The 43,293-nt window shown below is 57.3% G+C and carries 38 protein-coding genes and 2 pseudogenes; 22 read left to right on the plus strand and 18 right to left on the minus strand.

From position 1 onward, the window contains the following. Positions 1 to 289: 289 nt before the first annotated feature. The 3 genes from KGA81_RS28180 to KGA81_RS28190 form a co-directional block, all read right to left on the minus strand. Entirely contained in the window at positions 290 to 1,141 is an 852-nt protein-coding gene (locus KGA81_RS28180; RefSeq protein ID WP_223550636.1) for an urea carboxylase-associated family protein, read from the minus strand. A gap of 14 nt (positions 1,142 to 1,155) precedes the next feature. Further along, on the minus strand, positions 1,156 to 1,821 hold the full coding sequence (locus tag KGA81_RS28185) for a GntR family transcriptional regulator (protein WP_223550638.1): 666 nt from the start codon (positions 1,819 to 1,821) through the stop codon (positions 1,156 to 1,158). Between the two features lie 303 nt (positions 1,822 to 2,124). After that, positions 2,125 to 2,919, minus strand: coding sequence for a lytic transglycosylase domain-containing protein (locus KGA81_RS28190; protein WP_223550640.1), 795 nt, complete (start codon positions 2,917 to 2,919; stop codon positions 2,125 to 2,127). A gap of 381 nt (positions 2,920 to 3,300) precedes the next feature. On the opposite strand from KGA81_RS28190, the gene KGA81_RS28195 reads away from it, so the two are divergent. Beyond that, positions 3,301 to 3,783: a DUF2867 domain-containing protein gene (locus KGA81_RS28195; protein WP_223550642.1), complete on the plus strand. Its 483-nt coding sequence runs from the start codon at positions 3,301 to 3,303 to the stop codon at positions 3,781 to 3,783. Positions 3,784 to 4,310: 527 nt separating this feature from the next. Beyond that, on the plus strand, positions 4,311 to 4,940 hold the full coding sequence (locus KGA81_RS28200) for a LysE family translocator (RefSeq protein ID WP_223550644.1): 630 nt from the start codon (positions 4,311 to 4,313) through the stop codon (positions 4,938 to 4,940). Between the two features lie 226 nt (positions 4,941 to 5,166). Here KGA81_RS28200 and KGA81_RS28205 read toward each other — a convergent pair whose 3' ends face one another. Then, complete coding sequence (locus KGA81_RS28205; protein ID WP_223550646.1) at positions 5,167 to 6,048, minus strand: LysR family transcriptional regulator; 882 nt, start codon at positions 6,046 to 6,048, stop codon at positions 5,167 to 5,169. A 117-nt stretch (positions 6,049 to 6,165) separates the two neighbouring features. Here KGA81_RS28205 and KGA81_RS28210 point away from each other — a divergent pair, with 117 nt between their 5' ends. From KGA81_RS28210 to KGA81_RS28220, 3 genes are all read left to right on the plus strand, one after another. Beyond that, on the plus strand, positions 6,166 to 6,585 hold the full coding sequence (locus tag KGA81_RS28210) for an ester cyclase (RefSeq protein ID WP_223550648.1): 420 nt from the start codon (positions 6,166 to 6,168) through the stop codon (positions 6,583 to 6,585). A gap of 3 nt (positions 6,586 to 6,588) precedes the next feature. Next, positions 6,589 to 7,656: an SDR family oxidoreductase gene (locus KGA81_RS28215; RefSeq protein WP_223550650.1), complete on the plus strand. Its 1,068-nt coding sequence runs from the start codon at positions 6,589 to 6,591 to the stop codon at positions 7,654 to 7,656. Between the two features lie 170 nt (positions 7,657 to 7,826). Beyond that, positions 7,827 to 8,369 (plus strand): histidine phosphatase family protein, encoded by a 543-nt coding sequence (locus tag KGA81_RS28220; protein ID WP_223550699.1) that lies wholly within the window; start codon positions 7,827 to 7,829, stop codon positions 8,367 to 8,369. 57 nt (positions 8,370 to 8,426) lie between these two features. Here the strand turns inward: KGA81_RS28220 and KGA81_RS30330 are convergent. The 4 genes and pseudogenes from KGA81_RS30330 to KGA81_RS28235 all read right to left on the minus strand — a co-directional run. Next, positions 8,427 to 8,543, minus strand: a pseudogene (locus KGA81_RS30330) (IS66 family transposase); the annotation flags it as partial. A gap of 125 nt (positions 8,544 to 8,668) precedes the next feature. Next, positions 8,669 to 9,541, minus strand: a complete 873-nt coding sequence (locus KGA81_RS28225) for an oxaloacetate decarboxylase (protein ID WP_095945802.1) — start codon at positions 9,539 to 9,541, stop codon at positions 8,669 to 8,671. Positions 9,542 to 9,665: 124 nt separating this feature from the next. Further along, positions 9,666 to 10,973: a C4-dicarboxylate transporter DctA gene (dctA, locus tag KGA81_RS28230; RefSeq protein WP_223550652.1), complete on the minus strand. Its 1,308-nt coding sequence runs from the start codon at positions 10,971 to 10,973 to the stop codon at positions 9,666 to 9,668. Positions 10,974 to 11,075: 102 nt separating this feature from the next. Continuing rightward, positions 11,076 to 12,245 carry a mandelate racemase/muconate lactonizing enzyme family protein gene (locus tag KGA81_RS28235; protein ID WP_095945804.1) on the minus strand — a complete coding sequence of 390 codons (1,170 nt, stop codon included), beginning with the start codon at positions 12,243 to 12,245 and terminating at the stop codon, positions 11,076 to 11,078. Between the two features lie 100 nt (positions 12,246 to 12,345). Between KGA81_RS28235 and KGA81_RS28240 the strand changes: the two genes are divergently transcribed. Continuing rightward, the gene (locus KGA81_RS28240) at positions 12,346 to 13,221 is read left to right on the plus strand and encodes a LysR family transcriptional regulator (RefSeq protein WP_095945805.1); all 876 of its coding nucleotides are present in this window, start codon (positions 12,346 to 12,348) and stop codon (positions 13,219 to 13,221) included. A gap of 147 nt (positions 13,222 to 13,368) precedes the next feature. Here the strand turns inward: KGA81_RS28240 and KGA81_RS28245 are convergent, their stop codons facing one another. Together KGA81_RS28245 and KGA81_RS28250 are read right to left on the minus strand one after the other, a co-directional pair. Then, a complete protein-coding gene (locus KGA81_RS28245; RefSeq protein ID WP_223550654.1) occupies positions 13,369 to 14,781 on the minus strand; it encodes an aldehyde dehydrogenase family protein in 1,413 nt (470 codons plus the stop codon). A gap of 5 nt (positions 14,782 to 14,786) precedes the next feature. Next, positions 14,787 to 15,836 carry a homoserine dehydrogenase gene (locus KGA81_RS28250; protein ID WP_223550656.1) on the minus strand — a complete coding sequence of 350 codons (1,050 nt, stop codon included), beginning with the start codon at positions 15,834 to 15,836 and terminating at the stop codon, positions 14,787 to 14,789. A 635-nt stretch (positions 15,837 to 16,471) separates the two neighbouring features. Here KGA81_RS28250 and KGA81_RS28255 point away from each other — a divergent pair. Next, positions 16,472 to 16,831, plus strand: coding sequence for a DUF6124 family protein (locus KGA81_RS28255; RefSeq protein WP_223550658.1), 360 nt, complete (start codon positions 16,472 to 16,474; stop codon positions 16,829 to 16,831). A 332-nt stretch (positions 16,832 to 17,163) separates the two neighbouring features. Here the strand turns inward: KGA81_RS28255 and KGA81_RS28260 are convergent, their stop codons facing one another. The 6 genes from KGA81_RS28260 to KGA81_RS28285 form a co-directional block, all read right to left on the minus strand. Next, positions 17,164 to 17,601: an Lrp/AsnC family transcriptional regulator gene (locus tag KGA81_RS28260; protein WP_008003746.1), complete on the minus strand. Its 438-nt coding sequence runs from the start codon at positions 17,599 to 17,601 to the stop codon at positions 17,164 to 17,166. Between the two features lie 22 nt (positions 17,602 to 17,623). Beyond that, entirely contained in the window at positions 17,624 to 19,003 is a 1,380-nt protein-coding gene (thrC, locus tag KGA81_RS28265) for a threonine synthase (protein WP_223550660.1), read from the minus strand. A 16-nt stretch (positions 19,004 to 19,019) separates the two neighbouring features. After that, on the minus strand, positions 19,020 to 19,910 hold the full coding sequence (locus tag KGA81_RS28270; RefSeq protein WP_223550662.1) for a LysR substrate-binding domain-containing protein: 891 nt from the start codon (positions 19,908 to 19,910) through the stop codon (positions 19,020 to 19,022). A 60-nt stretch (positions 19,911 to 19,970) separates the two neighbouring features. Further along, complete coding sequence (locus tag KGA81_RS28275) at positions 19,971 to 21,401, minus strand: amino acid permease (protein ID WP_223550664.1); 1,431 nt, start codon at positions 21,399 to 21,401, stop codon at positions 19,971 to 19,973. A gap of 150 nt (positions 21,402 to 21,551) precedes the next feature. Then, positions 21,552 to 22,829, minus strand: coding sequence for a cystathionine gamma-synthase family protein (locus KGA81_RS28280; protein WP_223550667.1), 1,278 nt, complete (start codon positions 22,827 to 22,829; stop codon positions 21,552 to 21,554). 118 nt (positions 22,830 to 22,947) lie between these two features. Beyond that, positions 22,948 to 23,121: a hypothetical protein gene (locus KGA81_RS28285; protein ID WP_223550669.1), complete on the minus strand. Its 174-nt coding sequence runs from the start codon at positions 23,119 to 23,121 to the stop codon at positions 22,948 to 22,950. A 208-nt stretch (positions 23,122 to 23,329) separates the two neighbouring features. Between KGA81_RS28285 and gabP the strand changes: the two genes are divergently transcribed. The 5 genes from gabP to KGA81_RS28310 all read left to right on the plus strand — a co-directional run bounded on the left by gabP (position 23,330) and on the right by KGA81_RS28310 (position 28,951). After that, a complete protein-coding gene (gabP, locus tag KGA81_RS28290; protein WP_223550671.1) occupies positions 23,330 to 24,730 on the plus strand; it encodes a GABA permease in 1,401 nt (466 codons plus the stop codon). Between the two features lie 109 nt (positions 24,731 to 24,839). Continuing rightward, entirely contained in the window at positions 24,840 to 25,955 is a 1,116-nt protein-coding gene (locus tag KGA81_RS28295; RefSeq protein WP_411736580.1) for a GlxA family transcriptional regulator, read from the plus strand. 73 nt (positions 25,956 to 26,028) lie between these two features. Further along, complete coding sequence (locus KGA81_RS28300; protein ID WP_223550675.1) at positions 26,029 to 27,150, plus strand: Re/Si-specific NAD(P)(+) transhydrogenase subunit alpha; 1,122 nt, start codon at positions 26,029 to 26,031, stop codon at positions 27,148 to 27,150. A gap of 11 nt (positions 27,151 to 27,161) precedes the next feature. Then, entirely contained in the window at positions 27,162 to 27,512 is a 351-nt protein-coding gene (locus KGA81_RS28305) for an NAD(P) transhydrogenase subunit alpha (protein WP_223550678.1), read from the plus strand. Positions 27,513 to 27,514: 2 nt separating this feature from the next. After that, positions 27,515 to 28,951, plus strand: coding sequence for an NAD(P)(+) transhydrogenase (Re/Si-specific) subunit beta (locus KGA81_RS28310; protein WP_223550701.1), 1,437 nt, complete (start codon positions 27,515 to 27,517; stop codon positions 28,949 to 28,951). A gap of 125 nt (positions 28,952 to 29,076) precedes the next feature. Here the strand turns inward: KGA81_RS28310 and KGA81_RS28315 are convergent, their stop codons facing one another. Continuing rightward, on the minus strand, positions 29,077 to 29,967 hold the full coding sequence (locus tag KGA81_RS28315; protein ID WP_095946308.1) for a LysR family transcriptional regulator: 891 nt from the start codon (positions 29,965 to 29,967) through the stop codon (positions 29,077 to 29,079). Between the two features lie 164 nt (positions 29,968 to 30,131). Between KGA81_RS28315 and KGA81_RS28320 the strand changes: the two genes are divergently transcribed. The 7 genes from KGA81_RS28320 (at position 30,132) to antC (ending at position 38,587) form a co-directional block, all read left to right on the plus strand. Then, a complete protein-coding gene (locus KGA81_RS28320; protein ID WP_223550680.1) occupies positions 30,132 to 31,214 on the plus strand; it encodes a 4-oxalomesaconate tautomerase in 1,083 nt (360 codons plus the stop codon). 43 nt (positions 31,215 to 31,257) lie between these two features. Further along, positions 31,258 to 32,592: a dicarboxylate/amino acid:cation symporter gene (locus tag KGA81_RS28325; protein ID WP_317850833.1), complete on the plus strand. Its 1,335-nt coding sequence runs from the start codon at positions 31,258 to 31,260 to the stop codon at positions 32,590 to 32,592. A gap of 123 nt (positions 32,593 to 32,715) precedes the next feature. Then, a complete protein-coding gene (locus KGA81_RS28330) occupies positions 32,716 to 34,020 on the plus strand; it encodes a CitMHS family transporter (protein WP_223550685.1) in 1,305 nt (434 codons plus the stop codon). 91 nt (positions 34,021 to 34,111) lie between these two features. Then, entirely contained in the window at positions 34,112 to 35,365 is a 1,254-nt protein-coding gene (locus KGA81_RS28335; protein WP_223550687.1) for an OprD family porin, read from the plus strand. 296 nt (positions 35,366 to 35,661) lie between these two features. Next, positions 35,662 to 37,047 (plus strand): anthranilate 1,2-dioxygenase large subunit, encoded by a 1,386-nt coding sequence (gene antA / locus KGA81_RS28340; protein WP_223550689.1) that lies wholly within the window; start codon positions 35,662 to 35,664, stop codon positions 37,045 to 37,047. Between the two features lies 1 nt (position 37,048). Further along, entirely contained in the window at positions 37,049 to 37,537 is a 489-nt protein-coding gene (gene antB / locus KGA81_RS28345; RefSeq protein WP_223550691.1) for an anthranilate 1,2-dioxygenase small subunit, read from the plus strand. Positions 37,538 to 37,555: 18 nt separating this feature from the next. Then, a complete protein-coding gene (gene antC / locus KGA81_RS28350; RefSeq protein ID WP_223550693.1) occupies positions 37,556 to 38,587 on the plus strand; it encodes an anthranilate 1,2-dioxygenase electron transfer component AntC in 1,032 nt (343 codons plus the stop codon). Positions 38,588 to 38,770: 183 nt separating this feature from the next. Here antC and KGA81_RS28355 read toward each other — a convergent pair whose 3' ends face one another. After that, the gene (locus tag KGA81_RS28355; RefSeq protein ID WP_218429108.1) at positions 38,771 to 39,874 is read right to left on the minus strand and encodes a GlxA family transcriptional regulator; all 1,104 of its coding nucleotides are present in this window, start codon (positions 39,872 to 39,874) and stop codon (positions 38,771 to 38,773) included. A gap of 410 nt (positions 39,875 to 40,284) precedes the next feature. Here KGA81_RS28355 and KGA81_RS28360 point away from each other — a divergent pair, with 410 nt between their 5' ends. From KGA81_RS28360 to KGA81_RS28370, 3 genes and pseudogenes are all read left to right on the plus strand, one after another. Then, complete coding sequence (locus KGA81_RS28360) at positions 40,285 to 41,313, plus strand: AraC family transcriptional regulator (protein ID WP_223550695.1); 1,029 nt, start codon at positions 40,285 to 40,287, stop codon at positions 41,311 to 41,313. Positions 41,314 to 41,601: 288 nt separating this feature from the next. Then, a complete protein-coding gene (locus tag KGA81_RS28365; protein WP_223550697.1) occupies positions 41,602 to 42,879 on the plus strand; it encodes an OmpP1/FadL family transporter in 1,278 nt (425 codons plus the stop codon). Positions 42,880 to 42,983: 104 nt separating this feature from the next. After that, a pseudogene (locus KGA81_RS28370) lies at positions 42,984 to 43,293 on the plus strand (cell envelope protein); the annotation flags it as partial.

Consider the following 43,293-nt stretch of genomic DNA (forward strand, 5'->3'; position numbering starts at 1 on the left):
ATTTTGTGATCGACACATAACCCCTGTGGCAGCGAGCTCGCGATGGACGTTAACGATAACGCGTTCATTCTGGATGAGCCCGGTGCCCTTGAGACCATCGCGAGCAAGCTCGCTCCTACAATTGATCCGATTTTCCGCGGTTTTTGTGATCGACACATAACCCCTGTGGGAGCGAGCTTGCTCGCGATGGACGTTAACGATAACGCGTTCATTCTGGATGAGCCCGGTGCCCTTGAGACCATCGCGAGCAAGCTCGCTCCTACAGTTTCCCGGGATTGCGTGAAGAACCTTACTTTTCCCACTCGGCCTTGGGAATCATCAAGCCGTGGTTACCGTTATAAGCGGCGCGCTCAGGCTGTTTCCAACCCTGCAGCAGCGAATCGTCGAGTCGGTAGATTTCCACGCCGAGAGGACGGCAAACCTTCAGCGGATCCTCCGCGTCGGGGCCCCACATCGGCAATGACAGGTCACCGCCCGGGCAGGTGGACAGCGCGCAGAGCAGGTCGATTTCCGCGAAGAACTCCAGGTAGTCGCCCTGCTTCGCCGGGCACGCCTTCATGAAGTACATGTCGTCGTGATTGAGGCCGGTGCACTGGAAAATGTTCAACACATCGTGCACGTCGAACTCGGTCAGGCCGTGCGGCAACACCGCGCGGGTCAGGTTGGAGTGGCAATGGTGATGGAAATCCTCGCCGGTGAGCATCTTGTTCACGTAAGGATCGCAGCGGGTGCCGAGCAGATCGTGCAAACGGCCGCCATGTTCGTCGATGCCGTAGCCGGCCAGGCTGTCGTCGGTGATGGTGACCATCGGCCGCAGGAACGGCAGGTTCGACCACAAACGGTCGTAGGTGGTGACGTGCGCGCCTTGCAACTGACGGGTGCGGGCCGCCCACATGCGTTCGCGGGGATCGTTGGCGCTCCACACGTTGAAGTCGCCGACCTGTGGCCCCACAGGCGTGGTCACGCGAAACACATGCCCCGCCGGCACCTTCCAGGCGCGGCCGGTGCGAATCGGCACTTCGAATTGCTCAACCAGCGTGCGGCCTTCCCTGCTTTCGCGCACGCGGTCATAGAACGCTTTGTCTACCTGCAATGCGGCGCCTTTGCTGACTTGGTAGGCCGCTGGATAATCCTTGTACATGATGGATCCTCTCTTCAGTGTTTTGGTTGGCTGCTCAGAATATCCAGCAGCACGAGTTCGGAGTCGTTGAGATAGCTGCTCATGGCTTCCTCGGCTTCCTTCTTGCGGCCATCGCCCAGCAGGTCGTAAATATGCCGATCGCGTTCAAGCCAGGGTTTCTGGAATGTTTCCTCGCTGGGAGCGTTGGAAAACACCAGACGCATCTGGGCCGCCACGTAAGTGAAGAATTCGTCGAACAATGGGCTGCGCATCAGGCCGACGATGTGTTGATGAAAACGCAGGCTGTGGGTCCCGAACGCTTGCCAGTTCTCGCGATCCCGGGCCAGTTGCGCCGCCTCGATGGCATCGCGCATCAGATCGGACTGGTACTCGCGTAACGGCTTGCTCGCGGCGATCGCCTGCAATTGGAGCGTGCGGCGGACCTTGAAGATATCGCGCACATCGTCGATACCCATTCGGCGCACCATCACGCCTTTGTTGCGCACATAGCTGGTCAGGCCTTCGCGACCCAACTGGTGCAGCGCCTCGCGTACGGTGTTGCGCGAGGCGTTGTAGGCGTTGACCAGCTCGCTTTCCACCAGTGGCATGCCTGGTAACAGACGCCCGCCAATGATGTCTTCGCGCAGCTCGATGGCGACCTGGTCCGGTAGCGACAGGCTTTTTTCCTTGGGTTGACTCACTGTTGCACGCCCTCCGTTCACGCGAGGTTGCGCGTGGCTTTCTTGCCCATCAGACCTTTTTGCATGTTCGTATCCTCGGTAGGTGGAAGCAGTAAGGGCGATCATGATTGTTCAACAATCACTTGGTTACATATATGCGTATACCGTGCCAATCGTTGAATTTAAGGCCTGTTTAAAAGCTTTTTGTCTGGAGAACGCCTTTTATGGACAGGCGGGTACGCCAACACCGTGCAACTCGTTACCGAACGCTACGTTGCAGAGCAAAAAACAGTTTTTATGTTCCGGGTTATGCGCCCTACGGTACTAACGATGGTTGCGATAGCGTTCGGTCAAGGACTGCACGAGGGTGACGTAGGATTGCGTCTCGGCGTAGGGAGGCACCCCGTTGTACTCGACCACGGACGCTTCGCCGGCGTTGTAACCTGCCAACGCCAGCACCTGGTTGCCGTTGAAGCGCTTGAGCAGCCAAGCCAGGTAGCGCACGCCGCCACGGATGTTCTGTCGTGCGTCGAACGGATCGTCCACGGCGAAGCGCTCGGCGGTGGCGGGCATCAACTGCATCAGCCCCTGGGCGCCGGCTTCGGAAATGGCATTGGGGCGAAACGCCGATTCGGCATGTATCACTGCGCGGATCAGCGCCCTGTCGACACCATAATGCCCCGAAGCGGCTTCGATCTCCTGCCGATAGGAATGGGTGTCCAGGCGCAGTGAGGCGACCTTGAAATCCTTCGGCGCCATGCACAGATAGCAGCCCTTGATGTAATAGAGCTCAAGGACATCGACCCGTGCGGAGATCCCGACGGGGCGCCGGCTCACATATTGACGAATACCCCTGTGGATGAAGGTGTACACCCGAACCCGCACCGCGCCTGAGTTGTCGTCCCGCACAAGCCGTGGCAGGGTCATTGCCTTGGCACCGGCCATGCCATTCACGCGAGTACAGCGGGCGCTGGCGATGACTTGGCTGGTGTAGCTGATGGCTCCGTCCCCGGCTTGGCACTTGAACATGGCGCTGGCGCACAGTGGAGCGACCAGCAAGGCCAGCCCGATGCAGCCAGGAAGGCCCTTGCGAGCCCATCGCCATGCTCTGGAACTCATCACATCGCTCCGCGCCGCAGGCGCCGATCAGGTCTGGGGCGCCTGGCCCGGGCGCTATCTTTGGAGGGCCTATTCCGGGTGACCCGCCATTTGTTCTGATAGTTATACCCCCTTGTAACCGGCCTTGGACCTTGCGTTGACGTACGGGCTGCCGGTGTTCCCGGGCGAGGCACAGGCCTGATTGTTCGCACGATATGTCGTCCGCATCGGTCAGGCGCACGGTGCACCTTCGAGGATGTGGCACATCTCGTCGTAGTCGCACTTGCATCCAGGTCTACACACTGACCGAATTTGGGGGTAATCATGAAGTAGCATGGCTACATGATCATCAGCTCCCGATTTTATCGGGAATCGCCGTCGGCCCACGGAAGGAGATAATGTTTGGCTACCACATCACCTGCTCACACTCTGCGTGCACTGTCCGATCTTGATTACTATGACAGCAGGTCGGTTCCGCTCCCTGTTGAAATAACCACTCTTGACGCCTGGAACATCATGACGGCCGAACCGGGACTGTTCATGCGGCTAGCGTTCCGAACGAGGGACGCGATTTCCTCGTTATTCGGCGTGAAGCGGATCGGCGGATTCTCCGGCGCCAGGCGAGAGACAATACACGCTGGCGAACAGCTGGATTTCTTTCTGGTGGAGCATAGTGCCCCCGACATACTGGTTCTGACCGAACGTGACCGGCATCTGGATGTCATGGTTTGCCTTTCGATAACAGATCGAGTGTTCACCATCACATCATCTGTCGTAACGCATAATGTCTTTGGGCGCATCTACATGTTGCCGGTAGGTCCAGCCCATAAGTTGATCGTCAATAGTGATCTAAGGCGACTGAAACGAAAGCTTGAAGGGAAGTAGATTTTGGTTGTATCAGCTTCATCCCAGCGACCGCTCCTGGCCCAGAGTGTGTAAAAACGCTTCATCAAAATTGAAGCATGCGCATCTACGTTAAATCTGAAATTTATCGGCATGTCAGCAGATGTGGATTTCGCGTAGAAACGCGACCTCCCGTCCGATTTTGAGTACCTGTCGCGCTCAAAAACGTTTTTACACCGCCTCCCACATCGTGATGGAAACCAAATTCAGCCGGAAGCTGATGCTGTAGGCGTTCCCGGCGTCTGCACTAAACCAACAAGCACATCATCTATAGCGAGGCCAGGGAATGCCAATCCTGCGCCCATCGCCCGGCTGGCGCGAGCCGCCGACATCAAGTGCCGCGACCGCTGTATGACGTTTTGTCAGTCAATCTGTATCTAACGTTCTCCCTTTGGCCGCCCTACTATCGTCCACGCCATCCAGGTGCATACCTCAGAGATCGCGAAAACCGTTTTATTCAGATTTAGCGGAGCTTCCAGTTCGTTATCTCTTCCTTCAGGAGTTACGCCATGCCCGAACTGTCCAACCTGCTTGCCTACGGCCTGATTTCACTCGGCATGGTGCTGACTCCCGGCCCGAACATGATCTATCTCATCTCGCGATCGATCTGCCAGGGACGAATGGCCGGACTGATTTCCCTGGGTGGCGTGGCGTCGGGTTTCGTCGTTTATATGTTTTGCGCCGCATTGGGCATCACAGCTCTGGTCCTGGCGGTTCCCTATGCGTATGACGCCCTGCGACTCGGCGGCGCGCTCTATCTGCTCTACCTGGCCTGGCAAGCGGTCAAGCCCGGCGGCCGTTCTCCGTTCCAGGTGCGCGACCTGCCCAAGGACAACCCGCGCAAGCTGTTTATGATGGGGTTTGTCACCAACCTGCTGAATCCCAAAGTCGCGGTCATGTATTTGTCGCTGCTGCCCCAGTTCATCGACCCCGCCGGCCACGGCAGCGTGCTGGCGCAATCCATCGTGCTTGGCTCTACGCAGATCGTCATCAGCGTAAGCGTCAACGCCCTGATTGCCGTCATGGCGGGCTCCATTGCGACATTCCTCGCACGCAAGCCCGTGTGGCAGACCGTGCAGCGCTGGCTGATGGGGACGGTCCTCGCGGGCCTGGCCATGCGCATGACCGTCGAAGGGTGACGCTGAACCGCAATGCCGTTCAGTTACGGAAATGTGGCTCTGTAGGAGCGAGCTTGCTCGCGATGGACTCAAGAGCGCCGCGTTTAGCCAGTAAATACGCGTTATCGTTAACGACCATCGCAAGCAAGCTCGCTCCTACAAACAGCATTGGACGCTAAACCTGGCTGTTTGCGGTTGGCACATCGGGCGCGCTGGAAAAAGATCCGCGCAGGTCTCCCCCCAAGAGTTAACCTTCGACATTTTCCATGGACAGGGCTTCGAGCAGCACCTGCTCCAGAATGGCAAAAAAACATTTGATGTGGGCCTGCTTCAATGCCTGAGGCCGGGTCACCAGATAGACCTCCATATCTGGAAGGTGGAGATCCGGGAACAACCCGATCAGATCCTTCGCCAGTATGCGAGGCAGAACGGCCACCCCCATACCCCGCCTCACCGATTCGAGCTGCACGGCGAACGAGTTCACGCTGATCTGCGCACGGTCCAGACCCCCGGCCTTTGCCGCACGCATTTGCGGCAACATGTCCAGCGGGGGAAGCAAGGCGACATTGACCGCAGTGGCCGGAGTCACCCCTGGAAACCGCTTCAGATAACCCGCATCAGCAAAGACACCGTAGGCGAGACGGCCTATGGGTCGATAAATCAGCGACGGCTCACCCAGATGAGCTGTACGTACAGCAATGTCTGCCACACCGCGGACGATCTTGTGAAAGTCGGCGGTGACCATCAGCTCCACCGAGCAACGCGGGTGCACAGAAGTGAAGCGACTCGCGGCCTCCAGCACACAAGACGAGAACCCCTCGCCCGCACTGACCAGAACACTGCCAGCCAGCTCTGTGTGCAGCTCGGAGATGCCTGCAGCGGTTTGACGCCTCAAGCCCGCTTCCGCCGCCTGGGCAACTTCCACGAGGGATTGGCCCCGCGAGGTCAACCAGCATCCTTCAACGCCCCGCTCGACGAGTGGCTCGCCCAGTGCGACCTCAAGTTGGGTCAGGCGGCGGGACACGGTAGACGCCGCGATACCCAGCAACTGGCCAGCTTGAAGAAGGCTGCCACGCCGCGAGACGGCCAACAGCAGACGAAGATCGTCCCAATTTGCTTGCAACGCCATGCGTCCTGTCCTCCCTGGTCTGCATATGTGCAAAGCCATTATGCAGTAGTCGCTGTTTTTCGGCAGAGGCCTCGAAGGTATATCTACAGGCCCTCGAAACGAATGGAATGGACTGTAATGACGACTGGCCCCAACGACTATGCGCAACGCGCCTCAAGCGCCTTCAATCGCCGTGATGTGGAGGCGATGCTTGCATTGGTTAGCGAAGACTTCATCTACCTCGACGGCATGGGGATTCAAACCGGTCGCGAATCCATGGGCAAACGAGAGACTGCGCTGTTCTACGCATTCCCCGATGCCCAGGTGACCTTCACTCCATTCATGGTCTCTGGCGATCTTTTGGCGCTGACTGCCTTACTGACCGGCACCTTCGCCGCACCCTTGGTGCTGCCAGGCCGGGTGATTGCACCCCATGGACGCCATATTACCGTGCGCTACGCCGCACACTTCACCTTCAGAAACGGGCTGGCCATCCGTGAAGAGGTCTTCTTCGACAGTGCGGTGTTGATGCCGTCAGCCGAACAGGGTGAGGGTTGAGCCATGCGCAGCGCATTTGTTACTGGAGCAACCGGCTTGCTGGGCAACAACCTGGTACGTGAATTGGTCGCTCGTGGCTACACGGTCAAAGGCCTGGTCCGCTCAAGAGCCAAGGGTGAACAGCAGTTCAACAACCTGCCGGGGGTGGAGCTGGTCGTGGGTGACATGGCCGATGTCGATGCATTCGCAGCATCGCTGCAAGGTTGCGATACGGTGTTTCACACCGCGGCGTACTTTCGCGACAACTACAAGGGCGGCAGCCACTGGAAGGAACTCGAAAAGATCAATGTCGCCGGTACACGGGACCTGATTCACCAGGCCTGGCGCGCCGGTATACGACGGTTCGTCCATACGTCTTCCATCGCCGTGCTCGACGGCGCACCTGGCTCGTCGATCGATGAGACATGCCTGCGGGCCGACGCCGACGCGGATGACTACTACCGCAGCAAGATCCTCGCCGACCGTGTCGTCCTGTCGTTCCTGGAAGCACATCCCGAGATGCATGCCTGCATGGTCCTGCCCGGTTGGATGTGGGGTCCTGGCGACATTGGCCCGACCTCCTCGGGACAATTGGTCAACGACGTCGTGAACGGCAAGTTGCCCGGGCTGATCCCTGGCAGCTTCTCCGTTGTCGATGCCCGTGATGTGGCATGGGCGCTGATTGCCGCCGCCAGACAGGGCCGACGAGGTGAGCGCTATCTCGCGGCGGGCCGGCATATGACGATGGGTCAGCTGGTCCCTGTTCTAGGACGTATCGCGGGCGTCAAGACACCCGTTCGACAACTACCGCTGCCCTTTCTATACACCCTGGCGGCTGTGCAGGAGATCTATGCGCGCCTGACCGGCAAGCCCATTCTGCTGAGCATGGCCACGTTGCGCCTGTTGATACGAGAGCAGGACCGCACCTGCTTCAACCACCGCAAGAGCGAGCAGGAGCTTGGCCTGAGTTTCCGGGCGCTGGAGCTGACAATCACTGACACCGTGGCGTGGTACCGTGATCACGGCTGGTTTGCAAAGCACAGTGCGCGCGCCTCGAAGAAAAAAAGCTCATCGGTCACGGTCGACAACTGACTTTCGCCAACGGGATTACCGCCTGGTCCAAAAACCGATAATCTCGAGCCTCATTGTGCGGTTTTGTGCGGGTACGGGAGGCGTACCCTGAGTTCCCGAAACCGCATTTGCTGGTCATTTACCACACACCAGAACAAGGACGTCAATTTGTGAGCCGGGAAATAATCCTGATGCGTCACGGCCAGCCAAAACTGGCCACAACCGACAGAGTCTCAGCGCTCGAGATGAAAGACTGGATCGAGCAATACGACCGATCCGAAATTACCCACCACCCGGTCCCGCCTGCCAGCATGCAACTCGCCGCAACCGCCACGGTGATTGTTTCAAGCAGCGCGCCTCGTGCGCTGACCTCCGTCCAGGCACTCGGCCTGAAGCCTGCGCTGGTAGACGCACTTTTCTGCGAAGCGCAACTGCCTTGTGGTCATTGGAAACGGCCGCGGCTATCGCCGTTTACCTGGGCATTTATCCTTCGAGTCTTATGGCTGTGCGGTTACTCACGCAACGTCGAATCCGCCGGCACTGCGAGGATGCGCGCCAGTGTGGCAGCCAAACGCTTGCACGTCCTTGCCAGCGATGGACCGGTTCTGCTGCTCGGTCACGGCTTCATGAATCGAATGATCGCCAATCAACTGGTAGCCGAAGGATGGGTTCGCCAAAAAGGTACCGGCAACCAGTATTGGAGTGCGACCGTGTTTCGGTACAGCAGTGTGTAAGAGGCGCCAACGGGTCGGCGGAGATGCCTGTTAAATGCAGCAATGCGTTCATCGTCATCCGGGTAAACCGTCTTGGCGATGCAACGGCAGATGGTCGGCGAACCTGGTCATCAAGACGTGGGCTAGCAGACCCGCTGTCGGCAGGCCTTTGTCGATGACGAGCACCGGTACCGGCTCGGGCCGAAGAAAAACTTAACGTCGTGTCCGGGATTAGTTGACCACTACAAGCAGGCTGGGTGAGACGCGGCTGAAGGCCAGGACTGTCTTTTTCATGACGCTTTATTTCACCAGTTTCAAGCTCAATTCGAATCGTGTTCTGACTTCAAGTAGGTCTTTGCCCACTCTCGGTAATTGTCCGAGAGTGTGTACTTTGAAAGCAGCTCTGGAAGGGATAGCTCTGCGCCTTTGAATCCGCTCTGCTCGCGCAATGCCTCGTAACTTGCTTTGATCGCAGCCAAAAATGGGGCATGCCCATTGACCACGATCCGCACATTGGCTGCGCTCAGCTTCTCAACATCGCTCAGTGCAGGGTTTCCATAATTAATCAGCATGATTGGCACTGAAAGATGCGAGGTGTGCGCCTCCAAGTGTTGGAAATCCTTTACTCCGACGAGGCAAATCGCGTCGGCTCCAGCTTTTTGATAGGCCTTGGTACGTGCAACGGAATCTTCCAAAGTGGTAACGGCCACATTCGTCCTGGCGATGATGCTAAGTGCATCATCTGACCGGGCAAATCGTGCAGCGTAAATCTTGCTCGCGGCCTCCTCCATACTGATGAGCACGTTCGATTGCTCGTCGTACTTGGCCGGTAGGTGGGTGTCTTCTAGCGTAAGCGCGGCAACACCGGCCTTCTGCAGCTCGGTGACTGTTCGCATCACATTGAGCGCATTTCCGAATCCATGGTCAGCGTCCCCAATGATTGGGATTTGGCTGGCGCGACCAACCCTGGAAACTTGCTCTGCATATTCATCGAGAGTGAGCAGCGAGATGTCAGGGGCACCAAGCACTTGAAGCGAGGCGACGGATCCACCCTGGATAGCGACCTCAAAACCAAGGTCAGAAGCCATTCGAACGGAGATCGGATCGAACACGGATGCGGCAAATTTACAGACTGTTCCATGAAGCAAATCACCGAACGCCTTACGTAGTTCGTGATGGGATCGCTCAATCATTTTTTCGGCTCCATCGCAATTCAACTGAGAACTTCGCTTGAATGGTTCTATGTGAACGAGGCATCGAATAGCTACCGGTCATTGCGCCCTATCCGAAGAGGAATGACCGGGTAAGCGATGTTGATTACTTTTGCATTGCTAACGCTCTACGCTCCGCCTTTGCGTTTTTCATCGCGGCGATTTCACGCTCACAGGCTTCTACATCGAACGAGTTGTCCCACTTGGCAATGGCGATGGTGCCGATACCGTTGCCAATCAGGTTGGTAACTGCTCGCGCTTCATTGAGGAACCTGTCGATGCCCAAGAGCAGGACAAGGCCTACCAACGGAATGGAGTGGATGGTTGTAAGTGTTGCCGCAAGGGTTATGAACCCGGCACCCGCCACACCAGCCGAGCCTTTCGACGTCAGCAGGAAAACACCCAACAGAATCATCTGATCCATAAACGTCAGCGGCGTATTGGTTGCCTGTGCGATAAAAATCGCCGCCATGGTGAGGTAAATGCAGGTGCCATCCGCATTGAAGGTGTATCCAGTTGGCAGCACCATGCCAACCACCGACTTCTTGCAGCCCAGCTTTTCAAGTTTCACCATCATTCGCGGAAGCACAGCCTCAGTCGAGCAGGTTCCGAGCGTGATGAGAATCTCGTCCTTGAAGTACCGGAGAAACTGTAATAAAGGCATTCCTGACCATCGGGCAACCGTTCCAAGCACCACCACAATGAAGATCAGGGTGGTGACGTAGAGCGCAATCAGCAACTGGCCGAGCGACAGTAGCGTACCGATCCCGTACTTGCCGATAGTGAATGCCATACCGGCACCGGCACCAAGTGGAGCCAGCCGCATGACCATTGCCACGACTTTGAACAGCCCTTGCAGGAACAGGTCGATCGTATTGATCAGCGGTTTGCTGGTTTCCCCCATTTGAACCAGGGCAACCCCCATCAAGACCGAAAGCAGGATGACCTGGAGCATGACGCCATTCGAAAACGCGCCGACAAAAGTTTGAGGGATGATGTTCATGAAAAAATCGACGGTGCCACCCTGCTCACTGGCAGCTTGGCTGTACTTGGCGATGGCACTGCCATCCAGTGCGTCAACATTGATGTTCATCCCAACGCCTGGCTTTACGACGTTAACCACAACAAGGCCGATGACCAGGGCGATGGTTGAAAGAATCTCGAAGTAGAGCAGCGATTTAACGCCAATTCTCCCTACCTCTTTGATGCTGCCCATCTTGGCGATACCGACAACCACGGTGCCAAAAATAATAGGGGCCAACAGCATTTTGATGAGTCTGATAAAGCCGTCTGCAAAAGGTTGAAGCTTGGCTCCGAATTGCGGTTCAAAGTGACCAATCGCTGCACCGATTACGATACCGATCAGCACCTGCACATACAGCTGGCTGTACCAGCGAGTCTTGGAGATTTCCACGGAAGCACCTCATTTTATTTTTGTGATGGGCATGTGGCGTAACGTCAGTGGGTGACGCCTGATAACTGCGGCCTCTTGAAAAAGACCGCAGTTCGAGGGCTATCAGCCTTCGCCCAGCTCACGCATCACTGCGTACAAGGCTGACTTGGCTTCGAAGCCGACACCTGGAATATCCGGCAGACCGACATAGCCGTTTTCCACACGAATCCCGTCAGCGAAACCGCCGAAAGGCTGGAACACGTCCGGGTACGATTCGTTACCGCCCAGGTGCAGGCCCGCTGCGATATTCAGGGACATCTGGTGGCCACCATGCGGAACTACGCGGCGGGAAGACCAACCCATTTCTTCCATCACTTTCAGGGTACGCATGTACTCGACGAGTCCGTATGACAGGGCGCAGTCGAACTGAAGGTAATCGCGATCAGGGCGCATACCACCGTGGCGTAGCAGGTTACGAGCATCCTGATGGGAGAACAGGTTTTCACCAGTAGCCATGGGCAGTTCATAGTGGTTTGCAAGCTCAGCCTGCAGTTCATAGTCCAGCGGATCGCCAACTTCTTCGTACCAGAAGAGGTTGTACTTTTTGATGGCCTCAGCGTACGCAATACCTGTCTTCAGATCGAAGCGGCCATTGGCATCGACAGCCAGTCGACGACCATCACCGACCACTTCAAGTACCGCTTCGATGCGACGGATATCTTCGTCCAGAGGAACCGCACCGATCTTCATCTTGACGACGTCGTAGCCACGATCCAGATAGCTCTGCATTTCTGCTTTGAGCTTGGTCTGGTCTTTGCCAGGGTAGTAATAGCCCCCCGCGGCGTAGACCCAAACCTTGTCATCTGCCACGCCGCCACGGTAACGGTCGGCCAGCAGGCGATACAGGGGCTTGCCTTCAATCTTGGCAACGGCATCCCACACAGCCATGTCGATGGTGCCAACCGCGACTGACCGCTCGCCGTGGCCACCTGGCTTTTCGTTGGTCATCAGGGTTTTCCAGATGGCGAACGGATCCAGGTTGTTGTTCTCATGATCAACGAGTGTATCTGGATCAGCTTCCGTGATACGCGCCAGGAAGCGATCACGCATCAGAGCGCCTTGGCCATAGCGACCATTGGAGTTGAAACCGTAACCGATGACAGGTTTACCGTCGCGAATTACATCCGTGACGACAGCGACAACCGAGCAGGTCATTTTCGAAAAATCGATGTAGGCATTGGCGATTGGAGAAGCGATAGAGACGGTTTTTTCACGGATGTCTACGATACGCATGACGGGTTCCTCTTGTTGTTGGTGGCCCCCACGTTATGCTTTGCGATGACACCCGCCCAATGCTATTAATGCCGCGCCCTATGCACAGGAGGCATTGCCCTTGGAACTCGTCTGGCTTGAAGATTTTTCAGCGCTTGCGGAATACGGCAGCTTTGTTCGTGCCGCTGAAGCGCGCCACGTCACTCAGCCGGCCTTCAGCCGCAGAGTCCGTTCACTGGAGAATTGGATGGGCGTGGAGTTGTTTGTGCGAACGCCTCAGGGAGCAACTCTGACCGAGGCTGGAAGGCAGATTTTGCCCAGTGCTCAGGAGGCTGCACGACGCTTGTACAGGATGCGCACAGAGGCACAGGAGGTGGCTGGGATGGCCGCCAAAACGCTGCAATTCGCAGCCACCCACTCCCTGTCATTCACCTTCTTCCCGAGATGGCTGAGAAATACGGAAAATGGCGCCCCGATAGATGCTGTACGACTGCACTCAGATAGCATGGCTGTTTGTGAGCAGATGCTGATTCACGGCCAGGTTCAGTTCCTGCTTTGCCATCGCCATCCTGACGTCCCCCCCTTGCTAGCCCCTGATCAGTTCATTGGGAAGAAAGTTGGAGAGGATGTACTCGTGCCATTGGCGAGTGCCTCTGCCAATTTTGGTACCTCACCAGAAACACTGCCCTACTTGGCATACACCCACGAATCGGGTCTAGGCCGCATCGTCGCTCACCGACTCCACGGCAAGGAAGACTACCTTAACCTCAAGCCTCTTTTTAGTAGCCACCTTGCAGCAGTGCTGATGTCCATGGCCTTGGAAAGCAAGGGAGTTGCGTGGTTACCCAAAAGCCTGACAGAACAAGAAATGGCTGACGGTCGGCTTGTCAGGGCGCTCGACGAAAGCTGGGATATTCCCTTGGAGATTCATCTCACGCGTCCCACGGCCCCAATCAGCCCCTCTGCCGAAGAATTCTGGGCCAAGCTGGGCGACTAGATCCATTTGGCTGCCTCCAGTTTTCATTTACCAAAGGCGTTCTGGGGCCGAAGAAATTCCAATACGTCACGATTCGTGAAGTGTTTGATCACTGAATCGCCATTGTTTGAAGCTAGTAACCTGATTTCGCTCGTGGCCGCGAATCGACTAACCCAACGTGTTAAGGCACACCACTTTGGGTTGGGTCATTTCCTCATAGGCAAAACGCACCCCTTCCCGGCCCAGGCTACCGTACTTGGAACCGCCAAACGGCATCGCATCGAAGCGGTAGTCGGAGGAGTCGTTGATCATCACGCCCCCGGCTTCGATCCTCCGTGCGGCGCTCATCGCGGTTGCCAGATCATTGGTGAAGATCCCGGCATGCAGGCTGTATTCAGGTTCATTGGCCAACGCGATGGCTTCATCGAAGGTTTCGAAAAGCTGCAATACCACCACCGGAGCGAAGACCTCATTGCGCCAGAGTCGACTGGCGTGATCGACGTTTTCCAACACGGTGGCGGCGTAGCACGATCCTGTACGCCGATGGCCGCAGAGCAACGTGGCGCCCTCTTGCAAGGCCTCGTTGACCACTTGCTCGGCATTCTGCGCGGCTTGCGCCGTAATCATGGGGCCGATATCGGTGTCGGCCAGCAATGGATCGCCGACCACAAGCGCACCGGCCTGGCTGACGAATCGCTCTCGGAACGCTTCATAAATCGACGCCTGAATCAGCAAGCGCTGAGTGCCTACGCAGTTCTGCCCCGCTGCCCAAAAGGCTCCGGACACGCAACTCTCGACAGCGGCCTCAAGGTCGCAGTCGCCCATGACGATGACCGGCGCATTGCCGCCCAGGTCCATGGTCAGTTTCTTCAAGCCGGCCGTACGGGCGATCTGCTCTGCGGTGACGAAACCGCCGGTGAAGGAAATCATCCGCACCTCACGGGCGGCGACCAACGCCTTGCCCAGTTCCGCGCCGCCGGTGGCGACCGTAACCACTGACTCAGGCAAGCCTGCGGCGACCAGATAGGACACCAGTTTAATGGCCGACAATGGCGCGAGCTCGGAGGGCTTGAGAATCACCGCGTTCCCGCCGGCAATGGCCGGGCCGAGTTTATGCGCCACCAGGTTCAACGGATCGTTGTACGGCGTGATCGCAACGATCAGACCCAGAGGTTCACGGGAAAACCAGCCCTGACGCGATTCGGAACCTTCGTAAGCGTCGAACGGCACCACCTCCCCGGCATTGCGCCTGGCCTCCTCGGCCGACAGCTTGAGGGTGTTGACGCAGCGTTTGACCTCCTTTTGTGCCTGCTTGAGGGTCTTCCCGGCCTCGTCGACGATCAGCCTGGCAAACACGCCGGCATCACGTTCGATGTCGATTGCGGCTTGCTCAAGAATGCGAGCCCGACGATGACGTGCCAACGCGGCGCACGCTCGTGCGCCACTGCGTCCTGTCTCCAACAATTGCGGAACTTGCGAGGCACAGACATTCGTTACGCTGCCGATGACGGAACCGTCATAGGCGTTAAAGACTTCAATGGGCGGCTCTACGATATCCAGAACCAGGCGCGATAATTTCACAGGGTTTACTCCTGGTTGCGGGCAGTGGATTGATGGATGCTGATGATGTCCGAGAGCAACGCAAACGCTGTTTCCGTGCGCCCGGCTCCAGGCCCCGAAACCGTCACCGCACCAAGCAGTTCGGAAGTAAATGACACTGCGTTGGTCGCGCCACCGACACTGGCCAGCGGATGGTCGTTGTTCAACAGCCGCGGTTCGACACTGGCACTGATCGAGCCGTCGGCATGGCGCATCGCCGACCCGATCAGCTTCCAGCGAGCGCCGTCCTGCCGGGCTTTTTCGATGTCGCCAAGGCTGAGGGACGAAATGCCGCTGCACGTGACGTCGCTGACCGTCAGCTTCGCGTCCAGCAGTTCATTGGCCAGGATCACCACCTTGAGGCGTACGTCATGCCCCTCGACATCCGCCGTCGGATCAGCTTCGGCGTAACCCAGCGCCTGAGCCTTGGCAACGGCCTCGGCAAACCCCAGGCCGCCTTCCATGCTGGTGAGCACGAAGTTGGACGTGCCGTTGAGAATGCCTTCAAAACCGACAATGGAGCTGCCTGCCAGTGCCTGCCGGGCCAGGCGAATAACCGGCGTGCCGCTCATGACCGAGCCTTCGTATTCAAAGGCGACATGCTTACGTCGAGCCAGTGCCTTGAGCTCGGCGCCGTGCAAGGCGATGGGGCCCTTGTTGGTGGTGACGACATGCTGGCCGCCCTCCAGCGCCCAACGGCAGAACGTCGTCGCCGGTTCACCGTCCACCGGGTTGGTGAAGGTGGCTTCAACAATAATGTCCGCGCCGGAGTCCTTGATCACCGCTTCATTGAGGGCTGCGACGTCGCCACCCGACAGTTGCGCCAATGCACCTTTGACTGCCGGCAATCGGGCGAGCACATTGGCGTCCAACCCTTCGCGGCCAATCACCGAACCGAGAAACAAGTCAGTCACACCGACGATTTTCAGGGTGAAGCCCAGTTCTGTTTTCCACTGCTCGTTACGATCGGCAATCAGCTGAGCCAATGCCCGGTTAACACCACCAAAGCCAACCAGCGCCAATTTGTATTCAGTCATTTTGTTATGCCCTCGATCCGAGTGATGGGTTGTTGGGCACTAGGTTAGGGCTGGGCCCAGGGCAGTGAAATAGGCCAATTTGCTCTATTTTGTGGGCGTTTTGACCAGTGTCTGGGCAAAGCTTCAGAATCGGGTAGGAGGCGGACCAATCTTGACCACCACATCCCCCCTGTGGGAGCGAGCTTGCTCGCGAAAAACCGGAGAACGCCGCGGGGTGTCAGGCTTTCAGCGTTATCGTTGGCGACCATCGCGAGCGAGCTCGCTCCTACAGGATTTGGGCCTATAGATAGGGCCTGTTTAACGGCTGTCAGTGTTACTCGATGAAAGCTACAACGCCTTGCGTCGTTGCCTACAGGTACGCCAGAATCCGCCGGCTTGTGCGCCTTGGAAGCCATCGGTAACTTGATTCGTGTCACTGCCCATCAGTGATCGGGTTTAGTCGCCCGGGGTATATCAAAGCGCATATGCGATCAGACAGTCAGGTTATTTCATGCCTGCACTTCATGGTAGCTGTGCGCAGGGCGCCTTCGGGCGCGCCGGTTTGATACTCCCCCGGTCGACTAACCTGCGTACAGCTGCCACCCCTTGTTTAGTCGCAGGTCGGTGACGGCTCCATATATTTGGGAGTTCAACCTATGATCAAGCCTTCGCCTAATCCCCCGGACACCGATCCAGCATCCCCATACGAACCCGATTCAAAAAAACTGCACGAGGCCGCCGAGCATGCCCTCGCGTACCACTTCCCCTCGACAGCCGACATCAAAGCCACCCCTCGAACAATCAGCACCTTGTTCACCGTCGACCCCGAGGCCACGACTGAAACCCTGATGGTCTATCTGGTCGAGACCCTGGCCTCGGTGGATGTGATGGTGCATCAACTGGTGGATCATCTGGAGGGTGGTGACCGCAATGCCCTGCTGGGTATTTCCAATAGCGTCATGCTCGCCGAAATCACCGCAAACCGCGTGCTCGATCAAATCGAACCGGTCGCATAAACCCGCAATACCACATACCCCTGTGGGAGCGAGCTTGGTCCGGGCGGCGTTCCGACGATGAGGCCCTGTCATCCAACATTTCTATTGACTGTCACGCCGCCATCGCGAGCAAGCTCGCTCCCACAGGTATTGTGGCCGGCCGTGGGATTGGCGGTCACTGAAGATCAAACTGTGGGAGCGAGCTTGCTCGCGATAGCGGACTGTCAGGCACCCCTTGTGTGACTGCCCAACCGTCATCGCGAGCAAGCTCGCTCCCACAAGGATTGCGGTGTTCAAACCCTTAACTGATCGGCATTAGCCTTTCTGGCCCGTTTTCTATTACGAAAAATGGGCTACACAACAGACGACAACACAAAGGAGGTCACGGTATTTTCCACTCCGGGCAACGCGGCAATTTCAGTCCAGACCTTGTGCACCCGCTGCGGGCTCGCAGCGCCCACCCGCAGCATCAGGTCGAATTCGCCGCTCATGACATCGCACTGGATGACTTCCGGAATCGCCCGCAGCGCTTGTAGCACTTCCGCACCCCGCATCCGGTCGTAGCGGTAAACGAAAATCACCGCGTTGATGTTCGACGTGGCTTGCCGCCCCTCCCCCGTGCGTACCGTATATCCCTGTATGACCCCGTCGCGTTCGAGTCTTTCTATACGCTGGCGCACCGCATTGCGTGACAGGTTGACCTTGGCCGCCAGTTCGGCGTGTGCAGCCCTGGCATTGAGCTGTAGTTCAGCGATGATGTGTTCATCGAGAGGGTCCAGAATTCGCTTCACTTGGCCTCCTGTTGTCGCGCCTTCACAGCGCGCCGAGCCGCTCATGGATGGTATCGAGGTCGTCCGGTTGAATTCGGTAAACCTGCGCCTGTCCCTGCGTCGCGACCTCAGGGTGCAGCCCCGGCACACTGATGCCCAACTCGCCAAGCAGTGCCGCCGACTTGACCGGTGAGATTTCCCCCAAGGTCACCATTGGCGCCACCAGGCTTCGCCGATACAACCTGGCCGCCAGCACGCCAGTGGCCGTATGCGGATCGATGACGTATCCCGTGTCGCGAAACAGCGAGGTGATTTCCGTCAGCGTCTGCTCATCACTGACCGCGTAGGAGTCGATGATCATCCGCGCCTGCAACCAGAACTCGTTGGCGATGACCATCTCGCCGCTGGACTCGAACCCCTCCATCAGCGCACTCACCGCCTGGTCGTCATGCCCGTAGAGCTCCCAAAGGAAGCGTTCCAGATTGGAAAAGATCGACAGGTCCATGGCAGGCGAAAGCGTCTTGTTGGCGCGTGACCTGCTGTAGTGGTTCTTCTGGAACAACTGATGCAACGCGTCGTTCTGGTTGGTCGCAACAATCATCTGGGTGATCGGCAGGCCCATTTTTTGCGCGATGTAGCCGGCATACACCTCGGCAAAACTCGCCGCCGGTACGCTGAAACCAATCGGTCGCTGGCCGCCTCCCAGTTGCAACACGGCGTGGAAGTAAAACACCAGTTGCGCCAACACACTGACCCAGTTACTGGAGTTGAAACTGATCGCCTCGTACTGCGCATACGGCCATTGTCGGAACAGCCGGGTGACGATGGTCTGGCACTCGTCGAAGCTGCCGTTGACCGCGAACTGATGAACCCTTGGGTGCGCCGCTGCTTGCAGATGCTGGAGTTGGTCCCGGGGAACGCCCTTCTCCGGGTAAAACACCACCACGCAGGTGTCCTCGCAGTGCTTGAACGCCTCGATGGCCGCCAGCCCGGTATCGCCGTTGGTGGCACCGATCACCACCCCGCGACGCCCGCGCTTGCGCAGAAAATACGGCACCAGCCGTGCCTGCAACTGCGCGGCAAAATCCTTCGAGGAGCGAGTCGGCCCGTGGAACAGTTCCAGCACCCACTCGTTACGATCGACCTGATGCAAAGGTGCAAGGGAGCGATGGCGGAATTGACTGCCAGCCTCTTTGAGCATGCGCTTGAGGTCTGTCTCGGGGATCGCCTCCCCCACGAACGGACTGATCACCCTGTAGGCCAGTTCGTCATAGGGCAAGGTCGACCAGTTGGCGATGTCCTGCGCTTCAAACAGCGGCAGTTCCAGCGGTACGAACAGCCCACCGTCCTGGGCAATGCCAGACAATACGACCTGTTCGAAGTCGACCTGTACGGCCGAATTTCGGGTACTCACATAACGCATGGTTGGCTCCGGCCATTCATTTGAAACGATGTGCCTGCTCGACCAGCCAGGTGGAAAACATCACCGCGTCGGGGTGTTGCTCGGCCCCGGAACCGCGCACAAGGTAAAAAGACTCGCTGGCTTCGATACGTTGGGTAAAGGGTTCGACCAATCGTCCATCCAGAAGCATCTCCTCCACCATCGAGGACCGCGCCAGGGCGATCCCCTGCCCTAACTCGGCCATGCGCAACGTGCAGATCAATGTATCGAACTGCATGCCGGTCGAGGAGTCGACGCTGTCCGCACCGACCATGTTCAACCAGTATCCCCAACCCTCTTCGTAACCCAGGACATGCAACAGCGGATGGTGCGACACATCCGCCGGGACCGTCAGCGGCGACCTTGCCATCAGGTCCGGCGAGCAGACCGGGAACAACGTGTCCCAGGTCAGGCGCTGCGCCACCAGGCCGGGCCATTGACCGTGGCCCCAGCGAATCTCCATGTCATCCTCCCCGTCCAGTTCCTTGACCCAGATATTGCTGATGTAGCGGATATCGACATGCGGATGCGCCTGGCTAAACCCCGCCAGCTTGGGTGCCAGCCAATGCACGAAGAACGCCAGGCTGCCACGCACCTTGATCGGCCGACGTTTATGCTGGCCAAAAATCTCGTTGGTCCCCACTGCCAGTCGCGTGATCGCATCCTGCACAACTGGCAGATAAGCCTGGCCTTCCTCGGTCAGCCCCAGGCCTCGGGGCAGGCGTTTGAACAGTGCCACCCCAAGATGGCTTTCCAGTTGGCGGATCTGCTGACTGACCGCGCCCTGGGTCAAAAACAGTTCTTCGGCGGCATGGGTGAAGTTCAAACAGCGGGCAGACACCTCGAATGCCCGCAGCCAGTTCAATGGGGGTAGCGTCTTTTGCTTCATGGCTTGAACCTCTTGGACGCCCCCTCCACCGAGCACGCTTGCCCATCCCGTCGACGCTGACTAGAACGCATCGGACGGTTGTGCCAAGGGGGCAACCGACAAGCGTCGCTCGCGGCTTTTGCGGGTAATGTAATACACGAAATAGCACCAGGCGATGAAGGGCAAACCGAAGTACAACGCCACTCGCTGTTCCGGATCGAACGCAATCCCGACACACGCCAGACTGCAGCAGACCAGCGCTCCCAACGGCACCCATGGATAACCCCGGACACGGAATTTCAAGTCGCGGATGTCACCGCCGTTGGCCACATAGTGACGACGGAAAGCAATCTGGCTCGCAGCGATGCTCATCCAGACCACTACCACCGCCAATCCGGAGATCGACACCAGTGCCAGATAGATGGTGTCGGCGGCAAACACACTGCTGAGCAACGAGGCAGCCCCGCCCGCCATGCTGATGATAATCGCGTTGAGCGGCGTGCCCATACGCGTCAGTGCCGAGAATTGCTTGGGCAGGTGACCCTGGTCACTCAGCGTCCAGATCATCCGTGACGCGGCATACAAACCGGAGTTGGCGGCCGACAGCAAGGCACTGATGATCACGAAGTTCATGATGTCTGCCGAATAGGGAATCCCGATGTAGGTGAACACAGTCACGAATGGACTCTCTACCAGGCCGGCCTGCTCACGGGGCAACAGCGTCGCCAGGACAAAAATGGTCCCCACGAAAAAGATCGCCAGGCGCAGCACCGTCGTGCGGATGGCACGCGGCACGTTGCGTTGCGGGTCCTTGGTTTCCCCGGCGGCAATACCGATCAACTCAGTACCGGAGAACGCAAAAGACACCGCCAATAACGTCATGGCGATCGGCATGACGCCGGTAGGAAAAAGTCCTTCGCGAGTGAAGTTGCTCAACCCGATGCTGTGGCTCTGATCGATGTGCAGCAAACCGAGAATCGCGCCACCGCCAATCATCAAAAACACAATGACGGTCACCACTTTAACCAGAGACAACCAGAACTCGGTCTCAGCGAACAAACGCACCGAAATCACATTGGTCAGAAACACCAGACCTGCAAACAACGCACTCCAGATCCATACAGGTGTATCCGGGAACCAACGCACCATCAAGATACCGGCGGCGGTGAATTCAGAACCGATGGCCACCGTCCAGGTCAGCCAATACAGCCATGCGACGGTATACCCGGTACCAGGCCCCAGAAAGCGGGTGGCATAGGTACTGAACGAACCGGTTTCCGGCATCTGTACCGCCAGTTCGCCCAGGCACATCATCACCATGTAAACCATGAGCGCGCCGATGATGTAGGCGATCACCGCACCCAGGGGACCGGCTTGGTTGACCGTATATCCAGACGTGAGAAACAGCCCGGTACCGATGACGCCACCTAATGCCAACATGACGATATGCCGTGTTTGCATTTCCTGTTTAAAACCGGAACGCGAGTGAAGTTGTTCTTCTTTTATGGACATGGTTGCTCTCATGAAAGTTATTAGGGCGCGGATTAACGTCTGCGATGACTGACTGGGCAGAGAAAAAACAGATCGCCACTAAGTTTTATTATTATTCCACTTCATGAACGCCCCACTCACATCCTTGCAGTGAGGTTTAACGCTAACGCTTCAGCTTGCAACTTCGGCGCAACTTTCATTTATTGAAAATTGCGTGTTTGATGGTGCAGGTGCGTTGCCCGTCTCCCGGACAAATGCGAACGCCTGTTTCAGGTCGTCGAGCAGATCGTCGGTGTCTTCGATGCCGACAGAGATCCGCACCAGCCCTTCGGAAATACCCAGGGCCAGGCGTTCCTCCAGCGTGTTCTCGACATGGCTGGTGGTGCGGGCCGGACCGTAGATGGTTTCCACCGCACCGAGATTGCCCGCACAGTGGGCGAATCGCAGTCGTGGCAAGAGCACCTTGACCGTGTCCATGCCGCCCACCACGACAAAACTGACGATTGCACCGAAGCCGGACATTTGCGCGCACGCCACCGCATGATTCGGATGGCCGGGCAAACCGGGATAATTGACCGACTCCACCAAGGGTTCGACGCAGAGGTACTCGGCCAGTGCACGGGCACTGCGTTGCTGCTGACGCATGCGCAGCACCAGGGTTTTCATGCCGCGAATGATCATGTAGGCGGAGAACGGGTCGAGCGTCGCACCGTTGATTTCCCGGTAATGACGCACCTTGGCCATCAGTGATTCACTACCGCACACCAGGCCGCCAAGCACGTCGCCGTGGCCGCTGAGAAACTTGGTGGCACTGTGAATGACCACGTCCACACCCAGCGCCAGCGGGTTCTGATTCAATGGCGTGGCGAAGGTATTATCCGCCACCACAATGGCACCGACGCGCTTGGCCGCAGCCACCAGACGCTCGATATCGAGAACTTTCAGCGTCGGGTTGGTTGGCGTTTCCAGATACACCAATTGGCAACCTTTGGTGATTTCGCGTTCGATTTCTTCGTGATCGAACGTCTCGCACAAGGTCACGTTCACGCCGGTGCGCGGCAGGAACTCTTCGAAAATCTTGTTGGTGCCGCCATAGCTGTCCCTGGTCGAGACCACCCGATCGCCATGGGCCAGGAAGGTGTAGAGCACGCTGCTGATCGCCGCCATCCCGCTGCTGAAAGCCACGGCCGATTCGGCCAGCTCCAACTCGCGAATCTTTGCCTCGAGGGTCTCGACCGTCGGGTTGCTCATGCGGCTGTAGATAAAGCCGGGGGCCTTGCCCAACGCAACGTCGTACCAGACATCGATGTCGTCGTAACCATAGGCGGCACTGACCACGATGGGCGTTTGAGTGGCGTTGTAGGGATGCCTGACCTGCTCCCCGCCCCACACGGCACGGGTTCCCGCACCGGCATTAACAAACCCTGCGTTGTCTGGTTTTTTATTCATAAAGACTACTCGCACTGAGGGTGGCGAATGTTGAGTCACTCACCGGATCTGGTGGCCAATATAGTGAAATGCAGCGCCGCCGAGAAACGATGTTATCGGTGCCAAAGGGCTGCTTTTTTTAATGGCTGCGATGGCGCAGATTCAGGTCAGTTGCGGCAGCGAAACGATCTCCTTCAGAAGCGACATCGGCATTCAATACTTCGATAACGTGAATTTTTCCTTGGTCGCACGCGCCTGCCAAACCCCCGGCCTCAACGGCGAGTGCAAAGTTTCCCGTGTCGATATCAGGCACGGAGGTGGCGCGATCAGGTATCTGGATTGTCGGACAAGCCGGGTAAGGTGGCGCAACTTTTCAGTGCGGTGGCCACATCGCGGTGACAGAGTTTATAGAACAGTAGCGTTGAGGACTGTTGCTTTCAGGAGGGGCAACAGCAAGCCCCCATGATCGCTTCCCCCCTCACTCAGAACGCTTGAATGTCGATCGCCAAAGAGTAAAAAAAATGATCAGCCCGAGCTCCAAGGATTCGAATGGCCAATTGGCGCAGGGCTTCAAGCCTCGTCACGTCACAATGCTGTCAATCGCCGGTATCATCGGCGCCGGTTTGTTCGTTGGTTCAGGACATGCCATTGCAGCTGCCGGCCCGGCCGTCCTGCTGGCCTATCTGTTCTCCGGCCTGCTCGTCGTTCTGGTCATGCGCATGCTCGGTGAGATGGCGGTGGCCAACCCGGACACCGGTTCGTTCTCCACCTATGCCGATCAGGCCATTGGACGTTGGGCGGGCTTCACCATCGGTTGGCTCTACTGGTGGTTCTGGGTGCTGGTGATCCCTATCGAAGCACTGGCCGCGGGCCATGTGTTGAACCAGTGGTTTCCTCAGATCGATGCCTGGCTGTTCGCCCTGGTGTCGATCATTGCATTGGTGATCACCAATCTGTTCAGTGTCTCCAAGTACGGTGAATTCGAGTTCTGGTTCGCGATGGCCAAGGTGGTGGCGATCATCGGTTTCATCGGCGTGGGTTTTGCCGTGCTGATGGGCTGGGTGCCCGATCGGGAAGTCAGCGGACTGAGCGGGCTGATGGCCGAACATGGCGGGTTCGCCCCCAACGGCCTGTCGGCGGTAGTCGGCGCCTTCATCACCATCATGTTCAGCTTCATTGGTACTGAAGCGGTCACCATCGCCGCCGCCGAATCCGACAACCCGTCGCAGAACATTGCCAAGGCCACGCGTTCGGTGATCTGGCGCATCGGTGTGTTCTACCTGTTGTCGATTTTCGTGGTCATCTCCGTGGTGCCCTGGAACGATCCGCTGTTGGCCTCGGTAGGCTCCTACCAGCGGGCACTGGAAATCATGAACATTCCCCACGCCAAGTTCATGGTGGACGTAGTAGTACTGATCGCCGTGGCCAGTTGCATGAACTCCTCGATCTACATTGCCTCGCGCATGCTGTACTCGCTGGGCCGTCGGGGCGATGCACCGAAGGCGCTGAAGGCGACCTCCTCCGAAGGCGTGCCGCGGGCAGCCGTCATCGCCAGCACCGTGCTGGGCGCAGCGATCACCGTATGGAGCTACTTCATGCCCGCCGGGCTGTTTGACTTCCTGCTGGCCAGCTCCGGTGCGATTGCCTTGCTGGTGTACCTGGCCATTGCGGTGTCGCAGCTGCGGATGCGCCGGATGCTACGTCGGCAGAATGTCGAACTGGCCTTTCGCATGTGGCTGTTCCCGTGGCTCACCTGGCTGGTGATCGCGTTCATTTGCGCAGCGTTGGCGGTGATGATGATCACCCCGGAACACCGTAGCGAAGTGAGCTCGACCATTGGCCTGGCGCTGGCGATTTCCTTTATCGGTCTTGTCACATCGCGTCAGCCTGCGCGGGATGCAAGGGCGACGTCGGTGGGCTGAAACCAGGGCGGTATCTGCGCCGATCCTGATACCCCCGTGCCCCAAGGCCGGGGGTATTGCAAGCGCCTGTGTCTCGGGCCTAATCGCTCCTCGTGAGGACATGACTACGATGTCATCGAGCTCCACCGTGTCCGACGGTACCCCTACAAAATCAGTTGGTTTTCTGCTGCTGGATAAATTCACGCTGATTTCCCTGGCGTCAGCCGTAGAGCCCCTGCGCATGGCCAATCAGTTGTCGGGACAAGAGCTGTATCGCTGGCATACGTTCAGCCCCGGTGGAGAGGCTGTCTGGGCCAGTGATGGCGTGCCGATCACTCCGGATGCTTCGTGGAGCAATCCGTTGGTGGCGGACACTGTAATCGTGTGCGGTGGTGTTGGAATCCAGAACGTGATTACCCGCGAGCACATTACCTGGCTGCAAGCCCTTGCGCGTAAATCCAGACGGCTGGGAGGCGTGTGCACGGGCAGTTGGGCACTGGCCAAGGCCGGGCTGCTCGACGGCTATGAGTGCAGTGTGCACTGGGAGTTTCTGGCCGCCATGCAAGAAGCTTTTCCGCGAGTCAGGCTCAGTTCGAGTCTGTTCACCCTTGACCGAAACCGCTTCACAAGCTCCGGCGGAACGGCCCCTATGGACATGATGTTGCATCTGATCGGTCGCGATCATGGTCGTGAATTATCGGCTGCCATCTCTGAGATGTTTGTCTACGAGCGCATCCGCAACGAACAGGACCATCAGCGCGTTCCGCTCAAGCACGTGTTGGGAACTCACCAGCCCAAGCTGCAGGAGATCGTTGCGTTGATGGAGGCCAACCTCGAGGAACCGCTCGACCTGGATAACCTTGCACAATACGTTGATCTGTCACGTCGACAGCTAGAGCGGCTATTTCAGAAATACCTGCACTGTACGCCGTCACGCTACTACATGAGGTTACGTCTTGTTCGAGCGCGACAACTGCTCAAGCAAACATCACTGTCGATCATTGAGTTGGCGTATGTCTGCGGTTTCGTGTCCACACCGCACTTTTCCAAATGCTATCGCGAGTACTTCGGTGTTCCACCGAGCGACGAGCGTTCCGGCGCTGAAATGAGTCGCCTGCCGGCAACGCTTGCGACTGCGCAACAGTCATCGACCAGACCGCTGACAGCCCTGGACCAGGCACGCAACGAATCGACTTTTGCCAGTGTTCGAATGATTGATCGTTCCAAATTGGCGCAATCGTGCTGATCGGCCTTCCCTGCCACCCCCATTCATCCGCAGTGCATGGGTTTACTCAACAAGATCACGCAGGAGATTTGACGTGCACATTGGTGTTCCTCTCGAAACCCAGACCGGTGAAACACGGGTTGCTGCAACCCCGGAAACCATCAAGAAGCTGATCGGCCAGGGCCATAAGGTCACTGTACAAAGCGGCGCCGGCATTAATGCCAGCGTTGTCGACAGTGCCTATGCGGCGGCAGGCGCAAGCATTGGCAGCGCCAACGATGCGTTTGGTGCAGAGCTGATTCTCAAAGTCGTCGCCCCCAGCGACAGTGAGCTCGCGCTGATTAAGAGCGGCACCATAGTGGTGGGCATGCTCAACCCGTTCAGCAACGAAACCATCGCCAAGCTGGCCGAGTGCGGGATTACCGCCTTTGCCCTCGAGGCGGCGCCGCGCACCTCCCGCGCGCAAAGCCTGGACGTGCTGTCCTCGCAAGCCAACATCGCCGGCTATAAAGCCGTGTTGCTGGCCGCGCACCACTACCCGCGCTTCATGCCGATGCTGATGACCGCCGCGGGCACCGTGAAAGCGGCGCGCGTGCTGATCCTCGGTGCCGGCGTGGCCGGACTGCAGGCCATCGCCACCGCCAAACGCCTGGGGGCGGTGATCGAAGCGTCCGACGTGCGGCCTGCGGTGAAAGAGCAGATCGAATCCCTCGGCGCCAAGTTCGTCGACGTGCCGTACGAGACCGATGAAGAGCGTGAGTGCGCCGTCGGTGTCGGCGGTTACGCCCGCCCGATGCCGGCCAGCTGGATGCAGCGCCAGGCCGCGGCCGTGCACGAACGCGCCAAACAGGCGGACATCGTCATCACCACCGCGCTGATTCCCGGCCGCAAGGCACCGACCCTGTTGAGTGCAGAAACCGTGGCCCAGATGAAACCGGGCTCGGTGGTCATCGACCTCGCCGCCGCTCAGGGCGGCAACTGCCCGCTGACCGTGGCCGATCAGGTGGTCGTCGCACATGGCGTGACCATCGTGGGCCCGACCAACCTGGCCAGCGCCGTGGCGGCCGATGCTTCGGCGCTGTACGCCCGCAACCTGCTGGACTTCATGAAACTGTTGTTCGATAAAGACGGACAACTGGTGATCAACCTGGAAGACGATATCGTCGCCGCGTGCCTGATGTGCCGCGACGGCCAGATCGTGCGCAAGAACGGCTGAGGATAAAAACAATGGAAGACATGCTGATCTCTCACGGTATCTACAACCTGATCATCTTCGTGCTGGCGATCTATGTCGGCTACCACGTGGTCTGGAACGTGACACCGGCCCTGCACACGCCACTGATGGCGGTGACCAACGCCATCTCGGCCATCGTCATCGTCGGCGCCATGCTCGCCGCCGCCCTCACCGTGACCCCGCTGGGCAAGACCATGGGCACCCTGGCCGTGGCCCTGGCCGCGGTCAACGTGTTTGGTGGCTTCCTGGTGACCCGGCGCATGCTGGAAATGTTCAAGAAAAAAGCGACCAAAGCGCCGGCTGCCAAGGCCGAAGCTGTCAAGGCCGAGGTGCAGCAAGCATGAGCATGAGCATGAACCTGGTTACTTCCCTGTATCTGATCGCCTCGGTGTGCTTCATCCAGGCGCTCAAGGGCCTCTCGCACCCCACCACGTCGCGCCGCGGCAACCTGTTCGGCATGCTCGGCATGGGCCTGGCGATCCTCACCACGGTGGGCCTGATCTACAAGCTGGGCGCCGAGCTCGCACACGACGGTATCGTCTACGTGATCGTCGGCCTGCTGATCGGCGGCACGGCCGGTTCGATCATGGCCAAGCGCGTGGAAATGACCAAGATGCCCGAACTGGTCGCCTTCATGCACAGCATGATCGGCCTGGCCGCGGTGTTCATCGCCGTGGCTGCCGTGGTCGAGCCGCAGTCGCTGGGCATCGTTGCGCAACTCGGCGACGCAATCCCGGCCGGTAACCGCCTGGAGCTGTTCCTCGGGGCCGCCATCGGTGCGATCACCTTCTCTGGTTCGGTCATCGCCTTCGGCAAGCTGGCCGGCAAGTACAAATTCCGCCTGTTCCAGGGCGCACCGGTCCAGTTCAGCGGCCAGCACAAGCTGAACCTGCTGCTGGGCCTGGCCACCCTGGGCCTGGGCGTGACCTTCATGCTCACCGGCGACTACACCGCCTTCGCCGTGATGCTGGCCCTGGCCTTCGTGCTCGGCGTGCTGATCATCATCCCGATCGGTGGCGCCGACATGCCCGTGGTCGTGTCGATGCTCAACAGCTACTCCGGCTGGGCCGCGGCGGGCATCGGCTTCTCGCTGAACAACTCGATGCTGATCATCGCCGGTTCCTTGGTCGGCTCAAGCGGTGCGATCCTCTCGTACATCATGTGCAAGGCGATGAACCGCTCCTTCTTTAACGTGCTGCTCGGTGGCTTCGGCAACACCGCGGAGGCGGCCGGCCCGGCCGGTGCGAAAGAAGCCCGTCCGGTGAAATCCGGCTCGGCCGACGACGCGACCTTCCTGCTGACCAACGCCGACACCGTGATCATCGTGCCGGGCTACGGCCTGGCGGTGGCGCGGGCCCAGCATGCGCTGAAGGAACTGACCGAGAAGCTGACCCACCGCGGCGTGACCGTGAAGTACGCGATCCACCCGGTGGCCGGTCGCATGCCCGGCCACATGAACGTGTTGCTGGCCGAGGCCGAAGTGCCTTACGACCAGGTGTTCGAGATGGACGACATCAACTCCGAGTTCGGCCAGGCCGACGTGGTGCTGGTGCTGGGGGCCAACGACGTGGTCAACCCGGCGGCGAAGAACGATCCGAAATCGCCGATTGCCGGCATGCCGATCCTCGAGGCGTTCAAGGCCAAGACCATCATCGTCAACAAGCGCTCGATGGCCAGCGGCTATGCCGGCCTGGACAACGAGCTGTTCTACCTGGACAAGACCATGATGGTGTTCGGCGACGCCAAGAAGGTCATCGAAGACATGGTCAAGGCTGTCGAGTAAAACCTGCCCAGCCCTTCCCCCGTTAACCCCGGCCATTGACAGGACGGGGTTGATGGGAGGGTGAAGCCCATCCACTCACCAGTGAAGTCTGCTCGACGACGCTTGCCATAAAAACCGCCGATCCCTCATTGCGGCCATTGTTCGAGCAGTATTGAAACGAACTTCTCCGCTGCGGGGGATAGTGATGCCCCCCGGCGGTAAACCAATCCCAACGATCGATTCACCACAGGCTCTATCAAAGGGACACTTACCAGCGTTGGGTGATCCCCGGCAGGCATTGCCAGACTGGGCATCGCCGATACGCCTAGCCCAGCCTCTACCAGTCCCAGAGAAGTAGACAAGTGCTGTACCTCGTAGAACCACTGTGGGCGCCAACTCAAGCCTGATAAAGCGTGATCCAGCAGCATACGGTTTCCGCTCAGGCGACCCACGCCGATAAGACGATAATCGCTGAGTTCAGACCAGGTCACCGAGCTACGTTCAGCCAACTCATGATCGCGCCTGCAGGCCAACACAAAAGGTTCATTCACTAATGGCACGAACTCGATATCCGGGTGCTGGCCGCTCATCATATTGATGCCGAAATCGGCTTCGCCCCGCAGGACTGCCTCAAGGCCTTCATTCGCACTAAGGTCCAGCAGTCGGATTCGAATTTTAGGATAGCGCTCGTTGTACAGGCGGATCACCGAAGGCAGAAAGTAGAATGCGGCAGTCGGAATACACGCCAGGGTCACCCTGCCAATTTGACGTTCCGCGAGCTCGCGGATATTGAGAATCGACTCATCGAAATCGTCCAGTAATCGCCGTGCCTTAGGCAGGAAATCCCTACCTACGCTGGTCAGGCTGACCTTGCGCGTTGTGCGATCGAGCAATGAGGTTCCCAACCCTTCTTCCAGCTTTTTGATTCGCCGACTCAAGGCTGGCTGAGACAGATGCAGGGCATCAGCCGCTTCGTGAAAACTGCCCAGTTCGGCAATCTTCACGAAAGATCGTATGTCATTAAGCTCATAGTCCATTTTTTGTCACGCCAGCAACGAGGATGGATAGCAATCTACCTCACTTTAATCATTCGTAAAACGCAATAATAGCGCCGATATTTGCATTGGAAACATTTTTTAAAGCCTGACACTCTTGCCTCAAGAACATCAATTACCCCGATTGATCAACAAGAGTCTGTGTCATGCAAAGAATTCCCTGTGTGCTAATGCGTGGCGGTACCTCCAAAGGCCCGGTATTTCTCGCTTGGGATTTACCTGTAGCCATCGAAGCCCGTGACGAGCTGCTGCTCAACCTGATGGGCTCAGGTCATGAACTGGAAATCGATGGCATCGGCGGCGGCAGCCCGCAAACCAGCAAAGTAGCCATTGTCAGCCCTTCGTTGCACCCGGATGCGGATGTCGATTATCTGTTCGTACAAGTGATGGTTTCACAACGTCGGGTGGACACCGCTCCCAACTGCGGCAACATGCTGTGCGCCGTGGGTCCATTTGCTATTGAACAGGGCCTGGTCAAGGCGTCCCGCGAACGTACTCGCGTGCGCATTCGCAATTTGAACACTGGGACATTTGTGAATTCCGAGGTGCAGACCCCGGATGGCAAGGTCAGTTACGAGGGAGAGACTGCAATCGACGGCGTGCCGGGTACCGCTGCACCGGTGCAACTGACCTTCCTCGATGCCGCCGGTAGCAAGACCGGCAAACTATTCCCTACAGGCAACACACAGGATGTGATCGATAACGTTCCTGTGACCTGCATCGACATGGCAATGCCAATGCTTCTTGTCGAAGCTGGCCAGTTGGGCAAACGTGGAGATGAAAGCCCGGCCGAACTGGACGCCGACAAGGAGTTTTTGCGGCGCCTCGAGTCGCTGCGACTTCAAGCAGGCTTCGCAATGGGCCTGGGTGATGTCAGCGACAAGGTCATTCCCAAACCCGTATTGGTATCACCGGCCAAAGCCGGTGGCACGATCCAGGTTCGTTACTTCATGCCACACAACTGCCACCGTGCCCTTGCCATTACTGGCTCTATCGGCCTGGCCACCGCTTGCGTCACTGAAGGCAGCGTAGTCGCGCAGATGCTGGGTGGAATCAGCACCCCTCGCCTGGAAAACGTTCGAATCGAGCATCCAGGCGGCGCAATTGACGTCGTGTTGTCCTACACCGGTGCCAAGGGTGAGACCATTCGCGCCTCAGTCGTACGCACGGCACGCAGGCTATTCGCCGGTTACGTTTACGCCACCGCCTCTGCGCGACTTGCCGGATAGACCCGGTAGTCGTTGGCATTTTTGCATCAGCACAATTCTAAAAATGGGTGATGCCATGAAAGTTGTTAAATCGCTCTATTTCCAGATCCTCTGCGCTGTCCTGCTGGGCGTAATCGTCGGGCATTTCTGGGCTCAGCAAGCTATCGCTCTCAAGCCGCTCGGTGATGCCTTCATCAAGCTGATCAAGATGATGATTGCACCTGTCGTGTTCTGCACCATCGTCACTGGCATTGCCGGGATGAGTGACAAGCGTTCACTCGGTCGCTTGCTCAGCAAGACCATGTTGCTGTTTCTTGGGTTGACGGTGATCAGCCTGATCATCGGCCTGGTCGCGGTCTATGTGTTCAAGCCTGGCGCCGGCATGAACATTGATCCGAGTCAGTTGAGCACTAAGGGATTGACTCAATACACCGAGTCGGCTGCGCAGCTTGGGGTGGTCGAGTTTTTCATGCACATCATCCCCGATACCTTTATCGGTGCATTCAGCAAGGGTGAAGTACTGCCGGTGCTGTTCATTGCGGTGTTGTCTGGCTTTGCCCTGTCCTCGCTTGGCGAGCGTGGCAAGCCGGTACTTGACGTTCTTGAAGCAGCGTCGCACATGGTGTTCAAGATTTTCTCTTACCTGATGCGTTTTGCACCCATCGGCGCTTTCGGCGCGTTGGCGTTTACGGTAGGGCAGTACGGCATCACTTCGCTTGGTTCGCTGGCGAAATTGATCATGACGTTGTACATCGCCTGCGGTTTCTTTGTTTTCGTGGTGCTGGGAAGCATTTGTCGCGCTAATGGCTTCAGTCTCTGGAAGCTGTTGCGATACTTCCGTGAAGAGTTTCTGGTGGTGCTGGGGACTTCTTCCACTGAACCTGTGATGCCACGCATGCTGGAGAAACTCGAAGCCTTGGGTTGCAAAAAAGGCGTGGTGGGGCTGGTGCTGCCGACGGGTTATTCGTTCAACCTGGATGGCACTGCCATCTATCTGTCGCTGGCCGCCATTTTCATTGCCCAAGCCTGCAACATCGACCTCACCCTCACCCAGACCATCACCATGTTGGCGATCATGCTCTTGTCCTCAAAAGGAGCCGCTGGGGTTACCGGCAGCGGTTTTGTCGCACTGGCATCTACGCTGACCGTGATGCACGACATTCCGTTGGCCGGCTTGGCCTTGCTGATTGGCATCGATCGTTTCATGTCTGAGGCACGTGCACTGACCAGCCTGGCCAGCAATGCTGTGGCAACCGTCGTGATCTCTATCTCGGAAAACGCTTGCAACCGGGAAACGCTGATACAGGCCCTGGACGGAAAACCTGTTCCGGCTGAGGCGCTGGCCAGGAAAGAATCCTGGGAAGACCTGAACGTCGCCAAGAACGCCAAGATCGGATAGTTCCTACTCCTGACTTTACTCAAAACCCACCCGCCAGGCACCGCTGATCGTGTCGCTTGGCGGGTTGGGGATCGTGTGCCTCGGCGTCAGCCACTCTAACGATAACAACAAGAGAATCGTTCTATGCTCGCTTTCCTTGGCTTGGCCATGGTGGTCGTATTCACCTTCCTCATAATGACCAAGCGTTTGTCGCCCATCGTCGCACTGACTGTTGTGCCCATCGTATTCGCCGTCATTGGCGGATTTGGCGGCACCACCGGCAAGATGATGCTCGACGGCCTGAAAATGGTCGCCCCTTCAGCTGCACTTCTTTTGTTCGCAATCCTGTTCTTTGGCTTGATGATCGACGCCGGTTTGTTCGATCCACTGATTCGCAAGATTTTGAAGCGAGTCAATGGCGACCCAATGAAGATCGCTGTCGGCACTGCCCTCCTCTCCTTGCTTGTAGCTTTGGACGGCGACGGCACAACCACTTACATGATTACTTGCGCGGCAATGCTGCCGCTGTACAAGCGCATCGGCATGAACCCGATGATATTAGCGACCATCGCTATGTTGTCTCTCAGCATTATGAGTGGCATGACGCCATGGGGCGGCCCCGCGACTCGCGCGATCGCGGCATTGGGCCTGGATGCAGGTGAATACTTCGTGCCTTTGCTACCGACCATGATTGGTGGTGCGATGTGGGTAGTCTTTACCGCGTTCTTGCTGGGCCGTGCCGAGCGCAAGCGTATCGGCAATGTTCAGCTGCAAAGTGGTGGCGGCGATTGCTACATCGAGGCGATTCTTGAGGACACACCGCACAAGCGTCCCAAGCTTGCGTACATCAACCTGCTACTCGTAGCCGCAGTGATGGCGGCTCTCGTGACGGGGCTGATGCACTCCGCGATTCTGTTCCTGATCGGCTTCGTTCTGGCGCTGATGATCAACTATCCACAATTGGATATTCAGAAAGAACGCATCCTTGCCCATTCGGGCAACGCCATGACCGTCGTGTTGCTGGTGTTTGCGGCCGGGATTTTTGCCGGGATTTTTTCTGGTACAAAAATGGTCGACGCCTTGGCCCAAACCCTCGTCGACTGGATTCCGCCGTCCTGGGGGCATCTGTTCCCACTGGTCGTTGCGATCACCAGCATGCCGCTGACCTTCGTACTGTCCAACGACGCCTACTATTTTGGCGTATTGCCGATCCTGGCCAATGCGGCCGCAGCTTACGGCATCGATCCCGTCGAGATCGCCCGGGCGTCTATTCTCGGACAGCCTGTACACCTGATGAGCCCACTGGTCGCTTCTACTTTGTTGCTGGTGGGAATGGTCGACCGCGATATTGGCGACTTCCAGAAAGCCACCGTCAAATGGGCGGTGCTCACCTCCCTGGTGGTTACTGCACTGGCCTTGTTAACCGGGGCAATCAGCCTGTTTACCTGATTCACCCAAACCTTATGCCGTCTTCCAACGAGCCTCACTAGCGAGGCACGCGCTGTCCTGCACTCTAAAAAACAACAATGAGTAATTTGCCATGAGTTTTTTGCATTCCCGTCAGGCTTTGTTTTGCGTTTTAGGTTTGTTGCCAATGGCCGGTGCCAGCGCCGAAGGCTTTATCGATGACAGCAAACTTAAACTGCAACTACGAAATGTGTATTTCAACGAAAACTTTCGTGACGAGCACGGCATGAGCGCACGAGCAGCGAGAACCGCAAAAAGTGAGCGAACTGAGTGGGCTCAAGGATTCTTGCTGGACTATCAGTCAGGATTTACACAAGGGACGATGGGGTTTGGCATTGATGCCCTTGGCCTGCTTGGGGTCAAGCTCGACTCAGGCCGTGGCCGTAGCGGTACCGGACTATTGCCGGTTCATGATGACGGTCGGGCGGCCGACGAGTTTGCCAGTGCCGGTGTTACAGCAAAAGCACGGCTTGCCAAGACCACCGTCAAATACGGCACCTTGCTGCCCAAGACCCCTGTGCTGATTTACAACGATGCGCGATTGTTGCCACAGACCTATCAAGGCACCCAAATAAGCAGCAGCGACATAGAAAACCTTACCGTCACCGGAGGATACCTGGACCGTTTCAAACTCCGGGATTCTACCGACAGTGTGCCGATCGTACCTGACGGTTTCAGTGGGGATAAATCAGGAGATTTCAGTTACGCCGGTGCCGAATATAAATTGGGCAAGGACATCCGCCTGAGCTATTTCTATGGCGAACTCGATAACTTCTACCGCCAGAACTTCGCAGGCATCCAACACGACCTGCCCTTGGCCGGTGGAGTGCTCACCAGTGACTTGCGCTACTTCCATAGCGCTGATACTGGATCTGCCTTCGACGGCAAAATCGACAACGACATGCTCAGTGGCCAACTATCGTATGCCATCGCGGGCCATACGATGGGGGGTGGCTATCAGACCCTTAGCGGCGATGCAGGCTTACCCTTCATCAGTGGTGCTACCGTCTATTCATTCAGTAACGCTGGCATTGGCAAATTCATTGAGGAAGACGAGAAGACCTGGATGCTTAATTACGGCTACAACTTCGCGGCCGCAGGCGTGCCTGGTCTGACCTTTTCCACGCGCTACCTAAGCGGCAATGACGGTAAATCCGATACCACCGTCAAGGAATGGGAGCGTGATACCGAGCTGGCTTACGTCGTTCAAGGAGGTTCTTTCAGCGGCCTGGGCGTGCGCCTTCGCAACTATGTCTACCGCTCGGATTTTTCCCGGGGGCGTGACAGCAACCGGGTCTACCTTACCTACGACATTGTCCTTTGGTAGGACGCGGATCGCAAATGTTGGCCATGACCGGCAATCAATGACCACGAACATACAGTGTAAACATCATGATTATGTTTTTATCTAAAAATAGTAAATGCCTTCGACTTCGCTCAACCGCCTTCGAAGGCACTTCCAGAAATAACTTCTTGCAGCATGATGCACCGCATGAATGTCCCATAAAGAGCGAGCCGTACCCCCTCAAAAGCGGATAGATATCGTCTCGAATCCGGATAGATGCACCCCACAAAAAGGCTTTCAATCGGCGGGAGCCTAAAAACTACAAAAGGGTGTACCTGATGAACAACTCGAGAAGCATTGCGCAGTGGCAAGAATACATCCAGGGCTGCCTGGATTTCCGTCCGGCCGAAGGCATTTACCGCATTGCCCGCGACATGTTCACAGAGCCGGAACTGTTCGACCTAGAGATGGAACTGATCTTCGAAAAGAACTGGATCTACGCCTGCCACGAGAGTGAAATCGCCAACCCCAATAATTTCCTGACGATGCGTGCGGGTCGTCAGCCCATGATCATCACCCGCGACGGCAATAATCAGCTTCACGCGCTGATCAACGCTTGTCAGCATCGGGGCGCGACGCTGACTCGCGTCAGCAAAGGCAACCAGTCCACCTTCACCTGCCCGTTCCACGCCTGGTGTTACAAAAGTGACGGCCGCCTGGTCAAGGTCAAGGCCCCGGGCGAATACCCGGAAGGCTTCGACAAGGCTACCCGCGGCCTGAAGAAAGCCCGAATCGAAAGCTACAAGGGCTTCGTGTTCATCAGCCTGGACGTCAATGGCAGCGACTCGCTGGAAAACTACCTCGGCGATGCCAAAATATTCTTCGACATGATGGTCGCCCAGTCTCCTACCGGCGAGTTGGAAATACTGCCCGGCAAGTCGACCTACAGCTACGACGGCAACTGGAAACTGCAGCACGAAAACGGTCTGGATGGCTATCACGTCAGCACCGTGCACTACAACTACGTCTCCACGGTGCAACATCGCCAGCAAGTCAATGCCGCCAATGGCGGCGGCTCCGACACGCTGGACTACAGCAAACTGGGCGCCGGCGATGCCGAAACCGACGACGGCTGGTTCTCGTTCAAGAATGGCCACAGCCTCTTGTTCAGCGACATGCCCAACCCGACCGTGCGCGCCGGTTATGCCAGCGTCATGCCACGCCTGGTGGAGGAATACGGCCAGCAGCAGGCTGAGTGGATGATGCACCGTCTGCGCAACCTCAACATCTACCCAAGCCTGTTCTTCATGGATCAGATCAGCTCGCAGCTGCGTATCGTGCGTCCGGTAGCCTGGAACAAGACAGAAATCACCAGCCAGTGCATCGGCGTCAAAGGTGAGTCCGACGCGGACCGGGAAAACCGCATTCGCCAGTTCGAAGACTTCTTCAACGTTTCAGGCATGGGAACCCCCGACGACCTGGTGGAGTTTCGTGAAGCCCAGCGCGGCTTCCAGGCACGCCTTGAGCGCTGGAACGAGGTGTCCCGCGGCAGTGAAAAATGGGTCGAAGGCCCCACTCCCAACAGCGAGGTCCTGGGCATCAACCCGGTACTGACCGGCACCGAGTTCACCCATGAGGGGCTCTACATCAATCAGCACGGTTCCTGGCAGCGTTTCCTTCTGCAAGGTCTGGAACAAAAAGCCATGAAGTTGAAGGAGGTGTGAAATGAGCGCACTACAACATTCCGTCGAGCAGTTCCTCTACCGTAAATCCGAGCTGTGCGATCAGCAGGATTGGGATGCCTACATCGCCCTCTTCGATGAGCAGAGTGAATTCCACCTGCCGCAATGGGAGTCGGAGCATGTGTACACCACCGACCCCAAGCGCGGCATGTCGCTGATTTACTACTCGAACCGCTCTGGCCTTGAAGACCGGGTGTTTCGTCTGCGCACGGGTAAATCGGCGGCGTCTAACCCGATGCCGCGCACCCTGCATCAGATCAGCAATGTACGAATCAGGGAGCTCGATAACGGCTTGCTCGAGGTCAAGGCAGCCTGGGTCACCCTGTATACCCGACAGGGGTTGTCCGAGCAGTTCTACGGCCATGTGACTTACCACCTTAAAGCGGTCGCAGACAGCTGGAAGATCACTCGCAAGCACATCGTGTTGCTCAACGACACCATCAACTCAGTGCTTGATTTCTATCACCTGTGACCCGTGGAGCACGCTGTCATGAACCATAAAGTCGCTTTCAGCTTCGCCGACGGCAAGACCTCGTTCTTCGAGGTCAAGCCAAACGAGTTGTTGCTCGACGCTGCGCTGCGCAATGGCGTGAACCTCCCGCTGGACTGTCGCGAAGGTGTCTGCGGCACCTGTCAGGGGCGCTGCGAATCAGGTCAATACACGCAAGATTATGTCGATGACGAGGCGTTGTCCGAACACGATCTGGCGCAACGCAAGATGCTCTCTTGCCAGACTCGAGTGCAATCGGATGCGTCGTTCTATTTCGATTTCGATTCGAGCTTGTGCAACGCTGGGGCAACTCAATTGTTGCAAGCGGTGATTACCCGTGTGGAGCAGATTTCAGCCACTACCGCGATCCTTCATATCGACGCTAGCGCCAGCCCGCTGCAACTGGATTTTCTTCCGGGGCAATACGCACGACTGCATGTACCTGGAACCAGTGAGTGGCGCTCCTATTCTTTTGCCAACCGACCCAATCCCACTAACCAGCTTCAATTTCTCATCCGCCTCCTGCCAGATGGCGTGATGAGCAACTTCATTCGTGAGCACTGCCAACCCGGTCAATTCATCGAGTTCGAAGCCCCTTTGGGTAGCTTTTATCTACGCCAGGTGACCAAGCCTCTGGTGCTGGTCGCAGGAGGAACCGGCCTGTCGGCTTTCCTCGGGATGCTGGATAACATTGCAGAAAAAGGTGGCTGTGGGCAGCCGATCCAACTGTTCTATGGTGTCACCCAGGACAATGACCTGTGCGAAACCCAACGACTGGCGGACTATCGCGAACGTATCGTGGATTTCGACTACCACCTCATCGTGTCGAAGCCATCAGAGCAGTGGAAAGGGAAAACCGGATGGATTCCCGATCACTTTGACCGCAATGCGTTTGAGGCCGATCCATTCGATATTTACCTGTGCGGCCCTCCGCCAATGGTGGAAGCGGTCAAGACCTGGTTCATCGAGCAGCGAATCGAAAAATTCCAGATGTTTTACGAGAAGTTCATCGAGAGCAATTCAAAACATTAAGAACCATGGGGAGTATCTGGAGTCGACCAGGTACTCCCCTAATGCCAGTCAGTTAAGCGTTGGCTGCCCCAAAAGATCGCAGCCTGCGGCAGCTCCTACGGATTTGCGTATGACTTCGACTGCACGGATGTACCGTCGGTGTAGGAGCTGCCGAAGGCTGCGATCTTTTAATGGCTTCTCGGTTTAAAGCCTAACGCTGGCAAACGTCGACTCATTGCGCGCCTGGCTCAGCGCCGACAACGGTCCGGACAACGGCGACAGCACCAGCGCTTGCGGCAGCGGCGTCATCGCCACTTGCTGGGTGGTGTTGGACCCTACGCGCTCGTCACGCGGCGGAATGCCGTAGTACTCGCGGTAGCACTTGGAGAAGTGCGGCGTGGATACGAAACCACAGACCGACGCCACTTCAATGATCGACATCGGCGTTTGCTTGAGCAATTGCCGGGCGCGGATCAGGCGCAGCTTCAGGTAATAGCGCGACGGTGAGCAGTGCAGGTACTTCTGGAATAGCCGCTCCAGCTGACGTCGCGAAACGGCGACGTACACCGCCAGTTCGTCGAGGTCGATCGGCTCTTCAAGGTTGGCATCCATCAGCGCGACGATTTCCTGCAACTTCGGCTGGTTGGTGCCGAGCATGTGTTTGAGTGGTACGCGTTGGTGATCCTGCTCGTTGCGAATGCGTTCGTAGACGAACATTTCCGAGATGGCGGCCGACAATTCACGCCCGTGATCGCGGCTGATCAGGTGCAGCATCATGTCCAGCGGCGCGGTGCCGCCGGAGCTGGTGAAGCGGTTCCGGTCGAGGGTGAACAGCCGGGTGCTCATGGTCACCCGAGGAAAGGCTTCCTGCATCGCCGCCAGGCATTCCCAGTGCACACTGCAATCGAACCCGTCCAGCAGGCCGGCACCGGCCAGCGCCCAGCTGCCGGTGCACACCGCGCCCAAGCGTTTGGACTGGCGGGCCTGACTCTGCAGCCAGGACACGTGTGCGCGGGTCACCGTGCGTTGAATACCGATCCCGCCACAGACAATCACAATGTCGAGCGGCGGTGCTTTGTGCATGGCGGCGTCAGGTGTGATCTGCAGACCGTCACTGGCCCAGACTTGACCGCCATCGACGGTGAGCGTGGTCCAGCGATACAGCTCGCGGCCGGATAACTGATTCGCCATGCGCAGGGGTTCCACTGCGGACGCCAGGGAAATCAGCGTGAAATTGTCCAGCAGCAGAAAGCCGATGGATTGAGGCGCACGGTTCTGGGGTTGGGCCCCGGAGTTGAACGTCGTCATCGCAGTATCTCCTCACACAAAGCGGGTAAACGGCCTCAGGCGCAGGCTCTTTTTATTGCTCGTCGGGCGAGCTATCTGTATTTACCTGCAAAACTCACACCTGACTTCAATGGATCCTTCCATGCGTTCAAAAAACGACACTCCGATGTCTCTATCTCGATGGTCGCAAGGGGGAAGGTTAAAAGCGAAGGAGATGGGGTCAACCGCTCTACTCATTGGCAGTGGGCAATAAGGTAGCGTTTTGGGTAGGGAATGGCCGAAAACGACAACTTGCTTGTTACCGACATGCACAGGTCGGTTTTCGAAAAGAACAATGGGCGACGACCTTGGTGATTGCAGCAACCTGAAGTATTCGAGGTGATGGCTCTGAGATACTATCTAAAGGTCAGAGAGAAGGATTTCGAACGAATATGCCAAAAAAACAATCGCGTTTAAAAATGAGTGGCCCAGGAGAAATCAACACGAGTCCATTTCGCAGCCTCCCGGAAGTGGTTGATTTTATAGGTGGATCGTCGCAGAGGGTATTCCAGAAAGCAGGCCTGAGTTTAGAGCAGTTCGTCAATGAAGAACGGCACGTCACCTATATGGACGCCGCTCACCTGTTCAAGGCTGCATTCGAACACACAGATTGCCCCCACATTGGCTTACTGATAGGCGAGCGTTTTACACTGGATAAGTTGGGGCCGGTGGGCCAGCTTATGCGTCTGGCGAATACACCAGGCGATGCATTGATCGATCTGGTCGGACATGCAAACCTCTATGATCGTGGCGCGACCCCTCTCCTTCTGCCCTTGGCAGGCCAACATAGTTTGTTGGGATATGTCATTTATCGCCACGACCTGCCCAATCAATCATTACTTGTCGACACTGCCATCATGGTTGGCCTGCAAATGTTGCGGACATTGTTAGGTGCTAACTGGACGCCGGTTCGTGTGCAGTTTTCATATCGCAAGCCATCCGATATCACCCCGTACGCCAGAAAATTTCGCTGTAACATTCAGTTCAACGCAAGTATCTCCGGACTGGTAATAAACAATCAGCAACTTCGGCAAATTCAATGTACGGCGAACCCACGCTTACACCATCAGCTTAAACTGGCTATTTCGACCGCCACGTCACCTTTGACGATTTCAGAACAGATAAAGAGCCAGGCATACGCTCTATTATTGAAAGGCCAGGCAAACTCCAGGCACATCGCCAGTGAATTTTCATTGAATGAAAGAACGTTGCGACGCCGGCTGGATGCGGAAGGTACTCATCTTAAAGAACTGATCACCGACTCCAGAAGCAACTTCGCGCGGCAGCTCTTGAAAGATACGGATTTGCCGATATCCACAATCTCTCAGACCCTTCAATACCAGGATCCAAACGCCTTCTCCCGTGCATTCAAAACGTGGACCAATACGTCGCCACAGCATTGGAGAAATGGACTGGAGTAGTCTCCATTGAGGGGTGATTCGCCAATTTCCATACCACCGCGATACCGCGCGCACTGTCCGAAAATGCAAGATGCCTTTCTGATGATTGCCGTAAAGTGAACGCAACAACCGGCTGATTGCAAAGCTGATCTTCGGTTTTTTGTGCTGTTCATGAGGTTGGCGATTAGTTGCACCTGCGGGTGGAGTTCCGCGCAGACACTCAAGAAGTCCACACGAGAAAAAGACGATGCCCTGGCCTTGGGGCGATGCAAGCAATATAGACTGAGTGATCTGATAGAGAGGGATTTCATGCCATTAAATAAAAGTGTGTTGTCGATTACTGTTCTTGGTGCGCTGACACTCTTGACCTGTGGCCGCAGTGTTGCCGGTGGCCTGATGTTGTACGAAACCGCCACCGACAACGTCGGACTGGCCAATGCCGGTGCAGCGGCCCGGGCACAAGGCCCTTCGACCATCGCCAGCAACCCCGCAGGCTTGAGTTACCTCAGCGGAACACAGATCTCCGCTGGCGCTCAGGTTCTTTTTGGTGATTTATCGTTCGATCGGGACAGTGAAACCAATACGCCGGGCACCGGCAGCGGTAACGCGCTCGATCCCATACCGGGTGGCAGTTTCTTCATCAGCCATCAACTGGATGATCGGTGGTCCGTCGGTTTTGGCTCCTATGGCGATTTCGGCCTCGCTGAAAACTATGACAACGACTGGTCCGGCCGTTATTTCGTGCAGAACGCGAGCATTGCGGGACTGTCACTGGTACCCAGTGTCGCCTATCGCTTCAACGATCAATGGTCCGTCGGCGTCGGACTCAAAGCCATGTACGGGATGCTCAAGAGCGAAGCCGCCATCGATCAGGCGCCGCTCGGACTGACACAACGGGGTGACGGCCAATACAAATACCGGGACAGCACATGGGGTTACGGCGCCAACGCAGGCGTGATCTATGCCCCACAGCCCGGCACCCGGATTGGCCTGGCTTACACCAGTCAGGTAGACCTCGATTTCGAGGATCGTCTGGATGTGCACAGCAGTGCTCCGTTGGTGAGCCGCCTCAACAACCTCAACACCAAGATCGACCTGAAAGTGCCGCAAACGGCGACCCTCAGCCTGTACCAGCAACTGGATTCGCAATGGGCTGTTCTGGCCACAGTCAATTGGCAGGATTGGTCGAAATTCGGCGACATCGGCATTGACGTAGACACTTCCAGAGCCGGTTCGCGGGCCGCCTCGATCGATGCGCATTACAAAGACACGTATCAATTGGCGCTTGGCGCTCAATACCAGATGAACCAGGACTGGATCTGGGATTTCGGTATCGCCTATGACACCTCCGCGGTGTCCGATGGTGATCGTACGCTCACCGTGCCCATGGGCGCCGCCTGGCGCTTCGCCACAGGCTTTACTTATTCGCTGAATAAAGAGACGGACGTGAATTTCAGTTGGGTCACGGTGTGGATGGGGGACATGTCAGTCGATCAGCAAAAAACGCTGTCTGGCGATCGTGTATCAGGCGAGTTCGACAACGCCTGGATTCAAGCCCTGACCGCCAACATGACTTGGCGCTACTGAGAAAAATCCAAGAGTGCTTCAAGTGTCATGCCTGGTATTTAACCTTGGACATGAACACTCACGACGCCAGCTTGCACAAAACCAACGAGGTGAAAATGAACAGGATGTCTAACAGGGGCTGGACCATGGCTGCGGCGGTCGTCGTCGTGGGTTCAACGCTTTTCGCGGGGTGTGCGGGCAAGAACGATCCGATCGCACAGGCCGACAAGGCGGATGTGGCCAAGGGCGTGGCCGCGCCAAGTCTGGAGCAGACCAAGGCGATCGCCGAGGAAGGCTTTATCTACGGCTTGCCGCTGGTCATGAACTACGCGGTGATGAACGAATTCGCGGTGGACGCCAAGTCCAGCCAGTTCAAGGCCCCCTTCAACCAGCTGTACAACGAGCATCGGGTTTCTACTCCCGCCGATACGGCCG

Source organism: Pseudomonas sp. A-B-19, from assembly GCF_019947515.1.
GTDB lineage: Bacteria > Pseudomonadota > Gammaproteobacteria > Pseudomonadales > Pseudomonadaceae > Aquipseudomonas.

Coding starts and splice junctions, on each gene's coding strand:
- KGA81_RS28180 (WP_223550636.1), bottom strand. CDS start 1,141: ATGTACAAGGATTATCCAGCGGCCTACCAAGTCAGCAAAGGCGCCGCA.
- KGA81_RS28190 (WP_223550640.1), bottom strand. CDS start 2,919: ATGAGTTCCAGAGCATGGCGATGGGCTCGCAAGGGCCTTCCTGGCTGC.
- KGA81_RS28200 (WP_223550644.1), top strand. CDS start 4,311: ATGCCCGAACTGTCCAACCTGCTTGCCTACGGCCTGATTTCACTCGGC.
- KGA81_RS28205 (WP_223550646.1), bottom strand. CDS start 6,048: ATGGCGTTGCAAGCAAATTGGGACGATCTTCGTCTGCTGTTGGCCGTC.
- KGA81_RS28210 (WP_223550648.1), top strand. CDS start 6,166: ATGACGACTGGCCCCAACGACTATGCGCAACGCGCCTCAAGCGCCTTC.
- KGA81_RS28215 (WP_223550650.1), top strand. CDS start 6,589: ATGCGCAGCGCATTTGTTACTGGAGCAACCGGCTTGCTGGGCAACAAC.
- KGA81_RS28220 (WP_223550699.1), top strand. CDS start 7,827: ATGCGTCACGGCCAGCCAAAACTGGCCACAACCGACAGAGTCTCAGCG.
- KGA81_RS28225 (WP_095945802.1), bottom strand. CDS start 9,541: ATGATTGAGCGATCCCATCACGAACTACGTAAGGCGTTCGGTGATTTG.
- KGA81_RS28235 (WP_095945804.1), bottom strand. CDS start 12,245: ATGCGTATCGTAGACATCCGTGAAAAAACCGTCTCTATCGCTTCTCCA.
- KGA81_RS28250 (WP_223550656.1), bottom strand. CDS start 15,836: ATGACTGAATACAAATTGGCGCTGGTTGGCTTTGGTGGTGTTAACCGG.
- KGA81_RS28255 (WP_223550658.1), top strand. CDS start 16,472: ATGATCAAGCCTTCGCCTAATCCCCCGGACACCGATCCAGCATCCCCA.
- thrC (WP_223550660.1), bottom strand. CDS start 19,003: ATGCGTTATGTGAGTACCCGAAATTCGGCCGTACAGGTCGACTTCGAA.
- KGA81_RS28270 (WP_223550662.1), bottom strand. CDS start 19,910: ATGAAGCAAAAGACGCTACCCCCATTGAACTGGCTGCGGGCATTCGAG.
- KGA81_RS28275 (WP_223550664.1), bottom strand. CDS start 21,401: ATGTCCATAAAAGAAGAACAACTTCACTCGCGTTCCGGTTTTAAACAG.
- KGA81_RS28280 (WP_223550667.1), bottom strand. CDS start 22,829: ATGAATAAAAAACCAGACAACGCAGGGTTTGTTAATGCCGGTGCGGGA.
- gabP (WP_223550671.1), top strand. CDS start 23,330: ATGATCAGCCCGAGCTCCAAGGATTCGAATGGCCAATTGGCGCAGGGC.
- KGA81_RS28295 (WP_411736580.1), top strand. CDS start 24,840: ATGTCATCGAGCTCCACCGTGTCCGACGGTACCCCTACAAAATCAGTT.
- KGA81_RS28305 (WP_223550678.1), top strand. CDS start 27,162: ATGGAAGACATGCTGATCTCTCACGGTATCTACAACCTGATCATCTTC.
- KGA81_RS28310 (WP_223550701.1), top strand. CDS start 27,515: ATGAGCATGAACCTGGTTACTTCCCTGTATCTGATCGCCTCGGTGTGC.
- KGA81_RS28315 (WP_095946308.1), bottom strand. CDS start 29,967: ATGGACTATGAGCTTAATGACATACGATCTTTCGTGAAGATTGCCGAA.
- KGA81_RS28320 (WP_223550680.1), top strand. CDS start 30,132: ATGCAAAGAATTCCCTGTGTGCTAATGCGTGGCGGTACCTCCAAAGGC.
- KGA81_RS28325 (WP_317850833.1), top strand. CDS start 31,258: ATGGGTGATGCCATGAAAGTTGTTAAATCGCTCTATTTCCAGATCCTC.
- KGA81_RS28330 (WP_223550685.1), top strand. CDS start 32,716: ATGCTCGCTTTCCTTGGCTTGGCCATGGTGGTCGTATTCACCTTCCTC.
- KGA81_RS28335 (WP_223550687.1), top strand. CDS start 34,112: ATGAGTTTTTTGCATTCCCGTCAGGCTTTGTTTTGCGTTTTAGGTTTG.
- antA (WP_223550689.1), top strand. CDS start 35,662: ATGAACAACTCGAGAAGCATTGCGCAGTGGCAAGAATACATCCAGGGC.
- antB (WP_223550691.1), top strand. CDS start 37,049: ATGAGCGCACTACAACATTCCGTCGAGCAGTTCCTCTACCGTAAATCC.
- antC (WP_223550693.1), top strand. CDS start 37,556: ATGAACCATAAAGTCGCTTTCAGCTTCGCCGACGGCAAGACCTCGTTC.
- KGA81_RS28355 (WP_218429108.1), bottom strand. CDS start 39,874: ATGACGACGTTCAACTCCGGGGCCCAACCCCAGAACCGTGCGCCTCAA.
- KGA81_RS28360 (WP_223550695.1), top strand. CDS start 40,285: ATGCCAAAAAAACAATCGCGTTTAAAAATGAGTGGCCCAGGAGAAATC.
- KGA81_RS28365 (WP_223550697.1), top strand. CDS start 41,602: ATGCCATTAAATAAAAGTGTGTTGTCGATTACTGTTCTTGGTGCGCTG.